General features: G+C 45.7%; 33 protein-coding genes and 3 pseudogenes. 19 read left to right on the plus strand and 17 right to left on the minus strand.

Annotation, left to right across the window (positions count from 1 at the left end):
* Positions 1-446: 446 nt before the first annotated feature.
* The gene (locus tag RIC07_RS04675; protein ID WP_446393497.1) at positions 447-1,850 is read right to left on the minus strand and encodes a DUF1517 domain-containing protein; all 1,404 of its coding nucleotides are present in this window, start codon (positions 1,848-1,850) and stop codon (positions 447-449) included.
* Between the two features lie 294 nt (positions 1,851-2,144).
* Between RIC07_RS04675 and RIC07_RS04680 the strand changes: the two genes are divergently transcribed.
* The 3 genes from RIC07_RS04680 to RIC07_RS04690 all read left to right on the plus strand — a co-directional run bounded on the left by RIC07_RS04680 (position 2,145) and on the right by RIC07_RS04690 (position 5,079).
* Positions 2,145-3,284, plus strand: a complete 1,140-nt coding sequence (locus tag RIC07_RS04680) for a DegT/DnrJ/EryC1/StrS family aminotransferase (RefSeq protein WP_446393498.1) — start codon at positions 2,145-2,147, stop codon at positions 3,282-3,284.
* A gap of 34 nt (positions 3,285-3,318) precedes the next feature.
* Positions 3,319-4,212 (plus strand): cyanoexosortase B, encoded by an 894-nt coding sequence (gene crtB / locus RIC07_RS04685; RefSeq protein ID WP_446393499.1) that lies wholly within the window; start codon positions 3,319-3,321, stop codon positions 4,210-4,212.
* A 159-nt stretch (positions 4,213-4,371) separates the two neighbouring features.
* Positions 4,372-5,079: a cyanoexosortase B system-associated protein gene (locus RIC07_RS04690; protein WP_446393500.1), complete on the plus strand. Its 708-nt coding sequence runs from the start codon at positions 4,372-4,374 to the stop codon at positions 5,077-5,079.
* 256 nt (positions 5,080-5,335) lie between these two features.
* Here the strand turns inward: RIC07_RS04690 and RIC07_RS04695 are convergent, their stop codons facing one another.
* Positions 5,336-5,515: a hypothetical protein gene (locus RIC07_RS04695; protein ID WP_446393501.1), complete on the minus strand. Its 180-nt coding sequence runs from the start codon at positions 5,513-5,515 to the stop codon at positions 5,336-5,338.
* A 92-nt stretch (positions 5,516-5,607) separates the two neighbouring features.
* Here RIC07_RS04695 and RIC07_RS04700 point away from each other — a divergent pair, with 92 nt between their 5' ends.
* The 3 genes from RIC07_RS04700 to RIC07_RS04710 all read left to right on the plus strand — a co-directional run bounded on the left by RIC07_RS04700 (position 5,608) and on the right by RIC07_RS04710 (position 10,936).
* Positions 5,608-6,822 carry a polysaccharide biosynthesis/export family protein gene (locus RIC07_RS04700; RefSeq protein WP_446393502.1) on the plus strand — a complete coding sequence of 405 codons (1,215 nt, stop codon included), beginning with the start codon at positions 5,608-5,610 and terminating at the stop codon, positions 6,820-6,822.
* A 268-nt stretch (positions 6,823-7,090) separates the two neighbouring features.
* Complete coding sequence (locus RIC07_RS04705; protein WP_446393503.1) at positions 7,091-9,322, plus strand: GumC family protein; 2,232 nt, start codon at positions 7,091-7,093, stop codon at positions 9,320-9,322.
* 372 nt (positions 9,323-9,694) lie between these two features.
* Positions 9,695-10,936, plus strand: a complete 1,242-nt coding sequence (locus RIC07_RS04710) for an AbrB family transcriptional regulator (protein ID WP_446393504.1) — start codon at positions 9,695-9,697, stop codon at positions 10,934-10,936.
* Here the strand turns inward: RIC07_RS04710 and lysS are convergent.
* The 5 genes from lysS to RIC07_RS04735 form a co-directional block, all read right to left on the minus strand.
* Entirely contained in the window at positions 10,899-12,059 is a 1,161-nt protein-coding gene (gene lysS / locus RIC07_RS04715) for a homocitrate synthase (RefSeq protein ID WP_446393505.1), read from the minus strand. The genes RIC07_RS04710 and lysS overlap by 38 nt on opposite strands.
* Positions 12,060-12,592: 533 nt before the next feature.
* Positions 12,593-13,582, minus strand: coding sequence for a sterol desaturase family protein (locus RIC07_RS04720; RefSeq protein ID WP_446393506.1), 990 nt, complete (start codon positions 13,580-13,582; stop codon positions 12,593-12,595).
* A gap of 33 nt (positions 13,583-13,615) precedes the next feature.
* Positions 13,616-14,347, minus strand: coding sequence for a rhomboid family intramembrane serine protease (locus tag RIC07_RS04725; protein ID WP_446393507.1), 732 nt, complete (start codon positions 14,345-14,347; stop codon positions 13,616-13,618).
* Between the two features lie 132 nt (positions 14,348-14,479).
* Positions 14,480-14,635, minus strand: a complete 156-nt coding sequence (locus tag RIC07_RS04730; RefSeq protein WP_446393508.1) for a hypothetical protein — start codon at positions 14,633-14,635, stop codon at positions 14,480-14,482.
* The gene (locus RIC07_RS04735; protein WP_446393509.1) at positions 14,636-15,331 is read right to left on the minus strand and encodes a rhomboid family intramembrane serine protease; all 696 of its coding nucleotides are present in this window, start codon (positions 15,329-15,331) and stop codon (positions 14,636-14,638) included.
* Between the two features lie 291 nt (positions 15,332-15,622).
* Between RIC07_RS04735 and RIC07_RS04740 the strand changes: the two genes are divergently transcribed.
* Positions 15,623-16,876 carry an ATP-grasp domain-containing protein gene (locus tag RIC07_RS04740; RefSeq protein ID WP_446393510.1) on the plus strand — a complete coding sequence of 418 codons (1,254 nt, stop codon included), beginning with the start codon at positions 15,623-15,625 and terminating at the stop codon, positions 16,874-16,876.
* Positions 16,877-17,112: 236 nt separating this feature from the next.
* On the plus strand, positions 17,113-18,006 hold the full coding sequence (locus RIC07_RS04745; RefSeq protein WP_446393511.1) for a succinate--CoA ligase subunit alpha: 894 nt from the start codon (positions 17,113-17,115) through the stop codon (positions 18,004-18,006).
* Positions 18,007-18,318: 312 nt separating this feature from the next.
* On the opposite strand, the gene RIC07_RS04750 is transcribed toward RIC07_RS04745, so the two are convergent.
* A complete protein-coding gene (locus RIC07_RS04750; protein ID WP_446393512.1) occupies positions 18,319-19,794 on the minus strand; it encodes an IS200/IS605 family accessory protein TnpB-related protein in 1,476 nt (491 codons plus the stop codon).
* Between the two features lie 636 nt (positions 19,795-20,430).
* Between RIC07_RS04750 and RIC07_RS04755 the strand changes: the two genes are divergently transcribed.
* The 7 genes and pseudogenes from RIC07_RS04755 (at position 20,431) to RIC07_RS04785 (ending at position 30,234) form a co-directional block, all read left to right on the plus strand.
* Positions 20,431-21,450 (plus strand): aldo/keto reductase, encoded by a 1,020-nt coding sequence (locus tag RIC07_RS04755; RefSeq protein ID WP_446393513.1) that lies wholly within the window; start codon positions 20,431-20,433, stop codon positions 21,448-21,450.
* An 80-nt stretch (positions 21,451-21,530) separates the two neighbouring features.
* Positions 21,531-22,673, plus strand: coding sequence for a bifunctional diaminohydroxyphosphoribosylaminopyrimidine deaminase/5-amino-6-(5-phosphoribosylamino)uracil reductase RibD (gene ribD, locus RIC07_RS04760; protein ID WP_446384318.1), 1,143 nt, complete (start codon positions 21,531-21,533; stop codon positions 22,671-22,673).
* Between the two features lie 204 nt (positions 22,674-22,877).
* A complete protein-coding gene (locus tag RIC07_RS04765; RefSeq protein WP_446384320.1) occupies positions 22,878-23,504 on the plus strand; it encodes a hypothetical protein in 627 nt (208 codons plus the stop codon).
* Between the two features lie 50 nt (positions 23,505-23,554).
* The gene (locus RIC07_RS04770) at positions 23,555-25,225 is read left to right on the plus strand and encodes an ABC transporter substrate-binding protein (protein WP_446393514.1); all 1,671 of its coding nucleotides are present in this window, start codon (positions 23,555-23,557) and stop codon (positions 25,223-25,225) included.
* A 309-nt stretch (positions 25,226-25,534) separates the two neighbouring features.
* Positions 25,535-25,714: a hypothetical protein gene (locus tag RIC07_RS04775; protein WP_446393515.1), complete on the plus strand. Its 180-nt coding sequence runs from the start codon at positions 25,535-25,537 to the stop codon at positions 25,712-25,714.
* A 192-nt stretch (positions 25,715-25,906) separates the two neighbouring features.
* The gene (locus RIC07_RS04780) at positions 25,907-26,812 is read left to right on the plus strand and encodes a vWA domain-containing protein (protein WP_446393516.1); all 906 of its coding nucleotides are present in this window, start codon (positions 25,907-25,909) and stop codon (positions 26,810-26,812) included.
* 251 nt (positions 26,813-27,063) lie between these two features.
* Positions 27,064-30,234, plus strand: a pseudogene (locus RIC07_RS04785) (tubulin-like doman-containing protein).
* 141 nt (positions 30,235-30,375) lie between these two features.
* Here RIC07_RS04785 and RIC07_RS04790 read toward each other — a convergent pair.
* From RIC07_RS04790 to RIC07_RS04810, 5 genes and pseudogenes are all read right to left on the minus strand, one after another.
* Positions 30,376-31,707, minus strand: a complete 1,332-nt coding sequence (locus RIC07_RS04790; RefSeq protein ID WP_446393517.1) for a hypothetical protein — start codon at positions 31,705-31,707, stop codon at positions 30,376-30,378.
* A 46-nt stretch (positions 31,708-31,753) separates the two neighbouring features.
* Positions 31,754-31,864, minus strand: a pseudogene (locus RIC07_RS04795) (DUF433 domain-containing protein); the annotation flags it as partial.
* Positions 31,865-32,276: 412 nt separating this feature from the next.
* A pseudogene (locus tag RIC07_RS04800) lies at positions 32,277-32,402 on the minus strand (PIN domain-containing protein); the annotation flags it as partial.
* A gap of 76 nt (positions 32,403-32,478) precedes the next feature.
* Positions 32,479-33,027, minus strand: a complete 549-nt coding sequence (locus RIC07_RS04805) for a DUF2442 domain-containing protein (protein ID WP_446393518.1) — start codon at positions 33,025-33,027, stop codon at positions 32,479-32,481.
* 3 nt (positions 33,028-33,030) lie between these two features.
* Positions 33,031-33,282, minus strand: a complete 252-nt coding sequence (locus RIC07_RS04810; protein ID WP_446393524.1) for a DUF4160 domain-containing protein — start codon at positions 33,280-33,282, stop codon at positions 33,031-33,033.
* Positions 33,283-33,554: 272 nt separating this feature from the next.
* Here RIC07_RS04810 and RIC07_RS04815 point away from each other — a divergent pair, with 272 nt between their 5' ends.
* Positions 33,555-36,005 carry an ATP-binding cassette domain-containing protein gene (locus RIC07_RS04815; protein WP_446393519.1) on the plus strand — a complete coding sequence of 817 codons (2,451 nt, stop codon included), beginning with the start codon at positions 33,555-33,557 and terminating at the stop codon, positions 36,003-36,005.
* A gap of 61 nt (positions 36,006-36,066) precedes the next feature.
* Here RIC07_RS04815 and RIC07_RS04820 read toward each other — a convergent pair whose 3' ends face one another.
* The 3 genes from RIC07_RS04820 to RIC07_RS04830 all read right to left on the minus strand — a co-directional run bounded on the left by RIC07_RS04820 (position 36,067) and on the right by RIC07_RS04830 (position 39,504).
* A complete protein-coding gene (locus RIC07_RS04820; protein WP_446393520.1) occupies positions 36,067-36,471 on the minus strand; it encodes a PIN domain-containing protein in 405 nt (134 codons plus the stop codon).
* Positions 36,468-36,674: a hypothetical protein gene (locus tag RIC07_RS04825; RefSeq protein ID WP_446390463.1), complete on the minus strand. Its 207-nt coding sequence runs from the start codon at positions 36,672-36,674 to the stop codon at positions 36,468-36,470. The genes RIC07_RS04820 and RIC07_RS04825 overlap by 4 nt, the downstream gene beginning before the upstream one ends.
* A gap of 247 nt (positions 36,675-36,921) precedes the next feature.
* Positions 36,922-39,504: a glycogen/starch/alpha-glucan phosphorylase gene (locus tag RIC07_RS04830; protein WP_446393521.1), complete on the minus strand. Its 2,583-nt coding sequence runs from the start codon at positions 39,502-39,504 to the stop codon at positions 36,922-36,924.
* 68 nt (positions 39,505-39,572) lie between these two features.
* Here RIC07_RS04830 and RIC07_RS04835 point away from each other — a divergent pair, with 68 nt between their 5' ends.
* Positions 39,573-39,728, plus strand: coding sequence for a hypothetical protein (locus RIC07_RS04835; RefSeq protein ID WP_446393522.1), 156 nt, complete (start codon positions 39,573-39,575; stop codon positions 39,726-39,728).
* Between the two features lie 493 nt (positions 39,729-40,221).
* Positions 40,222-40,425, plus strand: a complete 204-nt coding sequence (locus RIC07_RS04840) for a hypothetical protein (RefSeq protein WP_446384332.1) — start codon at positions 40,222-40,224, stop codon at positions 40,423-40,425.
* Positions 40,426-40,456: 31 nt separating this feature from the next.
* Here RIC07_RS04840 and RIC07_RS04845 read toward each other — a convergent pair whose 3' ends face one another.
* Positions 40,457-41,764, minus strand: coding sequence for a trypsin-like serine protease (locus RIC07_RS04845; RefSeq protein WP_446393523.1), 1,308 nt, complete (start codon positions 41,762-41,764; stop codon positions 40,457-40,459).
* 191 nt (positions 41,765-41,955) lie between these two features.
* Here RIC07_RS04845 and RIC07_RS04850 point away from each other — a divergent pair.
* The coding region (locus RIC07_RS04850) for a two-partner secretion domain-containing protein (protein WP_446393525.1) at positions 41,956-42,360 on the plus strand (405 nt) is incomplete at its 3' end.

Raw genomic sequence — 42,360 nt, forward strand, 5'->3', positions numbered from 1 at the left:
GCTTTGTATGCAGATAAAAACTTAACGGCTGATGTCAAAAAAGTTCAACCTTATTTATGGAGGAAGGGAGTCTGTGAACAACTTACATCCTGACTCGCATTCATCTACGCTTGATGCTACGCATACAAGACGTAGGATTCTTATCCCCTCAATTTGCTCGGATCGCCCTTTATTTAGGGTTTGCTGCACAACCCACAAACCATTAGCCATCAATATTTTGAGTAGCATTGACATTGGTTCATCTTCCAGGAAAGATAATAAAACTCATCAAAACCCTTGCACCGCTATCAGGAAAAATGTACCCTTGCTCCCCCAGCTCCCCCAGCTTCCCCCGCTCCCCCTCACCACAACACTTATTCAGCAGTCCCTATTTAAAACCCCCTGTGTTAGTAGAGACGTTGCATGCAACGTCTCTACATTTCCTCTTGAGGAGGCATTTTTCTTAATTAAATGATTTGAATCATATCTGTATATTCGGTCAACAATTCATCATAAGTTAGGCTATCGTCTTGACTCTGAGGACTCCAAAGCAGTTCCACGGTCATTAAATACTCAGGACGCACTGACGCGACTTTCTTTAATGCCTGATTCAGGGTTTCTGCTGAACGAATGTCGCCAAACAACGGGTGATCATCTGCCGTTCCCACTAACAGCGTCACGACTATATAAGCCGCTGGGTCTTCCTGAGCATCGGGCATTACCGGAACTTTTTGACGCACTCTTCCGCCAACATTGCTCAGGGTTTCGGCACTAAATTTGCTGCGTTCTTCTACCGAAAGCTGGGTAAATAGTGTTTTGGCTTCCTCGATATTAACGCTTTGCGAACTGCTGGAAACATGACTCCAGGTATCTGAATGACGTAGCAAAACTAACGCCGATTCTTGCAGCAGTTCGAGTAAACCTTCGGGAGTCGTTGTATCGACCGTTAAGGCGAGTTCCGATAACTCTGATTGCAAGTTTGGGGTGTGAGCAAATAAGGCTACCTGTAATTTACTCACTGTGACAATATCATTTTCTAGTTCATTGGTGGCGGCTTTCCGGCGTTTGAGGAGAGACAAAATCAACCGGATTAGTAGATAAATAACCAGGAAAATCCCTACACCAAAAAATAGTAAAGCGATCAAGACGGGTAACGGGTTCGCTGATTTCGTGGAGTTCACCGCTTGAGTTGGATTCGTTGCTGGCGCGGTAGCTGGCGGTGGAGTTGTACTATTAGTTGATTCCGGATTGGTCAGGCTTTGATTGGGTTGTGCGGCGGGTGCTGAATCCGTTGTCGCTGCATCCGGAAGGGTTTGATTTTGGGGAGGCGGTGCTGAAGTTGTCCCAGGATAGGATGTTGAGGGATAATCCTGGAAATCGTTATCGTCATTTTCGATTTCAATTTCCAGTTCTACTGAACTATGTCCATGTCCATAAGACGGGTGAGAGGTACGCCTGGGATGGGTTGATGAGGGATTCGGTTGATTCGGCTTGGTTTGAGTCGGAGTTGGAGATGTGGGTTTCTCTAATGTCCCGCCACTAGCTCGTCCCCCGGTTGTTCCCCTATTGGTAGGATTAGATTGAGATGGAGATGTTCTCGACGATGATGGAGGGGAGGATGAACGGCTAGGGGAAGATGAACGGCTGGGGGAAGATGAACGGCTAGGGGAAGATGAACGTGAGGATGAACCGCGACTAAAGGAACCGCCACCGCTGCGTCCCCCACTGCTTCTAGCGTAGGCGTCGGGATGCATATCAATCGATGCGCTGATGCGATCGCGCGATACCTCTAGGTCTACACTGTTAATTAGGCTTAAACAAAGAGCGGTAGCCAATAACGTCTTAAAGTTCATCCGTTGTAGCCGATTCATGAAGGTCTCCCGATGCTACTCCCTTAGCTACAATTGTAGCTTTTTGGTGAAAATCATTCATCGTTTCATCGCCATCATGGTAGAGAAGGGCGGGTTTAGTTACATTATCGGTTGATTCCCAAATGTTATCGGTAAAACCCGCCCCTACAGCTTGGCTACCAGACGTAGGTTAACCGGAAACTTTACCAAAACTTGATAATTCAGGGGTAGGCATTAGCACCTAAATCGGACATAAATTAAATAAGGGATAAAATAACCTAACTCAGCAAACTCCTATTCTTTCCCAGTATATTCATGAACCCCCCACCCCCAGAAACCATTCCCTTTGTTGATCTGACGCTGCAACACCAGCCGATTCAAGCGGACATTGAACAAGCGATTCAGACGGTTATCCAGCGCGGTGATTTTGTCTTAGGTCAAGCTTTAGCCGAGTTGGAAGCAGCATTTGCGGCGGCGTCTGGTGCAGAGTATGGTGTCGGTGTCGCTTCCGGGACAGATGCGATCGCGCTAGGATTACAGGCAAATGGGATTGGTGCAGGTGATGAAGTGATTGTTCCTGCCAATACGTTTATCGCCACTCTCATTGGTGTGCTTGAGGCAAAGGCGACGCCCGTCTTAACCGATTGTGACCCCAACACCGCCCTGATTGACCTGAATGCAGCGCAAAAAGCCATCACCCCCAAAACTAAGGCAATTATACCCGTTCACCTTTATGGTCAGATGGTATCACCGCCGCAATCACTCAATTTCGCCCATAGTCATAACCTGCTACTCTTTGAAGACGCCGCCCAAGCCCATTTAGCCCAACGGGACGGGTATCGGGCGGGTTCGGTGGGTAAAGCCGCCGGCTTTAGCTTTTATCCGAGTAAGAATTTAGGCGCGTTTGGCGATGGCGGAATCGCCCTAACCAGTGATCCCGATGTCTATCAAACCTTGCGATCGCTAAGGAATTATGGCGCACCCCGTAAATATTATCACTCAGAACTGGGCAAAAATAGTCGCTTAGATTCCATCCAAGCGGCGGTTCTCAACGCCAAGTTACCTCATTTGTCCCAATGGAACCAGTCTCGCAACGCCGCCGCCCACTACTATGACCAATTATTAGCACCGCTAGCGGATAAAGGGATTATCCCCATCCAAAACCAAAGCGGTACGGGTCATGTGTATCATCTGTACGTGATTCGGATTACCGCCGCCTGTTCCCTGACTCGTGAAATGGTGCAAGAGAAACTCAATACCGCTGGGATTCAAACAGGTATCCATTATCCCCTCCCTTGCCATCTACAACCTGCTTATCACTATTTGGGGTATCAAAAGGGTGATTTCCCCCATGCCGAAACTCTGTGCCAGGAAATTTTATCATTGCCTATGTATCCTGGAATAAGTAACGCTCAAATTGAGCGAGTGGTTGATTGCCTCAATAGCCTGTTGTAACCGCATCCGGCGGCTGTAATTTCGGGGTACAATTATGCAACTTGGACAAAAGATTCCTACTGCCATTGACCGTCACCTGTGGGATGGTGCGATCGCGGCTTTACTGATTATCCTCTATGCGCCTCTACTCATCCACTGGTATGATGGTTGGCTGAATAAAAGTATTAGCATTGAACACGAATACTTTAGCCACGGTTTAATTGGACTGCCCTTTGCCGCCTACATCGCCTGGACTCATCGCCAGCAGTGGCAAGCCATCCCCGATAAATCGAATTATGTCGGGTTAGGATTACTGGCAGTTGGTGGCGTCTTTTATCTGTCGGGTCAATCGGAACTGGTTAATATTTCCTTTCCCACGGTTTTAGCTGGACTGTGTTTGTGGTTTAAAGGGATTCCTGGCTTACGCTTACAAAGCTTTCCTCTACTGTTGGTGATTCTGGCAACACCCACCGCATTTCCTTACTTAATCGAACCCTACGCCTTGCCCCTACAACGCTTTATAGCTGGAGTTGCCGGATTTATTTTGATTCAATTTGGCATTGATGTTAATGTCGTTGGCATTAACTTATTTGTCGGCGGACGAATTGTGGAAGTAGCCCCTCACTGCGCTGGATTAAAGATGCTGTTTACCAGTTTATATGTGAGTTTAATGCTGCTGTACTGGAGTGGGGCGTGGATATCACGACAGAAGACGACATTGTTGCTCATTGGTGCGGTGTTGGTTAGTGTGATTGGTAATATTATCCGCAATACCCTACTCACATTCTTCCATGGTACTGGGATGGATGGAGCGTTCCATTGGCTGCATGAAAGTTGGGGCGGAGATCTGTATTCAGCGGGAATGTTAGGAATGTTAGTGATTTTACTTAAACTCATTGAACGTTCTGTTGATACCGAACCTCAAACGCCTGATTCTGTATCTGAGTGAGATTAAAAAACGTTTGTATTTAGTCAGGGCGGGTTTTGTACAAACGTTACCATCAATAGCCAAGCCTAAAATCCCTAAACCCGCCCCTACACAAAATTAAAGACGCGCCATGACACGTCTGGAACACTCAAAACTCTTGCGCCCATGAAGGCAAATCTGATGAAATCCTCAAGACTGCGCCAGGTGATTAAACGCCTGCGATTCAACCGCGCGATCGTGTTACTGTTATTGTTAGTCATTGTCGCGATCGGGGCAGTACCAAGTTATTTGACAGGCAACTGGTCGTGGATTGAGCCACCCAGATTTGCCAATTTCAGTAGCATCAAAGTGGTGCAAATTGAGGGGTTAGAGATTCCAGGCTGGGAAACCCTAGAGCAACGAACTGTCACCTTAGGGGGGCATAAATGGTCCTATCAGGAAATTCAGGGCGACTTAGATAAACCTGTATTGTTATTGTTACGTCCTCCCAATGGTCCGATTGATCAACCTCAGGTTGAATGGATGGATATTAATGGTGTCTTTCAATGGAAAAAGGATTCCCATCAACGCTTAAACTTTACCGTTGAAACCCAATCCCAGCAGGCGCAAGTTAATGCCCGTCTCTTTCGCGCTTGGACTCAACAGCAAACCTTTGCCGTTGTTCAGTGGTACGCTTGGGCGACAGGGGGTCATCCCGCTACCCGTCAATGGTTTTGGGTTGACCAAATTGCCCAGTTAAAGCGTCAGCGAGTACCATGGGTAGCGGTTTCTATCCAGATTCCGATGGAACCGTTAGGGGATTTGGCAGACGCCAAACCTATCGCTGAATCTCTCAGTCAAACTGTGCAAAAGGCATTGATGACAGAACCGTTGGCGGGAGAGGATTAAGGGGCGCAGAGGGAGCAGAGGGAGCTGGGGAAGCAGGGGGAGCTGGGGGAGCTGGGGAAGCAGGGGGAGCTGGGGGAGCTGGGGAAGCAGGGGGAGCAGGGGGAGCTGGGGAAGCTGGGGGAGCAGGGGGAGCTAGTTGGGCATAGTGCATGTGTAGGGGCGGGTTTCACCATTATTGTTTATTCCCTAACCCAGATGTGACTGAACCCGCCCCGACCAAGGGTTAACATGAACAAGGGCAGGTTTTTTTGAGCCATTATTCGGTGAGGGGGGCGGGTTTTTTTGAGCCATTATTCGGTGAGGAGGGCGGGTTTTGTTGTTCCGTTATCGGTGGGGAGGGCGGGTTTTGTTGTTCCGTTATCGGTGAGTTATTGGTGAGGAAGGGCGGGTTTTGTTGTTCGGTTATCGGTGGGGAGGGCGGGTTTTGTTGTTCCATTATTGGTGGATATTTGAATTGAGTCCCTAAACCCGCCCCTACAATTGTGGCTAAACCCGTCCTGATAATTGAGTGATGTGGAGGGAATAATTTTGACTAAAGTTAATTGGTATGCTGTCGGCACATTAATCGCAATTGGCTGGTTAGGGCAAATTAATTCAATCGCTTGGGCAACGTCTCAGAGAATAGTAGAACCTTCAGCATCAACTCCCCAAAGAGAACATGCCCAAATTCCTACCTTGCCACCTCCACAAGACATTAATAGTCCGACAGAGGGAGTAAACATTAATGTTCCTGATCCCTTTGCCCCACCGCCACCCCTCGGTTACCCAGAAGAATCGCCGCAGAGAGTCCCGGATACTCAATTTAATGAATATGTTCTCGGTATTGGTGATTCCATTGCGGTTACGGTAGAACGTTTTCCTGACCTTAATTTTTCCGGCACAATTGATTTACAAGGGAATATATTAGTTCCCTTAGTTGGTAAAATTAACGTCCTCGGACTTACTCCCGACCAAGTTGAAGATAGATTAGCCACCGCCTTTAGTGAATTTGTGGTTGACCCTGATGTAACGGTGGTTCTAGCCGGATTGCGTCCCGCCACAATAACCATTGCAGGTGAAGTGACTCGACCTGGTTATTATTCCCTAGCGCCCGGTTCTCAGCTTACAGCGGCTCTACAAGCGGCTGGCGGAACCACGAATCTGGCTGACTTGCGTACTGTCATCGTGCGTCGGCGTTCTCCTGCGAATAATTCGATTATTGAACAACAGATTGATTTATTTACACCGTTGCAAAATGCTACAGCCTTACCGGATGTGCGTCTCCGCGATGGGGATTCTGTTGTCGTATTGGAATTGGAAACGGGTACAACTATGGATTATGACCGCAGTCTCGCCTCTCGCTCGACGCTGGCGACACCGCAAATTACGTTGCGAGTCTTGAGTTATCCCAATGGTCGAATTGGCAACCTGAATTTGCCCAATGGCAGTAATTTTATTGATGCGTTGACCTCGCTGGCACCAAGTTTGGAGGATGCGGATTTAGGTGAAATTGCCTTAATGCGGTTTGATCCGGAACGGGGTAAGGTGGTGACCCAGGAGATTGATGGGAAGGCTGTCCTCATGGGTGATTTGGCGCAAAATGTCCCCTTGCAGAATGAAGATGTTATTGTGATTGGTCGTAGCCTTATCGCTAAAATCAACTATGCTTTGCGTTTAGTGACTCGACCCTTTAGTGATTTTCTGGGATTTCGTAACTTTTTTGAGAATGTCGGGGATGTGTTTGGCTCAGGGGATAATAACTAGGGCTGGCTGAATAAGCATTGTGGTGAGTGTAGAGACGTGCCATGGCACGTCTGGGAGCTGGGAACAGATGCAATTTGTTATCCGGACAAGACGTTGCTCGTTGAATGGCTGTGCGATCGCATCCTTTCCGCTATCATCCTACAAAGGTGCTGAGCTAGAATACAAGCACAGACACTTTGACCTCATTTATTTCCCTCAATTCAGTATACCCCCATTCGGTGCATACTCTCCTAGACTCCGCTTGCACGACTCGTTCAGCTAAATTGCTATGACTATTCCCTTAATTAAACGTTATTTAATCGCTCTTGATCGTTATAAATTTATTGGTATCGGTATTTTTGCTTTAATTACTGGCGGATCGGGCGTTGTGGCGATTATGCCCTCTCCTCCCAGTGCTGTGTCTTACGAAGCCGTTGGAATTTTGTCGGTGACTCCTCCGGTGAGAACCTTTTCGGAAACCGGAACCCAAATTCAGCAGCAGGGGGTGCAACTGGGAAAGGAGAATCTTTTAGAGGAGAACGTGATTAAAGCTACCTCTATCGCTGTGGGCGCTAATCCAAAAGAGATCATTGATAATGTAGATTTGAAGTTCGACACGTCTGGAGGAGAGGGAGAATCCTCGATTCCGTCAATCATTGGAGTGTTTTACAACGATGATGATCCGGAGCAAGCCGCCAAAACTGTAGAAGTGCTGATGCAGAAACTGATCGAGCAAAGTCGTTTGATTAATACTGGACGACTACAAGCGATTATTGACTCAATTGAAACACGCTCAGCGGAGGCGGAAAACGAACTAAAACAGGCACAAGAAGAACTGGAAACCTTTAACCGGATTGAAGGCGCTGCCTTAGCCTTAGCGGAAGATAACAGCTTGCTGGCACAAATTAATGCCAACCAACAACAGCAACGCCAACTGCAACAGACTCTAGAAGGAATTGAGAGTCAGATGGCTAGCTTGCAGAGACGGTTGGGGTTGACGGCTGACCAAGCGTATACGAACTCTGCTCTCAGCGCTGATCCCACCATCGCTGGCTTGCGCGGACAATTGCAACAAATTGAAACTCAGGAAGAACTGCTCAAGAGTCAAGGGTATAAAGACCAACACCCGAATGTGCAGGAGTTACAGCGACAGCAACGAACGTATGAGGCGATGCTGGCACGACGAGCCGCTGAGGTGATTCAGGGGAACGGTAGGGGTGAAGCTTTAACTCCCCCACAAATCCGAGCCGATAGCAGCCTTGACCCAGCTAGGAAACAGTTAGCTGATACATTGGTGTCATTATCAACTCAACGCGATACCCTGCAAGATCAACTGGAAACGACCAAAAGAATTGGACAGGAACTGCTCCAAGACTATCAACAGATTCCCACCAAACAGCTTGAGCAAGTACGCTTGGCGCAGCAGTTTCAGCTCAAACAAGACTTCTACAACAGATTACAGGCATCACTCATCGATGCTAAAGCCGCTGAAGCGGAAACCGTGAGTTATCTCAGTGTTGATCAGCCTCCGAATGTCCAGAAGAAAGGCGGGAAAGAGTCAACTAATCCGATTGTCATCCTCGCCGGGGGAACCTTTTTCGGCTTAGTCGCGGCGGCTGGCGTGATTCTCATCTTGGCTATCTTAGACAACAAACTCTATGCCGCCAAAGAAATCCAGCAATTGCTGGCACAACATGATGTCCCTGTCTTGGCAGAATTGCCTGTGGTGATGAGTATTGACCCAGATTTGGGACAAACGGGTATTTTACTCAAGTCAAGTTCACCTTATTTAGAGGTGTACGAACGGTTCCGCAGTAAGCTTTGTAGTGGGGAGAATAAATCCTTGAAAGTGGTGTTAATCGCCAGCACGGTTAACGGAGAGGGTAAAAGCACCACCGCTTATAATTTAGCGATCGCGTCAGCTCATGCGGGTAAGCGTACTCTATTAATTGAAGCCGATTTGCGCTCATCCTCCCAAGCGCATTTCCACCACGTCACCCCTGAACCGGAAGCGAAGACCCAACCCTTATCCTACTACGGGTCTAAGAGTGCTTGCATTCAGTTAGCCCCAAATATTGAGAATCTCTATATCGTACCCAGTCCCGGACCCCAAAAACAAGCTGCCGCTATCCTAGAATCGCGAGAGTTTCAACAGCTTATCAGCGATGCTCGCAATCGCTTTGATTTTGTAGTTATTGATAGTCCGGCACTCTCCCTGTCCAATGATACCCTGTTGCTCGAACCCCTAGCCGATGGGATGGTACTCGTCACCCGACCGGGTTACAGTGAGAAATCAATCCTGAATCTGGCAGCTCAAGAATTAACTGAAGCCGAGCCATCACCGCTATTAGGGGCGATTATCAATGGTGCGGATACCTCGATTCCAGTCAGCGCTACTGAGGTTGAGGAGGATATTGAACTGGAGTATGAAGACGAAGACGAAGATGCTTTTGAAGATGAAGATGAAGAATTAGAAGAAGAACAAGAGGAGCCAATTCCGACGGGTGCGACAAGGTATTAATTGTCATTTGTCATTTGTCATTTGTCATTTGTCATTTGTCATTTGTCATTTGTCATTTGTCATTTGTTGATTGGGGAAGTTACCTTGGTAGGGGCGCAAAGCTTTGCGCCCGATTCAATGGTAAAATCTAGTCCACAATTTTAGCTGTGTCACTCCAGTGGGCAGAACCTTCTCGTACTCGCCTAGGAGAACCCGAAGGGTAGAGGACTCCAATTGCCAGTTAACCTGTTGGGTTTCGCGATCGCTCTACCCAACCTACACCCCATTCTCGACACCTGACCCCGACACTCTACCCTCCATACCCTGCACCCTCATTAATACAGATGATAGAATAGAATTGTTAAGTTTTTTATACTCTATTTATTAATATCTGTGGTTTGGCAACTCTCCTCATTACCGGAATCCCCCTCGATACCCAATCAAGACCGTCTTTCCCGTTGGATAGAAAAACTCGTTGACAATTTGCCCCAAACCAAAAGAATTACCCAGCAGATCATCACCGCGATTGGCGTCGGCTTACTCTTTAACTGGCTGCATGTCCCCGTCGGTTGGCTACTGGGTCCGATGCTGGTGGGAATTGGCTATGCAATCAGTCTAGGACGTCGCCAACCCTTACCTTCAAGTTTTAAACTCATCGGACAAATTGTTGTCGGTTTAGTTACAGCCACTCGCTTTTCTCCAGAAACCATTAGTGTGGCAACAACCTATGCCATCCCTTTGTTACTCTGTGTGTTGCTCACCGGGAGTCTGAGTCTATTTAATGGATATCTCTTAAGTCGTTGGGCTGGGATTGATCGCACTACCAGTTTACTCGGATTTATACCGGGTGCAGCCTCCAGCATTGTGGTCATGAGTGAAGAAATGGGAGCGGATGCGATCGCGGTTGCTCTACTTCAATATATCCGAGTTTTGCTGGTTGTGTTAATCATGCCTAGCGCGGCTATCCTGCTGGTTCCCGCCAACCCCGATACGTTAGCCACCGCCACTGTCACCCCAGCCAGCACCTTGACCACCTTACCCCTGGCGTTGAGTCTTTTAATTCTCGCTGGGTGCGGTATCCTGGGAATTTGGGCAGGAAAGCGATTCCGTTTACCCTCCCCTGGATTTTTCGGTCCCTTTCTGGTAGGGTTAGCAGCATTTTTGGCATTGCCAAATCCAGTACAAATGCCTCAACCTTTATTCGCAGGTGGACTATTACTGATTGGATTATCGGTTGGGGTACAGTTTGACTGGCAAACCGCCCGTAAACTCGGCAAAGCTGTCTTAATTGAAATCGGGTTAGTCACTGGGTTAATTATCATCTGTTTAGGGATTGGCTATGGCTTTCATTGCGTCACCGGTGTGGATATGGCAACGGCTATTTTAGGATTCACACCGGGAGGAATTGAGGCAATGGTGGCTACCGTTATGCAGTTAGGCGGTGACACCGGATTGGTATTAGCGATGCAATTAACCCGGATGTTAAGTATCATTATGATTGCCCCTTGGTTAGTAGCGTTTTTGGTTAAGCGTGCCAACGCTGCAAATGATCAGTCCTATAACATCGAACCCGTTATCACTCCAGAAAAATCCACCCTTAAGCCGGATTTTGACTCTGTTCCAGCGGGAAAGTAGAACGCAATATCTCATCCACAGTCTCTAGCGTCAGTGGTTGTTGGTCAGCTAAAGCTTTAATGGTTTGAGTTACTGCCTGAATTTGGAAGGGGTCGAAGTCTAATCCCAGTTGACTGGCGCGATTGGCAATCGCATGGCGTCCTGTTAATTTATGATTAATTAAAAAGGAACGGGATAGTCCAAAATCATTGGGATCAATGGCTTCATAAGTATGGGGATTATTCAGCATCGCTTTGGCATGAACTCCTGCCTTATGGTTAAACGCGGCTGAACCGATAATATAGTGGTTGGCGGGGATTGCCATACTTATTTTATCGGCAACCAATTGATGCAGTGCTAAAAGGTTGGGTAGGCGATATTTCCACTGCAACTGTTTGGGATCAACCGTGTAGAGACGGGCGATGAGTCCAGACAGGGGAGTAATCCCATTCCGTTCCCCAATTCCCAAGACTGTGGTATCGATATGAGTTGCACCCGCTTCCAAGGCGGTATAGCTATTCGCGATCGCACAACCTGTGTCATTATGACCATGGAATTCAATATCGGTACTTGTATGTTGACGCAGTGTCTGGACTAAATTAAACACTTGATTCGGAGTCGCCACACCCACGGTATCCGCTAAACCAAAACGATTGACTATTCCGAGTTTATCAATGGCACAATAAATCTGGAGCAAATCGGGAAGGGAACTGCGAAAGGAATCTTCTGTAGAGAAGCGCAACTCTGTTTCTGGACTTTGTTCATGGATAAAGGTAATAACGTCTGCTGCCAAATCCAGAATTTGATTAATACTTTTACCATGACCAAACTGGCGCAGAAAACGGGACGTACCAAAGAACAGATTAATCCCGTTAACGCCTGTATCTAATGCTAATTTTGCATCGTCTAAATGACAGCGAATATGGGTCAGCACTTTGGCGTGCAAACTCAATTGAGCTAAATGCTGACAATCTTGACGGGATTGCGGTGAAGCACAAGGGGAGGTGACTTCAATATATTCAACGCCGAACTGGTCAAGCGCCTGAGCAATTTCTACTCTATCCTGTGATGAAAAGTTGGCATCACCAAATTGTTCTCCTTCCCGTAGTGTCGTTTCTATAATTGAAAATTGACTCAGTGACATTGATGGTGTCCTTTTTTAGTGCTAACTAATCACATCCATATCTATAGTATCGGAGGGTTCTAGGGCGAATTGCTTCTTAAACTACTGATTTTATAACTCTTTTCAACCTATATTATCCTGCAAAAATTTATCTAGATTTAAGAATTGATAGAGTATAAATCACTACAATAAGCTTATCCTCAGATCTGGTACTCTGCTAAGTAGGTGGACACAATTAAAGTTAACGGTTGAGATCAGGAAGGATCAGGGAACACCTCGACCCTTCGACACGCTCAGGGCATCGCTTACCTCGACTTGCCTCGACTTCGCTCGGCAACACGCTCGGTGTGTCACAGGGAACAGTAAGGGTTTGAGGGCGATTTACACAAATTAATAAGCGTGCCGTTTTCTTTTGTCCGACTACTTAGTCAGGAAATAAATTTGCCTGTCAAAGCTAAAGTAAGCATCGAGCTTACCAGGTAAATCCTTGAACCCGTTTTAACGGGTTTAAGCTTTTAGCCCCAACTTTAGTTGAGGGCTTAATTTACTATTGCCTATTGCCTATTGCCTCTCCCCACTATTTTAGTCACTCGACTAAACGGGAAAAAATATAATTGCCAAACGTTGTTGAACTCTTCCTCTACCAATCCCACCGAAAAAGTTTCCGCTTCTTTGGGAACATAAAGCGTTCCGGCTAGATAGTCCCAAATTGAAAAGATTAATCCGAAGTTTTTATCATAGTGTTTCTCTAATTTACTATGATGGATCTGATGCATCGCTGGACTGACTAGGATATGATTCAGATGCCAACCATAAGAAATCCAAACATGGAAATGGCGAAGATTGGACGTCAGATGAAATAGATAAATAATCACACTGACACCCGCTATCGTGAAAGGTTCAACATCGCCCTTAAACGTATATCTGAATAAACCCGTGACCAACCCTAGCAAACAGGCTTTGCAGGTATAAATGATCATATCATCGACGGGGTGATCTCGCTTAGCCGTGACAGGGGTTAGCACTTGGGCTGAGTGATGAGTTTTGTGAAATTCCCAAAGAATGGGAACTTTATGTAATAAGTAGTGCGCCCAAAAATAGCCAAAATCTATGGCGAAAACGACGGCAATTGTATAAGCGAGTTTAGCGGCAAAATTTATGTCCGGTTCTATTCTCGGTTCTCTGAAAATTCCGTAAAAGGATTGAGTTGTCAGTTTGGCTACTATTTCCGTTACACTAATCAGTAGCGTCAGACGGATAAGGATTTTTATCAGCCCATTAATGAAATAACACTGATAGTCTAAAATTGCCGATTTGTGAGTATAAATTGAGTGAGGGAAACAGTAACTTAGTAAACTTAGCCAAGAAAATTTGCCAGGATTTGGATGAGAGATTCGGTATAATCCAAAAAGCAGAATTAAACTGAATAAAATATAAATCCAGTAAAAATTGTGGGCGCTGTCAAACAGAGGAATACCTAGGTTAATTATTTCCTTGACCGATTCCGGAAGTGAATAAAACACTTCTTTGACCAACTCAATCATGACTATTGTATTTAATTGTAGTTATCTCAGGGTTCAAGAAAGATTCTGAGAATCCCAAAATGATGGTTTCGTATCCTCAGAAAACAATCCTAACAAAGGACCCAGAATAGCGCCAAAGACAAACCCGCCAGCGTGCGCCCAGTAAGCAATACCCCCATTTTCCATCCCCACATTTGCTGGGGCTTCTAACATAGCTAACCCATTAAACGCTTGCTGTAAAAACCAAAATCCCAGGAAAAATACAGATGGTAATCTTAACGTAGTAAAAAAGAAGCCCAAGGGAATTAATGTAACCACTTTAGCATTGGGAAACTTAAGAATATAAGCACCCATTACACCCGCGATCGCACCACTGGCACCTAGAGAGGGAATCCCCGATTGGGCGGAGAAAAACCACTGGGCTAAACTGGCTAATATGCCACAGGTTAGATAAAATATCACAAACTTGAACCGACCCAGTTCTTCTTCAATATTATTGCCAAAAATCCAGAGAAATAACATATTGAATCCCACATGGGTAAATCCCGCATGGAGGAACTGCGCTGTGATTAACGTCAGCGGTTCCGGTATCGGCTGATGCACGGTAATGCCGTTAAAACTGGTTGTCAGTTCTTTAGGGACAACAGCAAATAGATGAAAAAATACATCCAGTTGTTGAGAATTTAATGTTAGCTCGAAAATAAAAACTAAGACATTAATTGCAATTAACGTATAAGTAATGTATGGTGTAATTTTGATTGGATTTTCATCCCGTAATGGAACCACAAGCCTCTTTCTCCCTGATAAATTAACAATTAATTATTTAAGTAGGTTGATGGATACAAACCTAATTATATCAACTTATGGAAATAGTCTTCACACCTTTAGGTAAGATTTAGCTTGCTTCTCGAAGAGCAACTATGACAAATGACGAATGACCAATGACCAATGACCAACGACCAATGACCAATGACCAATGACCAATGACGAATGACGAATGACCAATGACCAATGACCAATGACCAATGACCAATGACCAATGACGAATGACCAATGACGAATGACCAATGACAATTAATCTTCAGACAATAATCCAAATAAAGGACCCAGGATGGCTCCGAACACAAAACCGCCAGCATGTGCCCAATAAGCAATTCCTCCAGTTTCCGTACCCACATCCGTTTGCACGCTGACACTCGCCACGCCACTAAACGCTTGTTGGACAAACCATAATCCTAAGTATAAAACAGCAGGTAATCGAATAGTTGTCACGAAATACCCTAAAAAGATTAAGGTATTGATTTGAGCCGTAGGAAACTTGAGAATATAAGCACCCATTACTCCCGCGATCGCACCACTCGCTCCTAGGGATGGAATCCCGGATTGCATAGAGAAAAACCACTGGGACAGAGCGGCTAGTATACCACAAGCAATGTAAAATATAAAGTACTTGATATGACCTAGGCGATCTTCAATGTTGTTGCCAAAAATCCATAAAAACAACATATTGCCGCCAATATGCAATAACCCTCCATGAAGAAACTGAGAACTGATCAAGGTAAACCATTCTGGCACGGGTTGATTGACTGAAATCCCCTCAAAGCTAGCGCTTAACTCTTTGGGGACAACCGCATACAGGTGGAAAAATGCATTAAGCTGGGGCGGTGTTAGAAGTAATTGATGGATAAAAACCGCAATATTAACACCAATGAGCGCGTAGGTTACATAAGGAGTAATGCGCGTGGGATTATCATCACTAATGGGGAACACAGTATGAATTATGAATTAGGAAATCTAAAAGGCAGTATTTGAGTAAAATTATACCAATTGCATTTTCATCGGCGATGCCCGACTGCTCATTTTTACGATACCCTACAGGGGGATTCGTTGAGCAAAACTGATAAGAACACTTTATCATATTAATTGGCAATCTCAATCACTTCAGGCAGATTGAGCAACCATCAGGGTGAATGAGTGGCTGTTGGAGTCAGCTTTTTGTAACGTTAAAGGCTAAGAGTTCTTACCCTTGAAGAAGACCCCCTTAGCTAAGCATCTAAATTCATGGACTTACTAGAGTACCAAGCCAAAGCCTTATTCCGTGAGATTGGAATTCCCGTCTTACCCTCTCAATGCATCGACCATCCCAGAGATCTCAAGCAGTTAGACATTCCCTATCCCGTGGTTCTCAAATCCCAAGTCCCCAAAGGCGGGCGGGGTAGAGCCGGTGGTATCCGGACAGTGGAAAATACAATTGACGCGATCGCCACCGCACGGGCTATTTTTAATCTATCCATTCTCGGTAAGTATCCCAACGTGCTGCTAGCGGAATCCCATTATGATGCTGAACAAGAATTCTATCTAGCGGTTATCCTGGACTACACCTTAAGACGCCCCGTTTTGTTAGGTTCATGCCAAGGGGGTATCCATGTAGAAAACGTCATGGCACAGATGCAGCGAGTGGTAGTAGAGGAAGACTTCTCTCCCTTTTACGCCCGACGTCTAGCCTTCAAAATGGGACTGCAAGGTGATCTGATCGAATCAGTCAGCGATATTGTCCAGAAAATGTATCAACTTCTGATCCAAAAAGACCTGGATTTAGTGGAGATTAATCCCCTTGGCGTCAGTGCTAACCATGAAGTCATGGCGCTAGATGGCAAAATTGCGGTCAATGATCACGCTTTGGGACGCCAATCAGAGTTGGCAAACCTCGCATCAAGCCTCACCCACACTCCCCAACCCACCGATCAGCCCACGGATCTCCAATGGACGGATAGTCAAGGAAATATTGGGATTCTATGTAACAGTCCTTGTCTTGCCGCCGCCACATTGGATTTAGTGTACAAAGCCAAAGGTAAGCCAGCAAGCTGTTTAATTGTAGACGGTTATGCCAGTTGGGATGTACCGTCCGCCGCCTCTCCCGTCCAACAGTTACAAAATGCCTTGCAGCAATTGACGGACACTCAAAATATCCAAGTTGTCTTAGTGAATATTTTGAGTAACGAAGCAGCTAGTGAAGCTGTGGCTGATGTAATCGCCAGTTATCTACTATCGAAAGGGGGTCAGAATGCTGAAATCAGTGTAGTAGACTATGCCCAAACACCAAAGACAGGCAAATCGAATTCCCGTGATTCACGCGATCGTCGCCGCCGGAATCTCACATCGAAATCTGCATCGAGGACAGATGTACCTCACTTGGTCATTCGTTTAGTCAACGGCAAAATAGACAGTAGCCAAAACCGTTTAGCGGCACTCCCGGTACACTGGATGGATACCTTGGATCAGGCAGTGGCACAAGCGATTTCTCTGGCAGGTTGAAAAAGTAGTGAGTCTGTAGGGGCGGGTTTTACGGTTATCGTTTTTTCCACTCCAATATGACTCAACCCGCCCTAACTGATCCTTCGCTTCCCTAGGCGGACATGATTGTGAGGACGATAATTCTGCGGCATCAGTTAGGGTAGGTATCCTATAGTTATTCTAGTTATTCGCTTGTGCCAAACCTCGACTGATCGTGTTAATCGCAAGCATCTACTACATTGCTGAAGTCAGCGCCTATGAAATTCACGCCAGATATGAAAATATTAGTCCAGGGCATTACCCAACCCATTGGTTCCTATTATGCCGCCCGCATGAAAGCGTATGGTACGAATCTAGTGGCTGGGGTTAGTGCAGGTCAGGGGGGACAGACGTTGCATGGGATTCCCGTCTTTGACCTCGTAGAAGAGGCGTTATCCGAAGTTGGATATTGCGACGCCACGATTATTTTTGCCGAATCCTACAGCGCCTTGGATGCAGCGTTAGAAGCAATAGACGCTGGCTTGTCACCCATTATTCTAGTGACGGGTGGTATTCCACCTCTAGATATGATTCACTTGCTAGCCAAAGCCCAAGCCAGGGAAACCCTGATTGTTGGACCGAGTAGTTCTGGGATTATTGTGCCAGGAAAACTGTTACTGGGGACTCAGGAGTGTGAATTTTATACGCCCGGTACAATTGGTGTGATTAGCCGGGTCAGTACTCTCACCTATGAAGTGGCTTTGGCGTTAACCCAAGCTAAACTTGGGCAATCCATCGCTGTGAATCTCGGTAGTGAAGCCATTATCGCCTCGTCATTTCGTCAGTGGCTGGAGATTTTAGCCCAGGATAAACGGACAGAAGCGATTGTCTTAGTAGATCAGACGGGGGGCGATAGTGAAGATGAAACCGCAGAGTTTATTGCCCAAGCCATAGAGAAACCCGTTATTGCTTATGTTGCTGGACAATATACCCCTGAAGATAAACAAGTCGGGGATACCAGTGCCATTATCGCGGCTCAGTTATCAGGACCGATCGCGAATACGACAACGGCTCAACATAAGGTGGCGGCGTTCAAACAGACAAATATACCTGTAGCTGAGTATCCGTCACGAATTCCTGACTTGGTAAAAAAGGCGCTCAAATACCATTAAAGGGAGCTGGGGAAGCTGGGGGAGCTGGGGGAGTTGGGGGAGTTGGGGGAGCTGGGGGATAAAAATCTAAATTAGAGTTCGCCGCCAGCCGTATTGGAACAGAACTTCACCCAAAAAAATCAAATAGGGGGTGACACCCCCCACCCCCACAGTGCTATACTGTGTTATGTAGATGCACCCTGATGATCGGGAGAGTCGCCTAATTTTAGGGCTCTCCTTTTTTATTTGTCTGAATGTCGCCGCTTCCAAAAACCTAGTCACATCTACTCACAAGTAGGCATACCTAAGCAAAACTCAACGGTATAAGTTTCTTCAAGCGCTTGTTTTTAGTGCCCTGCCGCTTCCCTGTTGAGGGTTAGCCAAAAACTCCCAGTTAGAGATACCATAGTAGGCGTGCCTACTTCTGATAAAGCGCTTGAGCTTATTATTCAGTTGGTTCCAATGACTCCATACGTGCTTGCTATCGTTCACCGATAGATAGGCGGTTATGGAGTCGGGTAATTTTTCTCCTAATCTCATGCCACGACGGGCGATCGCTAAAGCAGCCGCTTCATCACTGGCTAGCCCATACATCCGGGCATACTTGACTAGACCAATTAGGCTGGTATAGGCAGGATTAACTTGTCTAACTTCTATGCCACGATTCTCTAAAATGGCAGTTAGCAACTCATAGAAGCGGCTATATGCCCAAGCGGATAACATCCTGGCATACTTTCGCTTTTTCTCCCTAAGCTGGTTTTTCTTGCAGGAGAAGTCCAACTCTTCACAGATAATTGGACATTTGTACAGGATTGCCATATTCAAAAGCAAAAAGCCAACGTGCCTGATCGCAGCGTCCTGTTTGCCGGGTGGTAGACCGATCTGAATGGGTATCTGTCCGTGGTGTATCAGATTGCCTTCTGGATCGATGTATGCCCAACCGATTGAACCGGGATTTAAGTCTATACCAATACACCCGTAGTGGATTGGTCTGGAGACTTGTTTGACTGGCTTGGGGGTGAATTGAACAGCCACACACCATCTGCCATCCTTCCGGTAAAAATGCCAGGTTTTAGCACCCTCTGCTGGCAGTCGGTTAACTCTACGGCGGAAACCTCCAATTTCAGATGAGACATACTTGCCAAACCTACCCTCTAGACAGTAGGGAACCCGAATCTTGATCCTTTGCCCGTTCCACTGACAGGTCTGATTTCCGAATGACTCGTCTTTAGCTCCTACCACATAAGCCTGTCCTTTAGGTATAGTGACCCGAATGGGAGCTACTCTTAGGTACTTAATCTGTAATTGATAGTGGTTTAGCTTGCGCTTTTTGTGGTGCAGTTGGAAGCGTAAGTTCTGCCAGTTAGTATTCCTGTCTTGGAGAGATACCGACAAAGGAAACTGGCAGCCACTTTGGCTATTCTGCCAGTTTTTCCTACGGTAAAACTTGCTAGCATTCTTTAGCTTACGTGCAGCCTTTTTGAGCCACTTCTCACAGGATTTGGCTTTGGCGGTTAACACCTTAATATGACGTTGGCGGTTGGCTTTCGCTGCATCTACCGTCCCCTGACTAAAGGCTATCACCCCATTGGCGTGACGCTTATTGATTCCATACGCCTGCTGTAAATGCGTATTCCATTGAGATTTGTTGAATTCATTATCCCAGAGGAGATGATTAGCCGTCTCACATACCGCTTGGTGGAATATGTATGAGTATTCAGCTAGGAACATTTCCAATTGAGTTTTACCCAATGGGTTTAACTCAGAAGCTGGGGTGGGAAGTCCTTTGCAGTATGTGATGGTAGCCATTGATTCGACCTGTCAACGCAACTTCGGGTATTGTATACACTTTAGCCAAAAATGTTTCCGACTCAAATAACTACTCATTTTTGAATAGACATGAGTAGGTATGATCGGGAATTATGTTACAGTTTCTAACCCCAACTGATTTAAATAGGGGGTGACACCCCTCACCCCCAAAATGCTATACTATGTTAAGTAGATGCACCCTGATAATCGAGAGAGCCAATCGTAGGCTCTTTTTTTTCTCTTCTTCAAGATTAATTTGTCAACTCGGCAACGTAAATAGGGGTGAGACCCCTCAACTAAACGGTCATGCATCCAAGCCACACTTGATCGGTGACCCCTGCTTTTGGGAAAATAAGCGACGGTGGCATCATAAAACAGTAGCCTGTACTATCATATTTTGCTGTATAGTGCGCCTATCTATCATAGCCATAGTTATTCGGAAGCAAGCATTACCCTGTTAAGTAGGTTGGTGGAAATAAACCCAACACGATTAATTTCTGCAAATAGACCTTAAACCCTGACGAATGACGTAGCTTGCTTCTCGCTTGCGCGAGTATGACGAATGACGAATGACGAATGACAAATGACGATCAGAGCCGTTAACTTTAATTATCCCCACCTACTTCCCTCCTAACCATGACTTTACCTGAATCCAGCCGATTGCAATTAACCCCAGATTTGAACATCTGTCGCCTCTTAAATGGCTTATGGCAAGTATCTGGCGCTCATGGACGCATTGATCCCCAAAAAGCCATCCCCAGTATGTTTGATTATCTGGATGCTGGCTTTACCACCTGGGATCTCGCCGATCATTATGGACCGGCGGAAGATTTTATTGGCGAATTTAGGCGTCAACTGGTGGCGACTCGCGGTGAGGAGGCGTTAGCGAACATCCAAGCGTTTACCAAATGGGTACCACGCCCAGGTCGGATGACTCGACAATGGGTGGAGAAAAATATCGATCGCTCTCGCCAACGGATGGGAATGGATTGCCTGGACTTGCTGCAATTCCACTGGTGGGACTACCGCGATCGCAACTATCTGGACGCCCTCAAACAGATGACACAACTGCAAAGGTCAGGGAAAATTAAGCACCTGGCGTTAACCAACTTTGATACCGAACACCTAAAAATTATCATCGACGCCGATATCAACATCCTCTCCAATCAAGTCCAGTATTCCCTGATTGACCGCCGTCCTCAAGTCAACATGGCACCATTTTGTCAAGACCATGACATTAAACTGTTTACGTATGGCACAGTCTGCGGCGGCTTGTTATCAGAAAAGTATTTAGGACAACCTGAACCGGGTGGGGCAGAACTGTCTACGGCTAGCTTGAGAAAATACAAGAACATGATTGATGGGTGGGGCGGTTGGAGTTTATTTCAAGAATTGCTCACCGTACTCCAGGACATAGCCACTCACCATAACGTGAGTATCCCCAACGTAGCCGTGCGGTATATCCTCGATCAGCCAGCCGTAGCTGGTGTGATTGTTGGTGCGAGGTTAGGCATATCGGAACATATAGACGATAATGCCAGAGTATTTACCATGACTCTCGATGCCAAGGATAAGGAGAAGATTGAAGCGGTATTGGTCAAGTCTTATGATTTGTATCAAATCATCGGCGATTGTGGCGACGAATATCGACGATAAGCCAGAAAAGACAGTCCTGAATCCCTGATCCGGGGGGAGTATATTCTAAACTCAAGAATAACCAGAAAAACAGCAGACCGATGGAACACTCTCCCGTTGACGCCCAACCTGATGCTCAATCGGTGTCATCGGCGTCTTCTCATTGGACGCCATTTGATCGCACGATGATGCAACGGTGCATCGAACTAGCCCGCCGTGCTCTCGGACGAACTAGCCCTAATCCTTTAGTGGGTGCTGTCATTGTCCGGGATGGAGCGATCGTGGGAGAGGGATTTCATCCAGGCGCAGGTCAACCCCACGCAGAAATTTTTGCTCTCCGTCAAGCGGGTGACAAGTCTCAGGGAGCGACTATTTATGTCAACCTAGAGCCTTGTAATCACTATGGACGAACGCCCCCCTGCACCGAAGCCTTAATTGCCGCCGGAGTCGCTAAGGTTGTCGTCGGTATGGTTGATCCCAATCCTCTCGTGGCAGGTGGTGGGATTGAGCGGCTCAAAAAGGCTGGGATTGAGGTTGTCGTGGGTGTGGAAACGGAGGCTTGTCGCCAGCTTAATGAAGCCTTTATTCATCGCATCCTGCACAAGCGTCCTTGGGGAATGTTGAAATATGCCATGACACTAGACGGCAAAATTGCCACCGCCAGTGGTCACAGTGCTTGGGTGACGGGTCAAGAGGCGCGGCGGTATGTACATCAACTGCGGACGGCTTGTGATGCTGTTATTGTGGGCGGTAATACTGTGCGTCTGGATAACCCTCATCTCACCAGTCACGATACCGATACCCACAATCCGTTGCGAGTGGTGATGAGTCGCACCCTAGACTTGCCCATCGATGCCCGTTTATGGGAAACCGCTGATGCTCCCACGTTAGTTTTGACCGAGATCGGAGCCAATCCGGATTTACAGCACCAGCTAGTGAACAAGGGAGTAGAAGTGATTGAAATGACGCCTCTGACACCCGCCAAGGCAATGGCGTATCTGTACGACCGACAGCTTTCAACGGTGTTATGGGAATGTGGTGGCACTTTGGCAGCCAGAGCGATCGCGGATGGCACAGTCCAAAAAGTACTGGCATTTATTGCTCCGAAAATTGTCGGTGGTATAACAGCGCCCTCACCTGTTGGGGATTTAGGACTAGCAAGGATGACAGACGCCCTGACGCTTGAACAAGTCAGTTGGCGTCAGCTTGGATCAGATTATGTTGTGGAAGGCTATGTGTCATGAATTTATAAATTATGAATTATGAATTATGAATAACCGAAAAAGAGGTTTAAGTTTTACAGGTTGTAAGAACGGGTTTCACGATTATCGTTTCTTGCTACCCGAATGCCGCTAAACCCGCCCTAACTCAGTGCTGGCTTGGAGAGAAGCGAGTATAACAAATGACAAATGACGAATGACGAATGACGAATGACGAATGACTAAAAAATGCTTGAAGTGACCATTTTCAGCGTGTTAGTCGGCAATCTGGGTTGGCAGTCAGTGATTGTCAGTACATGGCTGCGCTGGCGACAGATGATCGGGAGTCATCATTATCAGGAGGAGGAAGAGGAGATTGTGATGGGTTTTGAGGCAAAAGAAGACTCAGCGTTATTACAGCAGCGACAAGCTAACGGCACGATTGACCGTATGAGCCATCCAGAACAACCTTCAGTAGACCCGCAACTGGTTGGCTGGGAATTCAAAATTGTGCGATCGCACCGCGACTTATTTCATAAACCGGCTGTGTTTCAACAACTGTGTGAAGAAGAAGCCTTGGCGGGTTGGATTCTACTGGAAAAACTTGATGATCGGCGAGTCCGCTTTAAGCGACTGATTGCGTTACGGAATATCATTGATCCCCAACAGCTACCGTTTGATCCCTACCGTTGTTATTATGGATCATCATGGACTGCCCGAAGCTGGTTGGGTCTAGTCGCCGTACTGATCGCGATCGCGATTCCTGCCTATCTGAGTTATAGCCTCGTTTCAAACCTGCTACACGACTCTCCAGAGGCTTCACCCCCGTCTCCTTACAAAGATATACCAGCCCAAGATTTCCCACCCGCGCCTTAAGTGAAAAGTCAAAATTGGATATTTGAAGCATCTAGAATGGTAGACAAAGCATGACTAAGGCTAGGAGAGTGGGCAAGGTGAGTTCACAAGGGAAATGGATCTGCGATGGTGAACCGAAAAATAATGATCAGTCTTATGTTGGTACAGGTTCCCATGCTCCCCAAGAAAATTATGGTCCAGATTGCTCAGTATGTGGCTTGCCTAGAGAGGCGATGCAGAAAAAAACGGTCATGTCGGGTAAGGGTGTTAAAATACCACGATTTTCCCTGCCCATTCTAGTCGCGATCGCACTCTTAGTTCTGTTGGGTGGTGGTGTGAGTTGGTATCTGGCGACAAGGGAAAATCAGACGCAAAATCAGACGCAACCTGTCACCGACAATGGAACGCCGACGCCGACGTCACCCTCACCCCAGAACTCTACCGCTTTACTCAGTGATACCGCCAGTCCAAGTAATGCGTCACTGATTAGTCAGGGTGAAAAGATATTACTGGATACAACATCTGCCAAACAAGCTGGCGCGGCTGCATTTGCTCAACAAGATTGGGATCAGGCGATCGCACAATATCAACAAGCGACGACTTCTGACCCCAATGATCCAGAAAGTAAACTCTATTTCAATAATGCCAAAGCTAGGCAAATCGGTAATCCATTGACGATCGCGGTTGTAGTGCCGATTACGCCAAGTGAGAATGAAGCCAAAGAAGTGTTGAGGGGTGTCGCATCAGCACAGGCGGAATTTAATGCTTCTCCAACGCCAGCCAATCGCTTACTGGAGGTCATAATTGTCAATGATGATGGCATGGGAAAAACCGTTTCTTTGGCAGAGGATTTAATTAAATTTCCCCCGGTTTTAGGCGTGATTGGACATGGAGTAGATGCAGGAACCCGACAAGCGATCGCGCAATATGAAAAAGCGGGGTTAGCTGTACTCTCACCGGTGAGTACCAATGTGACATCTGACGCGACAGGTCAGTCTATCTTAAAAACTATTTCTCTGACTCAACAAGACCAAGAATTACTCGCCACCTATTTGCAACAAGTGGGTGAAACCTTGGCAAATTATGCCGCCCAACAATCTTCTCCGGCATCAGTAGTGGTATTCTACAATTCCGACAGTCCCTATAGCCAAGCCCTAAACGCTCAGTTTACGGCTGCTTTGTCTCAAGGGAAAGGGAAGGTGGTGAAAACGGTTGATATTACCGCCAATCCCAGTTTTGACCCCGCCGGGGAAATTCAGAGTGCTACTCAAGCAGGTGCGACAATGGCATTTCTGGCATTGAGTAAAAATAAAGTGGATACCGCGATCGCACTGGCTCAAGCTAATGCCGCTCAAGCCGAAAACCCGTTAGGTTTAATTGGGGGAGATGAACTTTATAACCCAACCATTTTAATTGAAGGCGGTGATGCGATCGCGGGAATGGTCTTGGCTGTTCCCTGGAGTTGGCAACCTAACAACGCTTTTGCTCAAGAAGCCGCCCAGATTTGGCGAGGTAGAATTAGCTGGCGTACCACCACAGCTTATGATGCCACGGATGCTTTAGCTACAGCATTGAGTCAAAATCCTAGTCGAACCGGAGTTTACCAGCAGCTAAATCAAGGAATTCCCATTTCTGGGACAGCACAAGACTTTAATCTGTTTAATCAAATTCCTCTGGTTAAAGCCGTTCCTGGTTCTGCGGGTCCGACGGGTTCGCGGTATCAGTTTGATCCCGTTCAGTAAATAAATATTAATTTTTTCGTCATTCTGAATTCCCTAACAATATAGATAACGATAGGCTTCCAGAAAGTAGGTTGGGACAATTAAAGTTAACGGTTGAGATTAGGGAACAGGGAACAGGGAACAGGGAACAGTAAGGGTTTGAGGAACATTCACAGAACTTAACATAGCTCGCTTTATTTCCACCGACCTACTAATATGAGAAATACATTCTAACCCAAAGATTTGAGGAAAGGGCGACCCGATCCGATTGAGTGGACTAGAGTTGTTCATTTATGGAAGCGGGTCGCCCCTACAAGGAACGCAAGGATTATGAACAATTCACAGGCTTCTGAATTTCCTAACAATATAGATGACGAGATGCTTCCAGAATATGACTTTGACTATAGCAAAGCTAGCCCGAATCGTTTTGTTACTCAAACTGATGACTCTCCGGTAACAGTTACCCTGATGCCACCACGATCGCATCCATCGGATAACAAACACCTATAATTCCCCTGTAGGGGCGACCCGCTTGCACAAATGAATATCACCAATCCACTCAATTGACTCGGGTCGCCCTTTGCTTAATGGAGAATGAGACGTTCCGGCTTCACGTTTCTACCCAATTGTGCGAATTGCCCAAACCAGGGAAGCCTTATAATACAGGATAAAACACTGATTTAAAATTCTATAGGATTTCTGGTGCTTCGTTATCGTCGCCGTCTTTGGTTGTATCCCCTATTCCAAATCCCCTTAATTTGTTTGGGTATATGTTTAGTCGCGGCTGTATTGTTTGCTTTACTCGGACTGGGTAGACCATCGGTAGCCGTCGCGATCGCGTTAGATTTAAGTAGCAGCACCTTCTCTGAACCCTCCCAGTTCAACCAACCGGGTACGGTGATGTATCAAGAAGTTATCGCTGTTGAGTCTTATCTTGACCAAAATGCTCAACTGTTAAGAGTTCCCAATCAAATTCAGGTCTTTGGTTTTGCTGGAGTCGTTTTACCCCTGACCGATTCCTTTCAAACCGATAGTCAACAGGTAAGCGCTGAATTAAATCAGGCGCTGCAAAATCCCAACCTGATTCAGCGAATTGTACCGGGTACAACGGATTTAAATTTAGCGATTCAGGAAGGAACAGACGCCTTAAGTCCAATTCAGGATCATTGCCGAGAATTACTCTTAGTCACTGATGGTGAAGCCGACGTTGATGCTGAGGTGATTCAAGCCGCCGCCGCCCGTCGGGTGAAGATTAACGCTGTTGTCGTGGGTGATGAAGCACCTGATTTACGCAACGCGGCGGCTACCACAGGTGGGATCTATCACTCCGGTCAAGTCACTAATTTAGAAACCGTTTTCACCAATCAATTCTTTAGGAATTTTAACAGTAATCGACGCTGGGTCATTTTTTGGCTGGGTGTCGCCTGGATTTCTCTGATGTGGTTACTCATCCTCCCCTTAGATCGCTGGATTTTCCAAGGATGGCTAAAACTGCCCATGAATCTTGCGGGTCAACTCGCCTTGGGCAATGCCTTTTTCTGGACAGTCGCTACCCTTTTAATTATTTGGCACTTAGCTCAAGGATTACCGTTTATTTCACTCTGTTAACTGTTTCATATCTGGCTCAATCCAATCCTCTTTTCATTAGAGTCTCACACCTCTATCAATCTGTGAAATCAGTGCAACTAACATCCCCAAGCCCCACCTCAATGATTGCTGTAAATCCGTGAAATCAGTGTTTTTCTATGGTATACTTTTCATCATGGGAAAATATGCCTACCTATAGACTCGACACATAAGGCTTCAGACAAAAAGCTACAACCCCTACCAATTCTCGTTCATTCACCCAAGAAACTACCATGGCAACTCAAGTCGAAGAAAAAAGCATGGTTCCCACCATCCTCATTGGGATTGGTGGCACCGGTGCCGAAATCGTCTCCCGAGTCCGACGCTTAGTTGCAGAAACTTACGGCAATTTAACCAACTTCCCCATCCTTAGCTTCCTGGTTATCGACACCGACAAAGACTATAAAATCAACAACCCCGACGCCGCCGGTTCCCCTTTAAAAGATAACGAAAAACACTGGGCAAGTGTCAGTGGTAAACAAGTCCGGGATATGGTGTCTAACATGGAAAACTATCCCTGGATTAATCGTTGGTTTCCTAGAGAATTAGAACGCAACATCACCTCATTAGAAGCCGGTGCGGGACAAATTCGGGCTTGTGGGCGATTTGCTTTATGGTGTAACTATCACGAGATTCGAGATAAATTTCTCGCCGCCTGTCAACGGGTGAAAGGGCGGGAAAATTTTATGTTAGATCGCTATGGCATTAAAGTGAGTACCAATGCGATTAATGTCTTCATCACGGGGTCTTTATCCGGCGGAACGGGCAGTGGAATGCTCATTGATATGGGCTATAGTATTCGCAAGTGGTTACAGGGAGAAGGCAGTCCCCTCATTACCGCCATTGTCCCGATGCCGAATGCATTTGTGGGAATTAGTGTGGGCGATCTCGTTTTGGCAAATGGCTATGCGGCTTTAATGGAATTGAGCTATTTCTCCGACTACCGCACCGAATATGTTGCCCAGTTTAGTAACAGTTTAACCGATGAGGCCCGCAGCAAACGCCCTCCCTTTGATTTTACCTATTTAGTCGGTACTAAAAACGGCGAAAGTGACTTTAAATTGGATCAACTGCGGGAAATGATCGCTCAGAACATTTTCCTGGATTTAACCTCAGATTTTGCCCCCCATAAACGCTCCATTCGTGACAATATTAAGGGGGCTTGGGCGCAGGCTGATCCGGGGGGACGAGGGTATCCCAAGAATTTTATGAGTTTTGGTTTGTCTACGATAGAAATTCCTATCGCTCAAATTAGAACATCCTTATCTAATCGTTTAGCCAAAGATTTAATCGGGTGGTGGTTGAATGAGTCGGTGCAATTACCGCCGCAATTATTGGAATTGGCGCGAGGGGATATCCTGAAGCGGATGCGGTTAACTGAGGTGGAACTGATTGCTGATTTATCGGCGGCGGCAGATCGGTCTTATTTAGCGGTAATTTCTGAATGGGTAAATGAAATTCGGAATGAAATTGCCACCGATAACTGGCTGCAATGTACCCAGCAAGGGGTGAAGATGTTGGCGTCAGAAAAGGGTAAAATCCTGCAATTTGTCTCAGGGTATCTCAAGCCAAAGGTTGATAACTATCGCACCGATCATTTTCGCGAAATTAGTCCCGATTAACGGTTACATGGGGACTTCCTGAAAAAGATGTACGATAACCGAGATCAACTGATTAAACGGGGGCGGAAAGCCTTAGAAGATGAGTTTTATCAGATTCTAGAGAACCGCCGTCAAGGACCTAAATTTGCCGATGCTTTTTTAGCGACGGTGCGACAGGTTTTTGAGGATGCCAGTGACAAGTTTCGCCGGGAACAGGATAAGATTTGGTCTCCGAAGGAATCGGAACGCCAGCGACAATATGAAGCGGCGCTGCAAGATATTACTGAATTTAAGGATAAATTTGGTGTCACCAAACAAGCCAAAATGGAGGAGTATTGTGAATCAGCGCTGATCGGGTTAGAAGGCTGTTTAACGGCAACGATTCAACGGAAGGCACGGGGTCTCGGATTGGAGGTAATTAGTCGGTTACAAGAGCATTTAACGGTATTAGAGCGGCGATTCAACCGATGGACACAAAAGCTGATTCAGGCAAGGGATTTGTTTCAGGAACAAGCGAATCGGCAGGCGGATAGTGCCGATGCTTTAGTGATTAATGGGATTAAACTGTATGACCGACAGGAACTGAATGGATTATATCAGGATTTAATTGAGCAGTTGGCAGGGGCGTCTGAGGGGAGTCAAACGGCTTATGAGATGGGCATGAATGGGGTGTGTAGTACCTTATCTGAAGAAGTCCTAAATTTAGCCAGCCCCTTGTGGAAAGAAACCCGGATGGCAGATGAGGTGATGCGGTTATTTGATATTACCGCAATCCCGGATGTGCAAGATGAGGATTTGCGGCAGATTATTGTTGACCGCAGTCAGGGAGTAGTGGCGAAAGCGCCGCAGAGTAGTAAATTGCAGCAAGACTTGGCAGCGTGCGATCGCCTGTTTAAGCTGTTTAATGATGATGCGGAGATTGTGAATAATTTACGCATTGCTTATAACAAGTCGAAGCCGTTAATTCTGCTTTCGCGTTCCGTATTAACGGGGAAAGCCTTGGGCGATTTAGAACGACATCGCCTGGTATTTGTCCAGGAAACAGGCGGATTTTCCCTGCGTTGTATTGATGGGATGAAAGAATTACGCCAATCCTATCAAGATTGGAAAGGGGAAAGTATTGTGGCGAAACGGGCGCAGTTACGGGGAGAAAGTCGCGATTTACCCATTCCGGTGCATCTGCAAAAAGAACCGCCGTTTTGGGATGTGTTTCCTGAAGATCCGGCTATTTTTAGTTTAGTGGTTCAAGCCCGGGCGCTGGGGGTATTACGTCAAGAGGAAAATCGCACGACAAAGGAAACTGTGATTCGCTATACTCGGCAAACGGCAATTGGTGCAGAATCGGTAGATATTGCCTCAAGTTGGGAAGAAGCGTCTCAGGTGTTGGAGGTGTTAGCTTGTCGCCCAGACAGGGAGGAGATTCAGCGTCAAGTGATGCAGAAGCTGAATGCAGCGGAAACGCCTACACAAAAGCAAGCCATTTTTGGGCAATTGACGCGGTATTTGGAACAACGGGCGTTGGAGTTGGATAAGCAGGGGGGAAAGGATAGTCCAGATTATAAGCGAGAGGCGCGGATTTTGTTGGATGTGATTGAGCGGTATAAGTTAAAGGTAGAGAGTCAGTCTGTGTCGCCAGGGGTTGTGCAGCAGCCTCGGAGTGATGGGGGGAATGCGCCAACTCATATTGAGGCGAAGCGTGTAACGCCGCAAGCCCATGTTTTCTGTACGAATTGTGGGACAAAGAATCCCAGTAATTCTAAGTTCTGTTTTAAGTGTGGCACTCAATTGGTAAAGATGTCCTAGTGGGCTTTCCATTTAGCTTTGAGTGGTTTACTTTCTCGAAACGCCGATGGATTGAGGCTATTTGAGTTTCTCATTTTTGCCTTGACAACCCATTAGTGTATTATTAACATAGTCGTTCTCAAGCTCAACCTATAGGAACCTCTACCAATTGCACAATTTACGATGTGACAATTCTGCTATAGGAGCCTTCCATAATTTTGTGATTTTAGGGTTGTGTATAATGGATTCTCTGTAAATTTCATTAATATCAATTGTATTAAATAGATCTCGACAGAGTTCACCTAACTCTTGCAAATAATCTGGATTTGTCAAGTTTAATCTTTTTTTTACCTCCTCATTCTCCATTGAAGGATCGACAAGGTCTATATCCTGTTTTTTAACCGTGATTCTGTGCTGTTTAGAAGAAATAAATTCGGCAATTGCAGTCTTCAATTCATCAATTTCAGAATTTAACGTATTAAAAATTGATTTATCGTCATTTAGACTTTCATCGTGTTTTCTTGCTTCAAAATCATTGTAAAAAGAATTTTTTAATGGTGATTTAGATAACAAAATATATAGTTTTAGTAAACGACCAATTAAATCAACTAGATCCTTTTGTTTTTTCTTTTTTTGTGTTAATTTTGGTAATTTAAACTCAATTTCTTGACATTTATCCTGAGTGATAGAGGACAAAATAGAATCAAGAATATTAGAAAAAACTGGTTGAAGATTGTCTTCATTTCCAATTCCAGCTAAAAAGGCTTGATAAAAGAATTTTCCTAACATTTCAAAATAATATTTGCCAGGATTTATATTCTGATAATATACGATTGGAGATTTTTTTTCTATTACGTCTTTTAGTACGTCTTTTGGTGTACTATGAGGTTTTTTTTCTATTATGCTATTATCATTATCGATTGCATTCATGTCATGATTTTCCCCATGAATATTCTCGCAACCGTTAGAAAAATTTAATAAAAAGCTTCTAGATTTAATATCAAAATTATCTATTTTTAGTAGAATGTTATCATTCTCATTACTACTAGACTTTAAAACAAGAAAGTCTTCATTCTCAATATTATTACCGTAAGGCGATACATCCAAAAATTTATATTTGTATTTGTTTGCACTTTGATCATCACTAAACAAGAGAATAGATCTTCTGAGAAAGTAAAAATAACCGGGTATAAAAAACTTAGAAATGTTTTTGTCAATTTTAGTATGGAGATAATCGTGTCGGATGTCATCTAAAAGTATTTGTTTTTCCTTATAACTGCTACTAGGTAGACTAAAGTGATGTTGATAAGATTCTGTATTATAGATAATTTCTTCAGGCGAAAGAAATGTTAGATAAGCGTCTTCGTCTTTTCTATTTATTATCTGTACCTGAATCTGATCGATTAGCTTAGATATACATACAATCCCTTGGGTCAGTCTCTGATAATAGTTCTCTTTTTCCATACCTGAGAGGCTTTCTAGGATATCAGACAAAGTTTTGTTCTCTTTCCTGGAGATTAAATCATCCTCGCTCAGTGTGTGGATAGTCGGCTTTGAGATAATCGATCACGTCATAGAGAGTGATCCGGGTACCCGCGATCGTTAATCCCCGTTCAGTACGGATAATAGGTTCCCTGCCAGCGTTCGTCATATCCTATCTTCTACGGTAAGGAAATCCCTGATGTCGTTTTCAGTCTCGATCATAGCCCTCTGTTCGGCTAAGTCTCTCTGGCTCCAAAAACTATTACGCTTAACCACTCGCTTGACCCGTTCGATATACTGGGGGCGAAATTATTCGCGATCGCGACATGACTAATCCTTAAATGAAGCTAATCACATCATAATCTGCTTGATCATGACCTCAAGGGAACTTAGTATAACTTGTTGGTGGGTTAGGTTGGATAGTTCATTAAAAGGTCATTCGTGCTGATTAAATTCCCGCCTAACCCACCCTACTGATGACTGGCGGATATACCCATTTTTATGAATTAGGATTAAACTGTAGGGGCGCACAGACGTGCGCCCTTTTATTACACCGACATACTTGTCTTTATTATTGGGTTTATTAATTGGGCTGCCGCCATTTGCAAAATGAGAGTAACAGCTTGTGTCTCTAAAAATATTTTGGGTTGTGTTTGGTCATCAAAAGGGCGATTGTAAACACTTGTATCGAGGTAAACCCTGGTCATGTCACAGTCTCCACAAGTTTTTCTGCGTCTTTTACTCAGCTTTCGTTTTTTAGGGACACGCTTCCATTATACCCTGTTATTTGCTTGAGTTTTTCCATGTTGCATCTAGGGTGAAGTTACAAGAATCTTGGAGAATACAAACATCATTCACTTTTATTAAATTACCTGTACAGAATATAGGAATGCGTTCTTGATACGCTTTAATCGCCAAAATATAATCACGTCCGCTTAATTCGGTCTGAACTTTACAGACTTGATTGTTGACAGCTCCAAAAAGTGTGATTTGTCCTCTTAATTCGGTCGCGTTTGGAGGCTGAATTTGCATCACTACTCCCTGAACCTTGACAGCGTTGGCTGTTGTATTAAAGAAATGACTGGTTTCTTGACCTGTAATCCTTGCGTAAAGGACAACGGGATCGAGATCGGCTTCATTCTCCCATTGAATCGTTCCTAAATCATGATTGACTCGGACTTTAGCAAAATAGTCTGGATTTTTTAAGGGAGTAAATATACCCGTAAATTCGATTAGTTGACTAATATCAACTATGCCCTCAACGCCATCATCGAATCGTAGATGGAGTTGATATTCTTCTAAAGGTTGAACATCGACAATATCTTTTAGCATCGCTTACTCTAAAGGAATGATTTTGTTTAAAGGTTGATTAGTTTGGGCGAGTTCCCAGTTCTCCATGAGTTCGGTTTGATGTAGACTTGCCCATTCAGTCACAAGTTTAGTTGCTCTTGAGGTTAGCTTTTCGGCTATAATTTCCAGCGTATTAATACTGACAAGGGCTTTTTGTTGGTTGTAGCGGACATGAAAATGTGGGGGGAGGTGATCGTTATAATACATGGTAACGATGATTCCGAAAAAACGACTGATTTATGGCATGAAATCACCTCTTTACTGCAAACGCCTGTCTGCCATGACTAGCCTATCACTAGGGTAGCTGCGATGTCCCTAGGGAATTAATGGAGGTGTTGAAAGCGCGATCGCACTTTCTTAGACATCTAAATATTGGTAGGGGCACGATGGTATCGTGCCCTGCTATCAGACTGGTTAAGGTGCGTTACGCTTCGCTAACACACCCTACAGATAGAGCCTTTGCGTAATCCAAATCTTGAGCGGGTAACGCAACCCGTTATCATGATGTTATGGGAAGAAGCAACACCTCTGGTTACACTACTGTTGTCGGCACTCACCCCTACCTTGAACTCAACAATCAAGGTCAAATCCAGCGCTTTTATCTCAACCAAGACACCCATACCCTGGGACGCGATCGCACGTTCTCTAACCTCCCCATCCCTCCCAGTTGGGGCGTTATCTCCAACCGCCACGCCATCTTACGCAAAGAGGGTGAGGACTATCGCATTTTCGATGGCGATGGTCAACGTCCCAGTACCAATGGTATTTTTATCAACAAAACCCGGATCAACACCAGCCAAGGCTATCTCCTCCAAAGCGGTGTACAACTGGAAATTGGTCAAGATCCCTGCAACTATATCCTCCTCACCTATACCAATCCCAATCGCAGCCAACTCACCGTCCAACCCAGTAAACAGCGCCTATCCCTTCAAGGCTTGCGCGAGTGGCCCGTGGAATTGGGACGCGAACCCACTCCGGGACGCTACGCCGCCATCCAACTCGACGCCCCCACCGTCTCCCGCCTACACGCCGTTATCACTCCTTCCCCCCAAGGCGGCTACCGCTTAGAAGACCGTAGCACCAATGGCACCTTCCTGAACGAAAAACCAATCAATACTACCGTTCCCCTCCAGGATGGCGATACCATCCGCATCGGTCCCTTTAGTCTGCTACTACGCCAAGACACCCTGGAATTAGTAGATCGAGGCAATTTTATCCGCCTCGACGCCCATCGCTTAGTGCGTCAGGTTAAAGATAAACAAGGGAGAACCAAAACCATCCTCAGTCACGTCTCTCTCCCGATTGAACCGGGACAATTTGTCGCCTTGGTCGGCGGAAGTGGTACGGGGAAATCCACCCTATTAAAAACCCTCTTAGGCATTGAACCCACCCAGGAAGGTGGCGTCTTTCTCAATGGCGACAACCTGCGACAGAATTTTAACCTCTATCGGTCTCAAATTGGCTATGTCCCCCAAGATGATATTGTTCATCCCGATTTAACGGTTGCTGAAGTCCTCACCTACTCCTGTCGGTTACGATTACCTCCGGATACCAATGTCAACGCGATCATTGATCGCACTCTTGACCAAGTTAAGCTAGAGTTTGTCCGCAATAGTTTTGTCCGGGATTTGAGTGGGGGACAACGCAAACGGGTGAGTATCGCCGTGGAACTCTTGGCTGATCCGAAACTCTTTTTCCTGGATGAACCCACATCCGGACTTGACCCCGGATTGGACAAAGAGATGATGCAACTCTTACGGGAACTTGCCCATCAGGGACGCACCATCGTCCTCGTCACCCATGCAACCGCCAATATCGAAGTCTGCGATCGCATCGCGTTTCTGGGTCGCGGTGGACACCTGTGCTACTTTGGTCCCCCGCAAGAGGCGATGGACTTTTTTGAAATGCCCTCTGCTGACTTTAAATATTTTGCCGATATCTACATCAAACTCGACCAAGGCAAAACAAAATCAGAAAATGAGCAAACTGTCAAGCATTGGACAGATAAATTTTGGCATCATTCCGCCCCCTATCAAGCCTACATTCAAGCCTCCCTAAGTCCGGGAAAAGTCACGCCATCCCAACCCGCACCCCATTCAGGAAGCGGAAGTTCTCCCCTGAACCAACTCTGGCTATTGAGTCAACGCTACCTAAAACTGATTCTTCGCGATCGCCTCAGTCTCGCCCTCTCCTTATTCACCGCCCCGATTGGTATTGGCTTAATTGTCCTCACCTTACAGGGTAAAACCCCTTTAGCTAAACTCGACACCCTGGACGTAACCCAAGCGCCTCTCGCCTTACGAGTCCTATTTATCTTTACCTGTGCCGCTATTTTAGTCGGACTCTTAAGTTCAGTCCAAGAAATTGTCAAAGAATCCAGTATTTATGCTAGAGAACGATTGGTGAATTTAGGCATTTTTCCCTATCTGGGGTCAAAATTCCTGATCCGTTCGGCTTTAGCGATTCTGCAAACTCTTTTGATTGTTCTAGTTATTTTAGTGGGGTTCAAATCGCCTAATCCGGACTTGATTCCCTGGTCAATTGGTTTATCCTTAACTACATTTTTAACGCTAATGGCTACCTTGAGTTTAGGACTCTTGGTGTCCGCCTTCGTTACCAATGAAACCGAGGCAAATAATAGCTTATCCTTACTCTTTCTACCCCAAATTATCTTTTCTGGCGTTCTCTTTGAACTGACTGGTTTTGCCAGTAAACTATCGTGGTTAACCATCAGTCGTTGGTCAGTGGGCGCCTATGGTACTTTAGTAGATGTCAACGCCATGATACCGGAACAAACACCTCTACCTGGAATTGAACCGCTTCCCCTTCCCTTTAAACCGACGCCCGTTTATGATCCAACCTGGGACAACCTGCGACTTAACTGGGGTATCCTTTGTGTACATACCGTTGTTTATCTGGCGATCGCGCTTTGGTTACAGAAGCGTAAGGATATTTTGTAAACCCTAACTTTTCAAGAGACTAGATACTTTGTCAGAAAAAGAACAAAAGTGATGGTTATAATTATTCGTTGCTTTGCCAATCTTCAATTTTTAAATCCTGTACCCGATTGAACTCTCGAATATTATGAGTAATCAATGTCAGATGGTGAGCTAAGGCAATTGCAGCAATTTGCAAATCATAAGGACCGATAGGAGTTCCTTGGGATGACAATTGAGCACGAATACGTCCAGAAATTTGAGCAGCTTCATCATTGAAAGGGAAAGAAACAAATAATTGGAGAAATGCTTGTTGCTGTCTGATAGCTTGTGTCGGGTTATTGCTTCGCATTGCCCCGTAAAATAATTCCGCTTTTGTGACTGAGCAAACAGCCGTCTCCCGCAGGTGAGTAGTTAGTTTGCGAGTAACGGGTGAATCAGCAAATTTCAGGTGATGAATACAAGCATTAGTATCGAGAAGATAAATCATAGGAACTCACGCACCTCATATTCACCTTGGGAGGGTCGCTTCAAATCAGGAATGCTCCCTGCTGTATTTTGTAGGATAGAGAGCCATTCTGTTTTTTGGATTTGAATAATTACGGTTACATCCTGGTTTTTGAGTTCATCAGGCAGCTGTAGTTGTAAGAGTCCATCTGAACCGATGTGGGATTTCAGGGTAATTGGTTGCATTTGTTTTCTTCTGTTTTTCTAGGATTAGTTTCGTTTCTAAGCTGTTCGGACTTGAAACCTTATTATCGACAACAGTGAAATCTTTGTCATGCGATCATCCTGCTCGCTACCCATTCCGAATTTAAATGCGCGATAGTTTACTACTTCAGTATAAATCAGGAGCCAGACCTCAAGTGTATTGGCAACATAATTGGGTCTGACTCCTTTGATGATTAACGTGATGCACCTCAATTAATCACAACTTGACTTAAATATGAAGGGGTGGCTTCGTCACCTTCAACCCGGCTTCCGCTTGTACGTATTCCTCAATGTCAATCGTGACTGGTTCAACCTTCCAGATATCTTGACAATATTCTCGGATTGTGCGGTCTGAGGAAAACTTGCCGGTGCGAGCTGTATTCAGAATGGACATGCGAATCCAATTCTCTTGGTCACGATAGGCGTGACTGACACGATCTTGGCAATCGATATACGATTGATAATCAGCAAACAACAGGTACTCGTCTTTGTAGAGGAGTGAATCCACAATTGGCTTGAACAAGTCTGGCTGTTCAGGACAGAAGTCACCCGAAGCCATGCGATCAATCACTTCTTTTAATTGGGCATTGCTATGGTAGTAATCCATCGGGTTGTAGCCCCGGGATTTTAAGTCATAGACCTCTTGTGCGGTTAAACCAAATAAGAAGAAATTATCAGCCCCCACAGCTTCCCGAATCTCAATATTTGCTCCATCTAGGGTGCCAATGGTTAGCGCTCCATTTAGGGCAAACTTCATATTGCCTGTGCCGGAAGCTTCCTTACCTGCCATGGAAATTTGCTCGGAAAGATTTGCCGCCGGATAAATTTTCTGACCCAAGGAGACCGAAAATCCTTCCATAAATACCACTTTAATCCGACCCGCGACATCAGGGTCGTTGTTGACCACTTTAGCCACAGCATTGATCAATCGGATCACCAACTTCGCCATATAGTAACCGGGCGCCGCCTTGCCTGCAAAAATGAAGGTTCGGGGCAGAATTTCGATGCCTGGATTGCGCTTGATCCGGTTGTAGAGGGTAATGATATACAAGACATCGAGTAACTGACGCTTGTATTCATGTAATCGCTTCACCTGGACATCAAACAAGGAATTGGGATCGACTTCTACGTCATTAAACAGCAGAATATAGTCTACCAACTCTTGCTTGTGCTGCTGCTTAATCGTGGCAAACCGTTGACGAAATTCCGGATCATCGGCAAAGGCTTCCAGTTTTTGCAAGTCTTGCAGGTGAGTCACCCAACTATCACCAATTTTTTCCGTAATCAAGTCAGAAAGTTGGGGATTACTCAGCAATAGCCAGCGACGTGGGGTAATGCCATTAGTTTTGTTGTTGAATCGTTCGGGGAACATTTCATAGAAATCGTGCAGCACTCGCTGCTTGAGCAATTCCGTATGAAGTGCGGCTACGCCGTTAATGCTATGGCTACCGATACACGCTAGGTGTGCCATGCGGACAAATTTTTCGCCACCTTCCTCAATCAGGGACATGCGTTGCAATCGCTCCCCATCACCGGGATATTTCACTTTGACCTGTTCCAGGAAGCGATGGTTAATTTCGTAGATAATTTCCAGATGTCGCGGCAGTAAACGCTCGAATAAGCTGACGGGCCAACGCTCTAGGGCTTCGGCGAGAAGGGTATGGTTGGTATAGCCAAAGGTGTGCTTGGTGATGTACCAGGCTCGGTTCCATCCCAATTGATATTTATCCACCAACAGCCGCATTAATTCGGCAATCCCAATTGAGGGATGGGTGTCGTTGAGTTGGATGGCGATTTTTTCGTGGAACTGGTCAAAGTTCCGGTGTGTGCGGCGGTAGGTGTTGATGATGTCTTGGAGTGAACAGCTCACAAAGAAATACTGCTGTTCTAGGCGTAGTTGTTGACCTTGAGAGGTATTATCGTTGGGATACAGGACTTTTGAGATATTCTCGGAGAATATTTTGTCTGTCACCGCGCCCGAATAGTCTCCACTGTCAAACACTTGGAAGTTGAACTCTTCAGAGGCACCGGCTCGCCACAGACGTAGACTATTGACGGTGTTGTTATGGTATCCCGGTACAGGTGTATCGTAGGGGGTTCCTAAGACTTTGCGATCGGGAACCCAACGCACCCGATACTGACCTTTCTCATCATGATACCCTTCGGTATGTCCGCCAAACTTGACGACAACGGTTAATTCGGGACGACGGATTTCCCAAGGGTTGCCGAAACGCAGCCATTTATCCGGATGTTCGACTTGAGCGCCTTCTTCAATGCGCTGATCGAAGATGCCAAATTCATAGCGAATTCCATAGCCAACGGCAGGAATTTCTAAGGTGGCGAGGGAATCCAAAAAACAGGCGGCTAAACGTCCTAACCCGCCATTTCCCAATCCGGGTTCGGGTTCGAGTGCCATTAAGTCATCCAGCTTTAATCCGGATTCTTCTAAGGCTTGACAAACTCGATCGTACATATTCAGGTTGAGCAAGTTATTGCTTAACTGACGACCCATTAAAAACTCTGCTGAGAGATAATAAACGGACTTGACCTCTTTTTGCAGGTAGGTTGTCGCGGTATTAATCCACCGATGCAGCAAGCGATCGCGTACTGTGTAAGCCAGAGCCATGTAGTAATCATAGGGGGTAGCTAAGAACTCGTTCTTGCCCTGGATATAGTACAAGTTATCGGCGAAGGCACGTTTTAGCGTCTCCACCGTCATCCCGGTGCGATCGTCTTCTACTTGAATTTCCGGGAGGCAGACATTCGACTGGATGGGTTGATCGCTATTGGGTTCAAAAACTTGGTTATTCATAGACCGGTTGTTACTGATGACACGATTTACTATCGTTCCCCCTGCTACTCTAGTCTCTAAAATTGGCGATGCCAAGGTATCAGACGTTGGGGTTTGCTTTCGCTCTATCCGTCAGCTTAACCGCACCAGACCGCGATCCGGAACGTCTGTGTAAAAATCTGTTATGCCTTGGCGCGAAGACTTTGGTGCAGTCTTTTCCACCTCAGGTGCGATCGCGCTCGTAAACTGCTCGGTATAATCTCTCCTAACCAAAAATTGATGTAATCCCCTTTTTAGCTGGGATACTTTTTCCTTCTACCCCTTCTGTCCTAGAGCATTACCGAATTACTGTTCTCCCCGTCTTCTGTCTTGGGATAGATGAAGGATCACCTGTTGGAGACTTCTACTAGCGCCGCTTCCTACCCAACTTCTATTTTGTATTGATGGTTACCAAAACTATTTGTTAAATTTCTGGATTTTAGGCTGATTTTATATCAAAAGATACTTTATGAGGCTAGGGAATTGCTATACCATTCATTCTAGCTGATCAGTCTAGCTGTCAAAACATAATCATTGACTGAACTATCCTTCAGTAACATTCGCTACTTATACTTCCCGGTTATGACTTTGGACAGAGGTTCCGCCGGAACGTCTCTACTGACTGATGACTTGTCTTATAGCGCTTCGCGGCTCTGTGGTTAGCAACTGTTTATTTATGAAATCAGGAGATAGGCAATTATGGGAATCAAAACTTGTCTGTGTTGTGGTCATCCCCTCTTACGCCACGTAAGACGACAAGGTATTTATTGGTTCTGCACCGTTTGCCATCAGGAGATGATTCCCCTGAAGCCGAGCCAGTCATCTATTCGTGTCGATACTCTACAGCTTATGCCAAACAGTCAGATTTTGCGATCGCGTCCCCTAGAAACTGTTCAATCTTAGCTTGTCTTAATGTCTGTCCTCAACCGACTGCTCAACGGCTCACCTTTTTCTTTTTGGTTAGCCATAATCCTGTAGCCAATGCCATCAGTCCAGCTAAACTTCTAGGTTCGGATACGGACACTGGATCACTTGGGCTAGGAATGTTATCACTAATACTATCATCGGGGTTATCAGGAATCTCGTCACCCGGATTATTGTCAATTGGATCATCGGCAATGTCGTCATCTGGAGTATTGTCGATTGGATCATCAGCAATGTCGTCATCTGGAGTATTGTCGATTGGATCATCAGCAATGACATCATCAGTAGGTAAGTTTTCATCAATGTCATCCGCCGGATTGTCCACAACAGGAGGCGTTGGAGGCTGCCAACTGGTTAGAATATCGTCGATCCAATTCGTGTAAGATGACACACGGGTATCAAAGGAAAACTCGCCAAAGGAAGAATTTAGGGCATAGTCAATATCAGAGGAAATACCATTCCAGTAAGAAACTTGTAAACCAAAGGACGTAACCCCCGCGATCGCGCCATCAATGAAGGTTGGTCCTCCAGAATCTCCAGGTGCTGAATTAACTTCATTTAATCCCAAACCCAAGTCAGCATAATCATCGCCAAACCAATAGCCAAACGCATCATTCGCTGCCAGTCCGTTGTCAAAGTCGTAAGCTAATAAGGCATCAGTGACGTCATCTGAAATGAGATAATGTTGATCAAACAAATCTCCGGAAGCGTCATAACGATTCTGACCGGAACGCTTTAAACCATCCCAAAATACATCACCAACGTTACCATTTCCAGACCTACCATAACCTACTTTTTCGCCAGTTTTACCGACTTCATCGTCATTTCGATAAATGTCATAGCGATCGACTGTATCTGGGGCAACATCAGTTAACTCTAAAATGGCAAGATCATAGCCATTAAATAAATCACCTGTCCAGTCATCATGAACAAAGATATCAGCAATGGAGAGGTTGACATCACCTGTAGATAACTCAAACGTGGCTGTGCCATCCCAGATATCTAAATTCCCAAAATCATCAGTGAGACAATGAGCAGCCGTGAGAATATGAGCGCCTGTTCCTAATAATCCACCTGTGCAAGAAGTTCCCCAAAAACCCCCTAAAGAAAGTTGAGCGACGCCATCATAGCCAGTTCCGGGAGACACAAGATAGTCATCGGGATTACCTGCTGTCGTGTAGAGGGGCTGGACTTGTGTCTGAATTGAGGTATTGTTTAAATTTACGGCTTTAGCGGGTGCAACGCTAACTAAAGGAGTGAGTAAACTTACAACGGACAGAAGAGTTAGAGACTTGAAGCTAGACAAAGTGAAAGTCATAGTTACACCGGAATGAAAGAGTCACGATTGAACTGTTCACTGTCATCTGTCTCTGAGAGATTGACCCTTATGCACTTTTTTCAGAGTTGTAACGTTTATTCATAACCTGGATGGAAATTTTCCCAACATGCATAAGTTCCCACTCCTGAGAGAGATATACTAAAAAAGTATCGTTTGGGGTCAAATTGGTGATGACTCAAATCGGGAAACGTTGGGGATGCATATTAGCAGGGGTTTTCGGTATCGGTGGGGTTCTCACTGGCTGCGGTGCTGATGCTGTGGCTCAGATTACACCGGATACTACTCTAGGAACTGAAAATTCCGTGGTTACGCCAAATGTGGATATCCAGGGACTTCCGGCGGATTTAATTGAAGGCGGGGCGACACGGGGCGCGGCGTTGTTTCACAGTTTCTCTGAGTTTAATGTTGGCGAGGGATTGCGGGTTTATTTCGCCAATCCGGTGGGGATTGAAACAATTTTCAGTCGGGTGACGGGGAGTGATGTCTCCGATATTTTGGGAACATTGGGGGTAGATGGGGGCGCTAGTTTATTTTTGTTGAATCCCAATGGGATTATTTTTGGGGAGAATGCGCGG

Source organism: Coleofasciculus sp. E1-EBD-02, from assembly GCF_040218245.1.
Classification (GTDB): Bacteria; Cyanobacteriota; Cyanobacteriia; order Cyanobacteriales; family Coleofasciculaceae; genus Coleofasciculus.

Coding starts and splice junctions, on each gene's coding strand:
- RIC07_RS04675 (WP_446393497.1), bottom strand. CDS start 1,850: ATGAATCGGCTACAACGGATGAACTTTAAGACGTTATTGGCTACCGCT.
- RIC07_RS04680 (WP_446393498.1), top strand. CDS start 2,145: ATGAACCCCCCACCCCCAGAAACCATTCCCTTTGTTGATCTGACGCTG.
- crtB (WP_446393499.1), top strand. CDS start 3,319: ATGCAACTTGGACAAAAGATTCCTACTGCCATTGACCGTCACCTGTGG.
- RIC07_RS04690 (WP_446393500.1), top strand. CDS start 4,372: ATGAAATCCTCAAGACTGCGCCAGGTGATTAAACGCCTGCGATTCAAC.
- RIC07_RS04695 (WP_446393501.1), bottom strand. CDS start 5,515: ATGGAACAACAAAACCCGCCCTCCCCACCGATAACCGAACAACAAAAC.
- RIC07_RS04705 (WP_446393503.1), top strand. CDS start 7,091: ATGACTATTCCCTTAATTAAACGTTATTTAATCGCTCTTGATCGTTAT.
- lysS (WP_446393505.1), bottom strand. CDS start 12,059: ATGTCACTGAGTCAATTTTCAATTATAGAAACGACACTACGGGAAGGA.
- RIC07_RS04720 (WP_446393506.1), bottom strand. CDS start 13,582: ATGATTGAGTTGGTCAAAGAAGTGTTTTATTCACTTCCGGAATCGGTC.
- RIC07_RS04740 (WP_446393510.1), top strand. CDS start 15,623: ATGGACTTACTAGAGTACCAAGCCAAAGCCTTATTCCGTGAGATTGGA.
- RIC07_RS04745 (WP_446393511.1), top strand. CDS start 17,113: ATGAAATTCACGCCAGATATGAAAATATTAGTCCAGGGCATTACCCAA.
- RIC07_RS04750 (WP_446393512.1), bottom strand. CDS start 19,794: ATGGCTACCATCACATACTGCAAAGGACTTCCCACCCCAGCTTCTGAG.
- RIC07_RS04755 (WP_446393513.1), top strand. CDS start 20,431: ATGACTTTACCTGAATCCAGCCGATTGCAATTAACCCCAGATTTGAAC.
- ribD (WP_446384318.1), top strand. CDS start 21,531: ATGGAACACTCTCCCGTTGACGCCCAACCTGATGCTCAATCGGTGTCA.
- RIC07_RS04765 (WP_446384320.1), top strand. CDS start 22,878: ATGCTTGAAGTGACCATTTTCAGCGTGTTAGTCGGCAATCTGGGTTGG.
- RIC07_RS04770 (WP_446393514.1), top strand. CDS start 23,555: ATGACTAAGGCTAGGAGAGTGGGCAAGGTGAGTTCACAAGGGAAATGG.
- RIC07_RS04775 (WP_446393515.1), top strand. CDS start 25,535: ATGAACAATTCACAGGCTTCTGAATTTCCTAACAATATAGATGACGAG.
- RIC07_RS04805 (WP_446393518.1), bottom strand. CDS start 33,027: ATGCTAAAAGATATTGTCGATGTTCAACCTTTAGAAGAATATCAACTC.
- RIC07_RS04815 (WP_446393519.1), top strand. CDS start 33,555: ATGGGAAGAAGCAACACCTCTGGTTACACTACTGTTGTCGGCACTCAC.
- RIC07_RS04820 (WP_446393520.1), bottom strand. CDS start 36,471: ATGATTTATCTTCTCGATACTAATGCTTGTATTCATCACCTGAAATTT.
- RIC07_RS04825 (WP_446390463.1), bottom strand. CDS start 36,674: ATGCAACCAATTACCCTGAAATCCCACATCGGTTCAGATGGACTCTTA.
- RIC07_RS04830 (WP_446393521.1), bottom strand. CDS start 39,504: ATGAATAACCAAGTTTTTGAACCCAATAGCGATCAACCCATCCAGTCG.
- RIC07_RS04835 (WP_446393522.1), top strand. CDS start 39,573: ATGCCAAGGTATCAGACGTTGGGGTTTGCTTTCGCTCTATCCGTCAGC.
- RIC07_RS04840 (WP_446384332.1), top strand. CDS start 40,222: ATGGGAATCAAAACTTGTCTGTGTTGTGGTCATCCCCTCTTACGCCAC.
- RIC07_RS04845 (WP_446393523.1), bottom strand. CDS start 41,764: ATGACTTTCACTTTGTCTAGCTTCAAGTCTCTAACTCTTCTGTCCGTT.